Here is a 57,306-nt window from a genome sequence, read left to right as displayed (position 1 = left end):
ACCATAGCCGCCGGCGTCCCGGTCCTCGATAGCTTGCGCGCTGAAACCGGTCAGTTGCTCACACCCTCGACTGACGAATTCCATGCTCCACTCACGATTGATCCGGCCGCGATAAATCATGAACGGCAAGTTGTGCAACAGGTCGCTGGCACTGCGATGGCTGGCCAGCAATTGAATTTCCTGCTGACGCCGAGAGGTGCGGTCTTGAAACGACAACAGGGCACAGCCGGCCTTGAACCGGCAATACACCTCACACCAGAGCACCCCGTTGCCCTGATCGATCAGCCGCAGCTCAAGGGATTGCGCTACGGGTTCTGGCGTTTGCCAACGGGCGATGAAGGCCTGCCACAGCGCTTGGTCTTCATGGTGAACCGCATCGCTGAGCAGGCTGCCGACCGTCGGCGTCATACGCTGTGACCAGTGGGCGTTGTGCCCGATGATCCGTGCCTCGCCATCGAGCACCACCAGTGCGACAGGAAAGTCATCCAGCAGGTTGGCCACGCTCGCGAACTCAGTGAACGGCATTGGTCCTCCCTCCGACAAACGGGGTAGCACAGTTCTGGTGAACCCAGGCCGCCAATTCAAGGCGTGAGCGCATCTGCAATTTGCGCATCAGGTTCTTCACGTACACCTTCACCGTCCCCTCGCTGATCCGCAGGTCACGGGCAATGAGTTTGTTGCTCAACCCATGGGCAAGCAGGTTGAGGGTTTGCTTCTCCCGCTCGGTGAGGCCCGCGAACTGGCCATGGGCCGCGCTTGCGGCATCGCTGACGGCTGTGCCGGAAGCATCCGCGAGCAAGGCCACCAGGCTCTCGTTGAGCACCGCCGAGCCTCGGCCACAACAGCGGACATAGTCGAGCAACACCTCAGGATCGGTGTCTTTAAGCAAGAAGCCCTGAGCCCCGAGGCGCAACGCGGTGACCAGTTCCACCCGGTCAAGCGAGGCCGTCAGCACGATCACCTGACATTCACACTTGAGCCGATTCAACTCCTCAAGCACCTGCAGCCCCGTCATGCCAGGCATGTGCAGGTCGAGCAAGACGCAATCGGGCTTGAGCCCCAGCACCAGGTCGATCCCCAGCAGCCCTTCTGCCGCCTGCCCGACCACTTCATGGTCGCCGCTGTCGGCGAACATTTCCGAAAGGCCACGGCGGAACAAGGGATGGTCATCAATCAAGACGATCGATGTGTGATTCATGGGTGACTCCTCAAGGAAAATGCCTCAGCTGGGAGCACCAGCGCCAGGCGAGTGCCTCCACCCTGGCGTGCCCCGACCTCAAACCCGGCGCCGATCAGCGCCGCCCGTTCCTGCATGATGGACATGCCAAAATGCCCAACCTCATGTGAAGCCGGTTGCAGCCCGATGCCGTCGTCCTCGACATGCATCAACACCCCGGCGGCATTGTCACGGACAAGGCTGATCCAGACATTGCGCGCCCGCGCATGGCGCAGCGCGTTGACCAGTGCCTCGCGAACAATTTGCAGCAGCTGCAGTTCGACGTCGCCCGACAACAGACCATCGGGCAATCGGTTGTCCAGATGAAACACCATGTTGCTGCGCCGTGAGAGCTCCTCGACGGATTCGCCGAGAGACTCACGCAGGGTTTTGCCGTTCATGGTCAGCCGCGCTTCACTGATCAGTTCGCGGACTTGCCGCTGTAACCTCGACAGCCCGCCCTTGAGCACCTCGACGATGGCCAAGGCCTTGTCTGGCTGCTGTATACGACGCTGCAGCCGAGCGGTCTGCAGTGACAGATAGGCCAGCTCCTGGGCGACCCCATCGTGCAATTCCCGGGCAATCATCGACTGCGGTACTGCACGTTGGCCGGGTGATAGCAGGGAGCCTTTGAATGCATGCAGCAACACGCGCTCAATAAAGCGGGCAAGCTCCAGCAGCAGCGTCCGCGCGCCCTCGGGAGCGACCTCCACGACACTCATCGTCAACCGTCCATGCCCCTCTTGGCCGGGCACGTGAACATTGACCGCACGTTCGTCTTCGGGCGCGGCCGGCATGTGCAGGTCCAGGTGCAGGCTCGCACCCACAAGCAGGCTGGAGGCTTGGGCAACAAAGCCCTCGAGCAGCAGATTGACGTCCTCTTCACCCAGCAGGGCAAACAGCAATTCGGTTTGCAGTAACGTCAACGCCTTCTGGTCGATAGCCGCGTACTCGCTCATTGGACAATCCGTCAAAGACCCTCCTCCTGCATGCCGACAGCGGTGTCATTGCAGGATGAATCAATGAGCAAGTTCCGTACCCCTTTGCATTACCCCTTAAGAGGTACTCCCAATGAGCGAATTGCCAGGTAATTCCCTGTAGGAAACTATATCTACCAACAGGAAAGAGCGCCCTGAGCCATCCGTGCAAGGCGCAGGCGCTGCCCGAGGCGAAACAGCGCGCACCAACAGAAGGCCTGAAGGCCTCGATTGCATCAAAGCGTTGCACGCGACCTTACGACTTGACCCTGCCACTGATGAGCCTATCCCGCCTGGCCAGTCCTTCAGGCTTGCCAGGGTGATCCACCCAGCAGAGAGCGCACATGGCCAACTCAACGGCAAGCCCCCATGCCCCATTCAAAAGCGTCCCTTACTACCCGCCCATGGCAATCAATCCCGATGCCCAGTGCCACCTTTTGATCAGCGACGGCAGTGACTTGCCGCGCACACAGGCACTGGTCAGCCGCCTGGCGCAAACCCGACAGGTCGACTGCCTGGTTCTGGGAGCCGCGGACAGCCCTTCGCTGCAGAGCCTGCAGCAGGTCCTGGAGCAGCGCTTTGCACGCCTGCATGTGGGTGTGCAACTGCATGTGCTCGGCAGCGAAGCCTTCATCTGGGCGATCCATGCACAGGCCATCACGCACGGTTTTTCGAACGACGAAATCAGCCTCTGCGCCCCAACCGAAACCGTGCAACGCCCTGTTTACTGTGTGCACTGCTCCAGCGTGCACAGCCACCCGCTGGCCGACGCGGTGAAATGCCCGGCCTGCGCTGTTGCCTTGGAGGTGCGTGGGCATTTCTCACGACGCTTGGGTGCCTACCTGGGCGTTTGCCTGAATGCAGACGCACCCTACTCGGAGTTGCCAGCATGAATGACGTTATCCAGGTACGCGTGCAGGCTGCCATCAACATCACCCCGGTGATTCGCGAGATCACCTTTGAAGCCGTCGACACCGCCCTGCCCCCTTACTCGGCAGGCAGCCATATCCAGGTACATGTTCCGCTGGCACAACGCACCCTGCGCAATGCCTACTCACTGCTGAACGCACCTGCAGGCCGCACGGCCTATCGCATTGCCGTGCGCTTGCAGGAACACTCACGCGGCGGTTCAAGGTACCTGCACGAAACCCTGAAGGTGGGCGAAGTGCTGAACGTCTCTCGCCCCGCCAACCTGTTCCCCATTCATACCCTGGGTCGTCATCACATCCTGATCGCCGGGGGTATCGGCATCACACCGTTTCTGGCCTACAGCGAGCACCTGTTATGCGAAGGCGCCTCATTTGAGCTGCACTACGCCTATCGCAGCGGCCTCACCGATGCCTATGTGCAGCCGCTGGCCACGCGCCTGGGCGACAGGCTGCATGCCTACGACAGCCTTGAGCGGCCACTGAACCTGGCACCGATCCTGAGCAACCAACCACTGGGCAGCCACCTGTACATCTGCGGGCCGCAGCGACTGCTGGCCAGCGTCCGGGAACAGGCCAGTGCCTTGGGCTGGCCGGACGGACGTATTCACTGGGAAGCCTTCAGCAGCGCCGAACCCGGCGTACCGTTCAGCGTTGAATTGGCACAGAGTGGACGGCGTATCGAGGTCGGCGCTGACGAAAGCCTGCTCGAAGCCCTCGAGGCCAATGCGGTCGAAATTCCCAACCTCTGCCGTGGCGGGGTTTGCGGGCAATGCGTGACCCGCTACGTGAAGGGCGATGTAACCCACCGCGACCACTTCCTTGCCGCTACCGAGCGCGCTGACCGCCTGATGCCGTGTGTGTCCCGCGGCTGTGGCAGCTCGCTGGTGCTCGACCTCTGACTTTTGCCTGGAGCCTGGCCATGACACCGACCCTCAAACCCATCGAGACGTACCGCGACGACTTCACCTTTAGCAACAGTGCCCAAGCGATCGCACGTTTTCCGTTCCCATTCCCGGAAGACCAGTACATGTACTCGGTCAACATCGAACCGGCCACGCCCCGCGAGCCGGGCTCGGTGTTCGAGCACTGGTTCGACATTGACGAGCACTACCGCTCCGAGATGGCCGAGCGGGCGCGGGTAGTGCAGCAAGACCCGCGCCGCTATCTGGTCATGCCACATATGCAGACGGCTACCTGGGACGCGCTGCAGATGTTCATGGAACACCTGAGCAACGACTACCCGACGCTATTCAGCCTCACCCGTACCGGTGACCAATGGCATTGGCAGAACCACGTTCTGGGTATCGATCAGCACTTTACCTTTGGTGATCCCGACACACTGCCCTGCGAACCACTGGAGTTCATTACCCGCCAGGTTCAGGGGGATATCGCCCTGCTCGACCAGCGCGACAACGACCTGTTCATGGATGCGGGCATGGTCACAAGCCCGGCGGACTGGTCACTGGCCTTCGACGCCGGCATGAGTTTCAAGCAATGGCACACCCCAGTGCCCATGGCGCATGAACTGGGCGTGTTTGACCGTGCCTTGAAATACCTGCTGAACATTCAAGTGGACAAGCCGGTACGCCGCTTGAACTGGACGCTGACGATCAATCCGCGCATGGACACTTCGCCGGAAACCTTCCACGAATGGGGCCACGACCGCAGCACCGTCACCGCAGAAAACGCCGGGGCCTTGGTGCACCTGCGGGTCGAGCTGCAATTCATGGCGCGCCTGCCGCGCAGCAACGGGCTGATGTTCAGTATTCGTACCTACCTGATCAGCCTCAACGAACTCGTCACCAACCCCGCCTGGGCCAAGCGCCTGCATCGCGTGCTACGCGACTTGCCCGCCCCCATCGCCGACTACAAGGGCATGACCCGCTACCGCCAGCCATTGCTGGAGTGGCTCAGCCAGTTCGACCCACACGCCTGACTCTCTCAACGACCCGTTAGAAGGAAACGATCAATGGCTCATTCATGGCGCATCAGCGCACTGCGCGACCGACACCTGGCCCTGGGCTCCGCGCTCGAAGACTGGAACGGCATGGGCACCGCCTGGACCTACGCCTCGGACCTGGCCGACCATCACGAGGCGATCCGTACCAAGGCTGGCCTGATGGATGTCTCGGGGCTGAAGAAAGTCCACTACGTCGGGCCTCACGCCGAAAGCCTGCTCAGCTACGCCACCACTCGGGATATCAGCAAGGTCTACCCGGGCAAGTCGGTGTATGCCTGCATGCTCAACGAAGACGGGAAGTTCGCCGATGACTGCGTGATCTATCGCACGGGCCCTAACGCCTTCATGGTCGTGCACGGGGCAGGCAACGGCCATGAGATGCTGGTTCGCCAGGCGGCGGGGCGCCAGGTCGCCGTGCTGTTCGATGACGACCTCCACGACCTCTCGCTGCAAGGCCCCTTGGCGGTGGACTTCCTTGCCGAACACGTGCCGGGCATTCGCGACCTGCCCTACTTCCACCATGTCCAGACCACACTCTTCGGTCGCCCGGTGATGATCTCGCGCACCGGCTACACCGGCGAACGCGGCTATGAGATCTTCTGCAAGGCCGCCGATGCCCCCTTGATCTGGGACACCATTCTGGAGAAAGGCCATCCTCTGGGCATCATCCCCTGTGCGTTCCTCGCCCTGGATTGGCTGCGCACCGAAAGCTACCTGCTGTTCTTCCCCTATGACAATTCCGAGATGTACCCGTTTGCGCAGGAAAAAGCCGGGGACACGCTCTGGGAGCTGGGCCTGGACTTCACCGTCTCGCCAGGCAAGCAGGACTTTCGCGGCGCCCACGAGCACTACCGCCTGCAAGGTCAGGAGCGTTTCAAGATCTTCGGCGTACTGATAGACGCCCCACTCGCCGCCGAACCAGGCGATACCTTATGGCAGGACGGCAAGCAGGTCGGCGTTATCACCTGCCCTATGTACTCACGCCTGACACAACGTTCCCTGGCCATCGCCCGAATGGACACCGCCATCGCCGTGCATGGCACGCCACTGGTGGTCAAAGGCAGCCTGGAAGCCAGCGCCATCGCCCATGAAATGCCGTTCGACGACCCCGAGAAGAAAAAACGTACCGCCAAAGGCTAACCCGACACACGGGGCCGCAGCCGCGCGCCCCGTGTGCTGTCACCCATTCCCTCCATTGGATCACCCCGCCATGAACCAGTTCGTCTTGAAAATCAGTTGCCCGGCACGCTCGGGTATCGTCGCCGCCGTCACCACCTTCCTTGCGAACCAACAGTGCTACATCAGCGAACTCTCGCAGTTTGACGACGAAGTCACCTCGCGCTTTTTCATGCGCGCGGTGTTCCGCTTCAACGACGGTTGCGAGCCCGACATCGACCGTGTGCGCAGCGGTTTCGTTGACGTTGCCACGCCACTGGAGATGCAGTGGGAACTGTTTTCCTCCAGCCAGCCGCCCAAAGTGCTGATCATGGTCAGCAAGTTCGACCATTGCCTGGTGGACCTGCTGTACCGCCATCACAAAGGCGAGCTCCACATGGAGATCACCGCTGTTGTCTCCAACCACCTCGATCTGCGGCACATGGCCGAACGCGAGGGTATCCGCTTCATCTACCTGCCGGTGAACAAAGACAACAAGGCCCAGCAGGAAGCCGAACTGATGAAAATCGTCGAGGAAACCGGAACCGACCTGGTGGTGCTTGCGCGCTACATGCAAATTCTGTCCGACGACCTCTGCCGCAAGCTGTCTGGCCGCGCAATCAACATCCACCACTCCTTCCTGCCCGGCTTCAAGGGTGCCAAACCCTACCACCAGGCCTACGCACGTGGCGTTAAACTGATCGGCGCCACCGCCCACTACGTGACCAGCGACCTCGACGAGGGCCCGATCATCGAGCAGGAAGTACAGCGTGTTGACCACGCCCACCAGGCCGAGCAGTTGGTGGCAATCGGCCGGGATACCGAGACCATTGCACTCTCCAAAGCACTGAAGTACCACTTGCAGCACCGGGTGTTCATTAACGGCGACAAGACCGTCATCTTCAGCTGAGCCCCACTCGCCAGCCGTTGCCACAGACGCGGGCCACCGGCAGAGATGTCGGTGGCTCTTGCGCAGCAGGCGCCCTCACCTGCCCCTTCACCGATACCGCCCTCAGCCCAGCGACGGCAAACTCAGCTCAACCGCGGTCAGCGGCGCGTTTACGACAAAGCCGTTCCACAACTCGCTGAACGTCTGCCCATTGCGCGGATGCCGGCAGGTTGGCGCCAGCTGGGCCAGGGGTTTAAGCACAAAGGCCTGCTCCAGGATCTCTGGCCGTGGCAACTCAAGGTCACCGAACTGTCCAACCTGCTCGCCATACATCAGCAGATCAATGTCCAGGCTGACCTGTTCCGGCGTCTGCCGGCAGCGGCCGAAATACGCCTCCAGCGCCTTGAACTCAGCAACCAGGGAGGCCAGGGAACGGGTGGTCTTCGCCTGCACGACCATATTGAAAAAGGCCGGTGCTTCTAGCCCGACCGCGCTGCTTTCAAAGACCAGAGAGCAACGCAATGGCCCCAGCGACGCCCGCAACGCGATGCACGCCTGACTCAAATGCCATTGCCGGCGCAGGTTGCTACCCAGGCCCAGGTAGATGTCATGGACCTGGATGTCCGTGACCCCGACGGTGCGAATCTGTAGAGCGGTCATAACAACACCCTGAAAAACACCGACCATCAACCGTGATGCAAAGGGGCGACCTGCATCCACAGGTCGCCCCTTTCGCCCACCCTCGAGGCTCAGACCGCGTCGGCGCCAACCTCTGCGGTACGAATCCGGACAACCTGTGACGCCTCGGTGACGAACAGCTTGCCATCCCCGATCTTGCCCGTGCGTGCAGCGTTGATGATGGCTTCCAGCGCTGCCTCGCACAGCGCATCGGTGACAATCGCTTCAAGCTTGATCTTGGGAATCAGGTCGACAACGTATTCAGAGCCCCGATAGATTTCGGAGTGCCCCTTCTGCCGACCGAAGCCCTTGACCTCGGTCACCGTCAACCCTGTCACCCCCACTTCGGCCAAGGCCTCACGTACATCGTCGAGTTTGAAAGGCCTGATGATCGCAGTGATCACTTTCATGAGTGCGCTCCTTAATTCGAGTACTTGTAGCCCACTTCACCATGAGACGACAGGTCCAGACCGTCCACTTCATGTTCTTCGTCGACACGAAGGCCACGGCATAGCACGGCGGCCACCTTGAAGGCGATAAAGCTCGACACCGCCGAGAACAGGATGCTGAACGCCAAGACGCCACCATTGACCAACAACTGATCCAGCACGCCGCGCTCCCCGCTGAAACCCAGCCCGCCCAGAGAGGTCATGGCGAACACCGGGGTCAGCAAACCGCCGACGATACCGCCAACGCCATGCACGCCAAACACATCGAATGCGTCGTCCAGCCCCAGGATCGGCTTGAGTTTTTCCACGGCCCACAAGCAGATCGGAGCAACGATCAAACCCAGCAGGATAGAGCCCATTGGGCCTACGAAACCGCAGGCCGGAGTGATCGCGACAAGGCCGGCAATAGCCCCGGACAACGCACCCAGCATGCTCGGCTTGCCACGATGCTTCCACTCGACGAACAACCACGCCAACGCCCCTGCCGCGCTGGCGAGCATGGTGTTGACCATCACCAGCATGGCAAAACCATTGGCCACCAATGCACAACCGCCACAGAAACCCAGCCAGCCCACCCACAGCATCGAGCCACCGGTCATGGTCATGGTCATGTTATGCGGCGCCAGCGCCGAGGTTCCGTAGCCGCGACGGCGCCCCAGCAGGAAGGCGCCGATCAGCGATGCAATGCCGACATTGACGTGCACCACGTTACCGCCCGCGAAGTCCTGAACACCCAGGTCGAACACCCAACCGCCTCCCCATGCCATATGCGCCATGGGGAGGTAATTGATCGTCAACCAGATGGCCATGAACACCATGACCGCCGAAAATTTCATCCGCTCAGCGAAACCGCCGCAGATGATCGCCGGGGTAATGGCCGCGAACAGCAGCATGAACAAGAAGTACAGCAACTCAGGAATGGTGCCTTGAAGTGCGTCGGGGCCTACGCCCTTGAGAAACAGTTTATCGAGCCCACCAATAACCGCTTGCCATTCGCCACCTGACGTGAACGTCAGGGAATAGCCGTAAATCGCAAACAGCACCGACATCAACGATGCAACTGAAAACACCTGCATCAGAATCGAGAGCACATTCTTGCTACGTGCCAGGCCACCATAGAACAACGCCAAGCCAGGCAAGGTCATCAACAACACCACCAACGCGCACGTCGTCACAAAGGCGGTGTCACCGCTGTTAAGCGCAAGCGGCTGATCCGCCGCCCACGTAGGGAGCGTCACTGACGTGAGCGCAGCGACCGCCGCCAATCGGCCACCTCTGAAAGAACCGTTCATGTGTATTCCTCAACAGTGATGCAGCATTGCTCTCATAAGTGGCGTGCGATCAATCGCCCGCCCCTAGCCTCAGGTTCGTCAACAAAATTTCCCAAAAAGAAAATTTCATTCCCGAAGGTAAAAGCAATCTATCTGCCAAACTGCCTGCCATTACCTCCAAGGAGGTAACAAAAAACCGCATGGATCGACAGGGACACCGAAGGAATCGAGGTACAGGGATGAGAGCGCGCGTAGCGGAAGGTACTCGCCGCTACGCGCTGGTGCATCATGGCCGTGAACAGAACAAAATCGGGCGTTTTGCCCAGCCGCGTCAGCGCTTCGCCGCCAGCGCGGCCATTAATGCGGCATCGTGCCCGTAGATATCCGGGGCATAGGACACCTTGCCCTGGCTGTCGGCCTGAGCCGTCCAGTAAGTGAGCACAATCGGTACTGGCGTTGCCAGGCGGAACTCATGGGTAAGCCCGGTGCTCAACAGTTGGTCCGTGCGGGCACGCTCGGCCGGGCTCAACAGCAGATCGCGCAACTGCAACGCGTGCTCGACCCGCACGCAACCAGAGCTGAACGCGCGAGGCCCTTTGTTGAACAGCGCCTGGCTGGGCGTGTCGTGCAGGTACACCGAAAACGGGTTGGGGAAACGGATCGCCATCTGCCCGAGCGGGTTCCTCGGCCCCGCCCCCTGACGCAAGAGGATGTTGCCGGGATTCTCCCAATCGATATCCTCCGGCGCCAATGGCTGCCCATCGCTGTCCAGCACCTGCAGGTTCTGCCGGCTCAGGAAGGTTTGATCCCGACGAATTTCCGGGAGCTTGTCTTCACGCAGAATGGTCGGCGGCACCGTCCAGGTCGGGTTCAGGGTCAGCCGCGTTACCCGGGACTTCAGCAGCGGGGTCTGACGTTCGGCACGGCCCACCTGCGTGCGCGTCTGCCACACCGGTACCCCGTTCTGATAGACGATCAACTGGGCCGCCGCGACATTCACCAGCAGGCTGGTAGGCTCCATGTTCTGAGCCAGCCAGCGAAAGCGTTCAAGGTTGATGCGCAACTGCTCGCGCCGCGCCGCCGGGCTGACGTTCAACTCGTTCAAGGTTCCCGGCCCGATCACCCCGTCCGCTTGCAGCGAATGGCTCAGCTGGAAATTTTTCACCGCATTGACCAGCGTGGCACTGTAGTGCGAATCGACGGTAACCGGGAGGCTGCTCAAATAGCCCTCGTTCAACAACCGCTGTGCAAGCTGCGGCACCCGCTCATCCTGCATGTCCGGGCGCAGCAACGGGCCGCTGGCAAGCGACTGCCAGTGGGGCAACGGCTGCTGGCGCTGCTGGGCATACACATGACGCAGGTATTGATACTGCTCCAGGCTCGGGCGGGCCTGGGCAAAGGCCCCGGCAATGTTCTGCAGCCCCGGACCGGCGAGCGCCAGCACCTCGGCACCTCGATCACGCGGCACCTCATTGGCATGCCACAGGGGCTCGAAACGCGCCTGCTGCAAACGACCATAGTGCAGATCCTGCAAAGCCTGCAGGTACTGTTGGCTGATCTGGATATCAGCACACAGCGCGTCGCCCGCCCCATTGGCAGCCGGCAACGCGTAGTTGGCCGGGTCCAGGCCATCGTCGGCCAAGCGCTGCAACTCAGCGTGCAAGGCCGCCACGCGCCCGTTGACCGACCACAGCGCAAGGCCCTGTTGCTGCTGATAGAAGGCCTGCAGCAGCGCCTGCGTCGGCGTGTCCACGTGCTTGGCCAGGCCCGGGCACGCGACCGCCAATTGGGTGAGCGCTAATTGCAGCGGGCTTTGATTCTCGGCGGGCGCCACTTCGGCAAACGCGACCAATGGCGCAGCGAGCAAGCAAATGCTCAAGTAACATGCGGACTTTTTGAACAACTGCTTTACTCCAATCCATGGCCGTCACGGTTGACGGTCAACCTTTGCAGCAGATACGACAAACAATCGGGCCAGTGTACAAGCTAGGCTGCCGAGGTGGACGACACGATGTCAGGAGTCAAAGTGGTAAGGGAGACTCTTCACACATGCTGACCTTTTTGTGCCGACTTTTTCTGGCAACAGCAACCTTGGGCGTGATCTGCACGCCAACGTTCGCCGCCAACACAAACAATCCTGCTTTGTATGACAGCCTCTCGCAGGCCGCTCCAGAACTCAATCCCCAAGCGCTAAAAGGCGCCCTGAGCGCCATGCAATGTGCCGTCAACAATGGCGCCCGGCAAGCACGGCACCTGGCCGTGATCGACTACTCCCAACCCTCCACGGCACGCCGGCTCTGGATCTTCGACCTGAACAAGAAGACCGTAGTGCTGCGCGACCTGGTCGCCCATGGGCAAAAGTCCGGGGAAAATTTCGCCACCCAGTTTTCCAATCGCCAAGGCAGCTACCAGTCCAGCCTCGGGCTGTTCCGCACCCAGGAAAGCTATGAGGGCAGCCACGGTTACTCGCTACGCATGGACGGCCTGGAGCCGGGCTTCAACGACCAGGCGCGGGACCGTGCCATCGTGATTCATGCCGCCGACTATGTGAACCCCTTGTGGAGCAAGCGCCAGGGCCGTATCGGCCGCAGCCAGGGCTGCCCGGCCGTTCGACCACAGGTAGCGCGGCAGGTTATCGACAAACTCAAGGGCGGCCAGTTCATGTTTTCCTGGTACCCCGACCAACGCTGGCTGAAATCCTCGGCCTACCTCAACTGCCAACCGAGGCAGGTGGCGAGCATCCTGACCGCCAGCGGGGGCTGAAACGCAGCGGCACACTAGCCAGGAATATCGGCGTCCGTCGGCCCATCGACCAGATTGCCGCGCACCTCGATGGCATGGCCGAAGAACAGCTCACCGTCCTCATGCCAGAAGGTGAAATCCCCGGCGTCGTCGATTTCGATGGTGAGCAGCTTCATGCATGACAGGAAGTCCGCAGCAGTACATTGCGCTTCATCTTCACCAAGCCAGTGTTCATTCTTCAGCGGCAACAGTTGGCTCAACGCAAAATCGCTGATACGACGATGCCACTGCTGCTGTGCCTGAAACAGGTCCGCCGCCAGCGAGATCACAGCCTGAGGGCTCTCGGGGTCGGCGCAACGCAACAGCAGGTTGATCTCTGAACCGTTCCAGAGCGCCGTCCCCTCAAACTGATCGGAGCACTTTTCCCGCTCAAGCACACCAAATTCCGGGGTATCCAACCGCACAGGAATTTGCAGATCGTCCGCAACACGCTTCAGCTCGGCATCGGCGGCCTGACAAGGCGTAATACTGCGCACCAGGACTGCACCGCTCGCCGCCTCCCCCTGCACATGGAGGGTATGCTGACTGTAGGCACGAACCTGACGCATCCAATGTTCGACTGCACTCTTCTCTACCGGCATCTCACACCGCTGCCGCTGCTGTGTCAGGGTACCGTCCTGGCTTTTCCAGGCGGCCAGGTAGAACACCAGCGTCCATTGCTCAGCGTTGCCGATACAACCCGCCCCCGAACCAAAGGCATCGACCAACCCGATAACCGGTTCATCCGTGTTCAACATGCGCGCGTTTCCTTTGTCTGTAGTTGGGGCAAGCTTATTGTCCACGTATCAGTTGCTGTGCGCACGCTTCACTGCCGAGCCATTGCAGATACGCCTGAAGGTGCCATAGGATGCCTCCTTATGAATCGATGCTACTGACGCTGGAAAAACGATGACCGAATTACAAGGATGTGTAGAATTTTCCGGTCTGGAGTGCCGGCCTGTTGGGCCCTCTGACGTAGAAATGATCTGCTCACATCGCCAGGAAATGTTTCTTGAGGCGGGTGGGAACCCTGAAGAACTACGGGTCATGACTCAGCACTTTCGCCCATGGCTGGAGGAGCGGCTCGGTGACGGTCGGTATTACGGATTCAAACTCTTGGATGGCGACCAACCGGTCGCAGCCATTGGCCTGATGAGCATTGATTGGCCTCCCCATCCATCGCACCCAACACTGGATAAGCGTGGGTACGTGTTGAACGTGTTCGTCCAGCCGGCCTACCGCCGCCGAGGTCTAGCTTCAGCCTTGATGCAAGCTGCTGACGCCGAGTTTGCTCGCCGAGGAATCACCTTCGCTGTCCTGCACGCCACCAATACGGGCAAACCGGTCTATGAGCAAATCGGTTGGACTGGAACGTCGGAAATGGCCAAATCCATTACTTGATAGTGGCCGCTTTCGACCCATAGCTGCCTTCATGGAGGGCAGTTCACGGCCGAGATTGTGTAAAAACGCCTCTGCGAACCCTTGCTATGATTTCTGAGGATTTCATCGCAGGGATCGCCCATGAAGCGCTTTATCCAAGGTGAACATCGAGGCCAAGGCATCTTACTTCCCGAAAGCCTCGACGATTACGTCAGCGATACCAATCCGGTGCGCGTAGTCGACGTCTTCGTCGACGAACTGGACCTGGTCAATCTGGGTTTTGACGGTGCCATTCCCGCCGATACTGGCCGGCCTGCTTGCCACCCCGCGATCTTGTTGAAGATCTACATCTACGGTTATCTCAACCGCATCCAGTCGAGCCGACGGTTGGAGCGAGAAGCCCAACGCAACGTCGAACTGATGTGGTTGACCGGGCGTTTGATGCCGGACTTCAAGACCATCGCCAACTTCCGAAAAGACAACAGCAAGGCCATTCGAGGCGTTTGTCGCCAGTTTGTTGTGCTCTGTCAGCAGTTGGGACTGTTTGGAGAAAATCTGGTCGCCATCGATGGCAGTAAATTCAAAGCAGTCAACAACCGCGACCGCAATTTCACCAGTGCCAAACTGAAGCGGCGAATGGAAGAAATTGAATCGAGCATCAACCGTTACCTGACGACACTCGATGCTGCCGATCGGCAAGAACCAACAGCCTCCGAGCCCAGCGCCGTGCGGTTGGAAGAGAAAATCGCCAAGCTGAAGACGCAAATGAAAGAGCTTCAAGCGATCGAAATCCAGCTCAATGAATCGCCGGATAAACAGGTCTCACTGACCGATCCAGACGCCCGCTCCATGATGACGCGCGGCACGGGAATCGTCGGCTACAACGTGCAGACAGCGGTCGATACCCAGAACCATTTGATCGTTGCTCATGAGGTTACCAACTACGGTTCCGACCGCGATCAACTCAGCTCGATGGCGAAGCAGGCTCGCGAAGCCATGGCGTCAGAAACGTTGGCGGTGGTAGCTGACCGAGGTTCCTTCAAGAGTGAAGAAATCCTTGCTTGTCACGACGCGGACATCACTGCCTACGTGCCAAAGCCGATGACTTCAAGCGCCAAAGCGGATGGTCGATTCAACAAAGATGCTTTCGTTTATGACGCAACGAAAAACGAATACATCTGTCCGGCGGGAGAGTCGCTACCCTGGCGCTTCTCCAGTATTGAGAAAGGCATGAATATGCACTGCTACTGGAGTTCGAAATGCCAGTGCTGCGCACTGAAAACGCAGTGCACACCGAGCAAAAATCGTCGAGTAAGGCGCTGGGAACATGAAGCGGTGCTGGAGGAAATGCAGCGTCGGTTGAACCATGCACCGGACATGATGCGAATCCGAAAAAGGACAGTTGAACATCCCTTCGGGACGCTCAAACAATGGATGGGCTCAACGCATTTCCTGACGTGCAAACTGGTCGGGGTAAGCGCGGAGATGAGTCTGAATGTGCTCGCCTACAACATGAAGCGGGTTATGAACATCATCGGTACAGCAGGTTTCTGAAGGTGATGGCGGCGTAAAGCCTCGGTTTTCTCTGCTCCAGAAGGCGCTAAACCGCTCCATAACCGCTTTGGAACGTCAGTAATGCTTATCGCGGCAAACGCTTGGGCAACGCATCGTCCGGGAACGCCTGGTTGACGCACTCAAGATACGAAAGCGTTTTTACACACTCTGGGCCACAAGCAGCCGTTCGCAATGGTCGGCTTCCAACCAAAAAGCGGTCGTTCACCAACAACCAAAAACGGCCGCTTAAAGGTGTCTACGGAACTAGGGATGATTCAGATGGTGAGAATTGTCGAGATCGATACTGCCCTCGTGCTACCTCATGAGGCAAATATTGAGGCGAGCGCCGCACCTGAAAGCACCACCGCAACAAGGGCCACGGCCTGCTGCCGCAGCCAGCCGGTTTTGGCCAGCAACTGCGCTTCTAGCTGCTCGATTCGAGCCTGGCTTCGTTGCTGGTTTTCCAGTAATTCGCTCATCTTCGACTCGACGTATTCCACACGCTGGGCTAGCGCCTCGCTTGCGTCGCTCACTTCTTTCAATGACGCCGTCATCGAGGTCGACAGGCGTTCCCTCGCTTGGATTTCACTGCCGAACAGCTTGGTCACTCGCTCGATCTGCTTCTGCTGGGCCTCCTGAGCATCCCCCAGCTGGGCTAACTGGCGCGAGGACACTGCGTTGAGTTGCTCCTGCATCCGGGTGCCGTTCGAGAAGGCCAGGCCCAATGCCTGTAACTCCGTCTCATGGTTGTTCTGCGCGGCGGCCAGTTGGTTCACTGCATGCCTGCAGTACTCATAGCCATCTGCCAACGCCAACAGTTCGTCGATCTGATGCTTGAACTCGTAGAGCACTACCAGTGCCCCGTTCTGATTGCCTTCCAGGGTCTGGGTATCCGCTTGCAGGCGTTCGATCTCGCGTACCAGAGCATCATTGAAACCGCGCAGTACATTGTTGTTCACTGTGTGCACCTGGGTGACCAATTGCACCACGCTCTGCGTCACCTCAAGGCTCGCGCCAAGTTCGGTCAGCAATTTGGCCAGGTCTTTGTCGTTCCTACCCGACAAACCACCCCAGAAAGAGTCCCAACTGCCTTGGTTTTGAAAGTCGTTCAATTGCTCTCTGGTCTTTGAACCACGCTGTATCGCGTCATTGAGCTTTTTCAGGCCTTCATGGAAGTCTTTCAGCTGATTCTCTTCGGAGCGCGGCGCCGGCAGCAACTGTTGCACCGGTTGAAGGACTACTTCATCGGCCGGCGACCCGGTAAGTACAACTCTGCCACTCAGAAAATTGAACACGTCAGGACTCCTGCGAAATACGGTTAGTTGGCAAGAGTGCCGAAAAATCGATTGCACGCACGCTGGTGTGCCGAGCCAGCCGTTCGTGGTGGTCTGTTGCGTCCTTGGCCAGCGCATCTACCGAATGCGCATATTCGATCAGCCCTTCGGCCATCAGCCATTCGTTTTCCTGCACCTTGATGAGCTGCAGCGCCGCCTCTTGTTTGGCTTCCAGCGACTCGCTCCACCCGGTTTTGAAATCCACTAGGTAGGCAACGATAGCAGGCACGAGGTTCTGCAAGTGATAACTGCACAGCCCGAAACCGATGGCCGACAGCACGCAGGATATATAGGGTGCTGCCACCCCGGTTAGAGGAATCAGTTGCGACTCGATCATCGGTTCCAGGCCGTCCCAGAGCACCAGCGTGCCGCTGACGACTACGGTCTCGACGATCTTCTGGATCAACTCTTCCCGGCTCATCGACTGCGCGCCTTTGTACAGTTGCCAGGCGCCGTGAGCGAGGTCGAAGAGGTTGCGGGCGAGGTTGTAGACTTGGCGAATCGCCTTGGACAAGGCATTGACGATGAATTCGACGATGCCGTTGAGCAGCTTCAGGGGCGCCTCGATGATTTTCTCGATCACCGCCCAGATCTTTTTGAGGAAGCGCTCCACGCGCTGTTTCAGGCGAGCAGCGCCACCCATGAATACGTCGACCAGTTCGTCTTTAACGGCCATGATTGCGGCTGAAGTCAATTGTTCCAGCAATTGCCAGCCTGAGTTTTTCAGCGCCTCTTTGCCAGCACCCAGAGCGACGTCAGCGGCATTGCCCAGGGTGTCTTTGAGCTTCTTAGCTTCGATGTTGCTGCGGGTGCCTTGCTCCTGATGCAGTTCCTGGCGCTTGTTGATGGGCGGGTTTTCGGTCTTGATAAGGTGTGCTTCCAAGGCAGCAGCTGTTTCGGCCGAGTCCATGGTCACGAATTTCACCTTGCATCCTGCTTCGAGTTGCTCGGAAAGCTTGTACGGTTCGCCCTGTTTGTTGCCATTGCGATGGTCGTTCAGGTGTCCGTCCTGCCAACGCTGTCGCATGTTGGTGCTATCGCCGATGTAGGCCAGCTGGCCGCTCGCGTCATACACCACATAAACGCCGGGCTTCTCGGGCAGTTGGCTGGTGCTGGAGGTATCGGCAGCGCTGAGATCGATCTCTCCATCGAACTGCAAGGTAGAAAGTGAACCGATTCCCGCTGACAAGCTTTTCAGCAGAATCTCCTTCCACGCTACCCCGCGATTGGCAACATCCATCGCACTCTGCGCCGATGTGGCGGCAAGGGTGTCCTTGCCGGCCTGCAACGGGTCGGCGGTCTTAGCGTTCGGGCGGGAGTTCTTCTTGTTGCGAAAGCCGGCGATCAGTTTTCGATTGGTGTTCTCGATCGCGCGATCAACGATAAGGTTTGCCAATGGAGAGAGCGACTGTTGTTCGTAAAGTGGGCCCATGATTCCTTCTCGAAAAAGCTTTTCTGTTTGGGGGCGAACTGCTGATACGGAAGCTATCAAAGTGACACTATTGGTTCCACCTGATAGTGATGTGCTTGAAAAAAGAAGTGTTCAGGGTGCTGCCAACGAGGTCAGAACCGTCAGGAGTTTTCCTAACATGGATGCTCACACCAACGAAAACCTGCTCGACCTGATCAATAGCCAGTGCGAGACCCCAGTACCATATCGCGAGGGCTGTATCTTCTTCCCGCCACTTGAATTCGTATTCGAATTGCTTGGCATGAGTTGCCCAAGCAGCGCTACGAGCAAAATCATCAGTCCGGCTGGCCAATCTTGAAGCGCTGGCCAATGCCTGCTGATGGTCATGCTGGGCGCTCCAGGCTCCCGCGAGCGGATGCTGCAACTGCTGGCCGAGAATGATCTGGTCGCGTGCAACTGATAGAGTCGCTCCTGAACTCTTAGGCATCTATGGCCGTTAGCTGCCCTCCAGAACGGCAGCTATGGGTCGAAAGCTGTCAGTCGCGACCGGCCGCTAACGACCCATAGCCGCCTTTCATCAACGGTTGTAAGCGGTGACCAATAAGCAAAAATGGCACCGACTCAGGAACTGGCTAGCGCCATTTGCTGAGGCTTTGACTAAATAGCAGATCTATGAGTTGTCCGACCATGATCACAAACCAGCTAAGGGACTAGAATGAGCGATTTCGAGACCATTAATAGTGTTGGCGCGTTCTTGCGAATTGTTAAGCATTTCTATCCGAAAAATGAGCCCGCATTTTTTCGAGGACAAGGCTCCAGCAAGCATGACGTGAATGCCTCATTCTACCGTCTGCTTGAAAAAAATGATTATACATCCTTCGACACTACCTACCCCTACCAGCTAGCCAGGGCGTTGTTCAATGAGTTTAAGAAAAATATGCCGACTTACGAGGAGGTGCATTCTCTAAAGAGTTACAAGTTAAACGATCTTGATCTGATGATGGTTGCTCAGCACTATGGTCTCGAGACCCGTCTGGTTGACTGGAGTAAAAACCCGCTCGTTGCGCTCTATTTTGCAACGGAAAGGGCAAAAGAAGATCGCGACTGTTCGGTCTTCATGTACTACAATACGCCCGACAACATAACCATTTCGATAGCCAATAGTGACACGTTCACTGCCTCGGTTCGAGACGAGCAGGTTAGGCTGCAAGAGATTAGGAAGCTGGTGGACGATCGGTTTAACTCTGCCATTGATTATCAGCTCTTGGATGCCATCCACGGCATCGTTGACAAATCTACTTCGCCTGAATTTCTTATCCCTCCCGTAAAAATAAATCCAGATTTAATTGCACTCAACTTCATGCAGATTGCTGGAACGCTGCAAGGAAAGCCAGCTCATAAAATGAGAAATTTTCTAGATAAAGAGGTCGTAAACTCGGTTGCCCCACTAAGTGCGGTCACCATTCATAGCTCAACTAACTATATTATTGAGCCGTTGCCGCTGAATCCTCGAATCAAGAATCAACAAGGTGTGTTTCTGTTCTCCAAAGATATTACGCAGCCTGTTTTCAGGGCTATGGACTTTACGTGCCAGAACACCATCGTGTCCGCTGACCCAGTCAGTCTCGCCGAGAAGGATGGCAGTATGGGGGTTTTGAGAATCGATATTCCTGGGGCCTTGGGCATCGAGATACAGCGGGAGCTTAATCTGTACGGAGTCACGAAAGATTTCATCTATCCGGAGCTGACTTCCTTTACCGAAGTAATGCGCAATCGAATCGTCGATAAGACCAATAGCGCGATGCGTAGGGTAGTGTATTGAATATTGCCGATTAAACATTCTGGCGATGCCAGATGGCTTTTTCGCATTACTCTTTTTGGCCGCTAGCTGCCCGGGGTAAAGGGCAGCTAATTGGGCGACTTTGGCATCTTCTGGCAGAGAGATTGATAGTGGCAATATTTTCGTCAGCACACTGCGGTGGCGCTGTCATCGAGATTTTTAACTGCTATTGGATGTTCAGGTAGCATCCCGTTTATGATGGGAGACAATGCGCGGTTTAGTTAACGGTAATTTGGAAGGAGAATTTGCAATTACTTAGTTTTCGAATTTTTTAGTGAAAACGCTCGCTTAGATAACGTATCTGTCATACGTTATTGGTAATAATCAAACTCTAGTCAGTTAGCATTTTTATGAAAGATAAAAAGTCGACTTATCAAGCCCTCTTTCCACCACAGCCACAGTGGCTAGGAAATTCACAGGGATGTCCGCCCTTTGACGTATTGAACTCAATGCTTTACGAAGCGGTTGCCGCCCAGCCCAGCAATAGCGACAAAGCGCAGATAATTGGCAAGCTCATGCTCATAGGTCGTACTTATTCTGCCTCGGTAGAGCGTAGGAAAACCCGAGGGCACATCAAGGACGAACGGCAGGCCCTTGAAGTTATTATCGAAGCCTCCGAGTATATTGCGGAGTCGAGATGCGCTGCTATGCTGGCATCAATTGGAATGAGCGACAGGCTTACGAGGGATCGTTTGCCAGAAGTCGTTGCAATTCACCTAGAGTGTTGTCGCGCACTTTCCAAGGCTAACAACCGGGAAAACAGCAGTCTCGCTTCGAAATATCTCCATTTCCATCGTCCGGAGTTTTTTCCCATCGTAGATTCGTATGTTCGTGAAGGCTGGTCGTGGGTTATGGATGAATTGGGGCAAACCTACAGAGGTTGGCGAGTTTTTGGAAAAGTTGATCGCTATGGCGATTGGTGCACTCGCGTTCTCGATCTACGCGAATTGATCGAGAACCTCCATGAGGGCGCTGTGAGCCTTAGGCAAATCGATAATTATTTGTTATCGATAATGTCATTGGATGGCCAAGGAGGGTGGGGGCTGCCTCGTTTGCCTGGATAGAGCGAATGTGCTGAACAGGTTTCGGCCGGTTCGTACTCCTCTGGAGTCTTCGACAGTGATCAGCTGAGCGCGAAACTCATTGGTCAAAGCCTGTTAACCACTAGCCTTTAACGGCAGCTTGGGGTCGATAGTGGCCTGTCGTGAATGGCTGCAATCGACCCATACCTGCGTCTCGCGAAGGGTAGCAATCGGCCAAAAGCGGTTACTAATGCCACGCTCTTCGGCAAATTTGGAGCTCAGCGGAAAATTTGTCCGACAGCAGCGCTTTGTTAAATGCGACTTTTGATACTGGGTAGTTCACCCTTGTAGTACTCCGCGATTAGATCTTCTCTGGAAGCTGGGAGGGTTATAAATGGCTTGTCTTTAAGTGCGCCTGGAGGCGCAAATAACACAGCCGCACCGCAACCTCTCATTTCGAAGAGCTCTAATTGCAATAGGAAAGCCCGGAAAACATATTGAGGCATACCTCTAACGCACCATTGATTAGCGCTAAGTTGCGCTTCTTTAAAAGCCCGTTCGGCATGGTATTTTGAGAAAAAAAGCAGCATTTCCGGCCGATTAGTTGTTGGGTGCGGATAAGCAAAGAAACTACCAGCAACTCGACCATCTCTTTTTTCCATGATGGTCCAGAACGGCTCCCCGACTGTATTTTCATCGGGTAGCGCTACAGCTTTAAGCCTTTCTGCGAGCAACTCGTTAAATCTCGGTAGGTCGTCAACCGTGAGAAGCATAACATCGTTGTCTTCGGCAATTTCGTAAGCAAGCTTCTGATACCCAAGCCTAGAGACCATCACTTTCTGGATGTTTCCAGCGTTAGCAGGTTTTCCAAAAAATTTGGCCACATGCCCATTATCAACTGGTCGCCCGTGATCTTTGCATTCAATTGCGACCTTATGAATAATTCCTGCTTTCTCAAATTGATAGTAAACATCTACTTGGTGAGAGCGACCAAGCTTATCAAAAATTCGAACATCTTGACCAACTACAATGCCTTCATCTTTCATGTTGAGAAGAAAGGAATAAACCTGCCGGACATGCTTTTCTAATTCTATTCCGGAGTTCATGATTTCGTTAAGAATTTAAAGTTTGGTTAAGGGGCAGGCTTTAGCCCGTCCCAGTGAGCGAAGCGAGCGATTTGAACCACTTGTTAGGCCTGCTACGGTATAGGAAATCCGTTTGGATTGCGCTCAATGACCTCAATTGCTTTAGAAATGTCATAACCCATAAGAAATCCAGTGTTATATGCCACGGTCATTTCTATGTGATCTCCACTTTGGTCAATCACCCTCTCAAATTCGATTCTGAACTTTGAGACGACGCCAGCAATTTTGTATTCGGTTTTTCCTGGGGGTTGAAAGACAATTGGGCCACCAGAGAAGCCTGGGTTGTTTAGTGCATCAACATATAACCGAGGAATTCCGTCATCTCCAACAAAAGACGAGGAGAGAATTCCTTTTTTAACGAAAGGACATGGCCGTCCGTTCATGGCTTTACCTGCGTCTGTCCACATTTTGTAGGGATAGCCTACAAAAAATACGTCTTGGCTGATCACAACGCCATCTGAGCTTGGCTCTAGAGGTAAATCCCCCGTGCAAAGAATTTGGTTAGCTCTAAAAACTGCTATGTCCGTCTCACCTCTACACAATCCAATTAGCTCTACTGGCATATCAACCCATCTACGATCAAAAAAGAATTTTATTGTTTCTTGTTTCTCCGCGTTAATCAGGTGTTTGGCGGTTACAAGGTACTGCTTGCCACCGTGGTCAATGGCAAATGCGGTTCCATAATCTGCCGCTTTGATGAAGAAAACTCGATTGTAGATGTTAGCGGTAATCATGGGGCGGCCTAACTATAAATAGACACCAATTGGTGGATAAAATTCTATTGAAGGCGCGCTGACAGCATCTACGATGCGCTTTCTTCGCCGACACTGAAGTTATGCTCCAACCCGGCAAGGCCTTTTGCCAGCGTGTTGGCCGGATTGCACATTAGCTTTCAGACTGGGTACTAGACAAGGGGGTCGGCTCCATGCAGGAATCATTGAGGGGATTGCCACGCAATGGGGGATTTCCTCAGCTTTCTTAGACGCCCTTGAATGGCTGCTTTTGGCCGATTTCTGCCCGTCGCCACCGGCAGCCATGGGTCGGCTTCTGCCGCTCGCGAATAACTGCTTTGGGTTGTATAGCCCCTGCCCCGGCGTCAAACCATTACCTCGAATCAGCGACGCATGCCATTTCAGTTTCCTGTCGCAGTGCAAGCCCGGCGCGCAGGCATTGCTCGAAAAAGAAGTGCCAGGCGATGGCATCATCGGCGTGGAGGGTGACAGTGGTCGCCTACGCGGGTTAATCCACCAGCAGATTACCTCGCTGATCAGCGAATTTCTGGTGCAGTCATCTGGCTACAAAGCGTGTCGGCCCAGGCGCAGCTCCTGCGCGGCAAGCCTGAAAAACCATTGTCAGTGCGCATCATCATGCCGGCACGTGAACCTATCTGGCGTGTTGCGATCTGAAGGATCCGCAGGGCATGCGCGACTGCTTTGCGCCGGGCCCGGTGCTTATCGACTACGGCCGGATCGGTGTGTTCGAAGACCGCGACCAACTCGTGGCGATTTTCCAACAGCTCGGCTGCCATCCGCATGTCGTCGAGATGCACCATGGCGTCAACCCGCAGATCGATGTGCTTGATGACGAGCACGCCCGTGGCACCTGGGGTTTGCATTACCAGATGATCGACACGCAATCGCGGGCTATCACCCAGCTTGGCGCGCACTATGACGACGAGTACCGCAAGATCAACGGTCATTGGAAGATCAGCGCCACGCGCTGCGTGGTGACATCCACGCTGATCGCCAGCTATGAGCAGACCGAGCCCGGTGTGCGCTTCGCCGGTGTTCAGGCGAGTGCCACAGAAATGGGAGCACCTGCAGATGAGTAACGATCACAGCCAATTGGTCGCGGTTGTAACAGGCGCGTCGCGTGGTGCTGGCAAAGGCATTGCTCTGGCACTCGGCGCGGCGGGCGCGACGGTATACGTGACCGGCCGCTCGCAGAACGAGGGCGATGCGCCGTTGCCAGGCTCGATCCACGAGACGGCGCGCCAAATCGATGCGTTAGGCGGCAAGGGCATCGCCGTCGCGTGCGATCACGCCGATGATGAGCAGGTGCGCAGCCTCTTCGAGCAGGTCGAGCGCGAGAGCGGGCGGCTCGACATCCTTGTCAATAACGCGACGTTTCTACACGATCAACTGATAAACCCCGGACCGTTCTGGGAGAAGCCGCTCGATCTGGTCAAGATCCTCGACGTCGGTTTACGCTCCGCCTATGTGGTGAGCTGGTATGCGGCTCCGCTGATGGCCAAGCATCGTGGCGGACTGATCGTGTTCACCTCGTCATTTGGCTCGAACTGCTACATGCACGGCGCAGCCTATGGCGCGCAGAAGGCCGGTGTCGACAAATTCGCCAAAGACATGGCCGTGGACTTTCGCCCCTACGATGTCGCGGTGGTGTCCATCTGGATGGGTCCGCTGCGCACGGAGCGCACGACACGCGCATTGCAAGAGCACCCGGATCGCTACGAGGAATTTTCGTTCGTCATGGAAAGCCCGGAGTTTACTGGCAAGGTCATTCACGCGCTGTATTGCGACCCTGACCGAATGACGCACTCCGGACAGGTCCTCATCGGGGCAGAAGTTGCGGTGAAGTACGGCATTGTCGACCTGGATGGCCAACAGCCTCCGTCCTATCGCGACATGCTGGGCAGTCCAGTGCAGGCTCATCCGGCGATTGTCGAGTAGCGAGGCCGCCGATAGCAGCTTGAGACCGTAAACGTCGGCTCGACGGGATGCGGAAGAGATCGCCGTAGATGTCGATCTTTAGCGAGATCGCGGGACCTTCAAGCGACTCAGGGTTCGCCATGCATATTTGCAAGGCAAGCTCCAGGGTGCTGGGGCCATGCTGAATGGCCTCGCCCGGAGGCTATGGCGTCGAGGCATGCTCAGGGACAGACAGGTGAGGAATAGTCTGTCCGTTGGCAATGGCACTGGCTTCAAGCTTCGCACGCTCCGCGTCCAAAAAAACATACGCGGCTTGCAGGGTGGTGATCTTCGCTTGAATTTCGGCCATCTTGCTGGCGACCAAGGCCGCGCCTTGAGCGCAATCGATCGTATTGCCCCGCTTGGCCGCGAGGATGTCGCCGATCTCAGCGAGTGAAAACCCTCCGCTCTGGGCACTCTGAATGAATGCCAAATCAACAACGGTCTGATCGCTGTAGCTGCGGTAGTTGTTGGCCTGTCGATGGGCCACGATCAGCCCGAGCTGTTCGTAATAGCGCAATGCATGGCGCCCGACGCCACTGCGGCGCTCCAACTCCCCAATGTTCACATTAAAAACTCCTTGACTGTAGAGCAGGCTCTACACCTTAGCCTGCGCCAATCATCCAAACAAGGAGTCAGGCATGAGCGTTGAATGCTTCGTCACAGGCGGCAGTGGGTTTGTGGGTCAACATTTACTGGCGCGTCTTACTGCCACAGGGCACAAGACTTGGGTGCTTATGCGCAGCCCTGAAAACATTGAGCGCCTCAGAGAGCAGGTAGGCCGACTGGGCGGTAACCCTGCGTATATCCATGCCGTTGAGGGCGATATCAGCAGAGAGGGGCTTGGGCTCAGCGAGGCAGACAGGCAGCGCGTGTCTTCGGCCGCTGTGGTTTTCCACCTCGCGGCGCAATTTACCTGGGGGCTTACAATGGAACGCGCCCGCACAGTCAATGTGCAAGGGGCGCTGAACGTCGCCAGGCTTGCGGCGAGCCAGCGTATCCGATTGCTGATGGTGGGCGGCTTTATGCTGCAGAACCTTACCCACCTTGCCAGTATCGGGGTTGATAATGAGCACCCTGAAAACACACATTGGCCCGCAGTCTACAGCCGTGTAGGTGGCTACGAAGGCAGCAAGCTCGAGTCCCATTTCGCAGTCATTCGTTACATGCAGGAAGCGGGCGCGGATTACACGATCGTTCATCCTGCTACGGTGTGTGGCCACAGCGAGAGTGGGCACATCCTGGAAGGGCAACCGCTGGCCGAACTCGTTCGAAATCTGGCACAAGGCCGGTTCAAAGCTGTCCCCGGTTCCGCCGGGCACTGGTTGCCATTGGTCAGCGTCGATTACCTGGTGACGATGATAACCCGCGTGGCGTTCGACCCTTCGATGGCCAACCGGCAGGTTCTGGCGCTCGATGAGCGCACACCGAACTTGCAGGGGATGCTTCAGCAGGTCGCAATAACGCTGAAGGTCAAGGCACCCCGCCGCCATGTAGCGATAGGGGTGCTCAGGTGGCTTTTGACGATTCCCGGACTGGCAGCCCGACTCGCGATCAGCGCCGAGTCACTGAACTTTATTCAGACGCAGCGCTTCGACATGAGCCATAGCAAGCAACTGGAAAGGAAGTATCAGTTAACACATCCCGACCTGGCGCGAACGTTGGAAAAGACAGTGCGCTACGTCGAGGGTTACCTGCCCAATTGAGCCAACCACGTCAGGCAATCTTCGATGAAGTAGCAAATTCCCTATGCTGTACTGCACGCGATCGGAGGCGCAGATGGCGTTCCTGTAAGGCGTTGTGACGGCCGGCCAGGCGCGCCTCCAGCAACAACAGACTGATGCTAAACGGCGTGACCGTGGCGCTGACCAACCCCAAGGCGATCCTGTTCTTCGCAGCGTTCCTGCCGCAATTCATCCGCTCGGGAAGTGACTCGAACGCACAGTTGAGCATTCTCGTGCTGACCTTCGCGGCCTGCTCGATCGCCTCCCATGCCTTCTATGTGGCCCTGGCCCAGGTGCTGCGGCGCAAGCTCGCCTCGCCGAACCGTGCGCGGTTGATGAACCGGCTGTTCGGCGCCTCGTTCGTGGCGCTGGGGGCGAGCCTGTTTACCGTTCAGGCCAAGGTTGCCTGAGTGACGGTCATCACTGCTTGGTCCGCAAGGGAGGTAGCCATTTTTTGGCTTCAGGCTGAACAACGGCTATTGCTTGTGAACTGTCGATGGTGGATGAGCGCTTTCACCATCGAGGGCACTCAATTACCCCAGTAACATGGCACGGGCTGCGCCCGTGTTCGCGGGTAAACCCGCTCCCACAGTGAATGTGCAACGGCTGAGGCCAACACTATCCTGTGGGCGGGCTTCGCCCGTGATGGCATCGGTGTGGTGCCAGTACCTTCGCGGTGTTTGTATCGCAGGCAAGCCTGCTTGTATGAATCACCCACCGGACTGCAGTCCATCTTGTGGGAGCGGGCTTGCCCGCGATGGTATCGGCGTGGTCTCAGTAAATTCGCGGTGCTTGTATCGCATCATACAGCGGCCGATTTCAGCAGCCCAACCCTCGTTCAGCAGGTGCTTTAATTCGTGCCTGTTACTTCGTGTCATGGCGGTTGTGCGCGGGGCGCCTTCGGGTGCGCTGGGGTCCTTGAGTCCCGGTCTACCAATCCGCGTACAACTGCCACCCTTATCGGCTACCAAGGACGTTCGCGTCAGCTCACGCACATCTGCGCTTGAATCCACACATCAACCCCGTTAACCCCCCTGCGTTGCTGCCAATCCAGCGACCGGGTTTAGCAGCCCGCCCAATGATCAAGGTGCATACAGCGCCCATTACTCGTTCAGCAGACGATTTGATTCGTGACTGTTGTCTTGTGTTATGGCGGTTGTGCGCGGGGCGCCTTCGTGCGCGCCGGGTTCCTTGATCCCTGGTCTGCTAACCCGCGTACAGCTGCCACCCTTATCGTTTAGCAGCGATGGGTAGTAGCTCCACTGATCAAGGAGCGTCACCATGACCAAGATAGTCCCCGATCCCCCACCCACCAACATCCTGAAAACCACCGCCTGCGCCACCTTCGGTTCCTGCGAAGACAGCCACGATCCGCTGTTAAGTGTTCGCGCCGGGCTTAACGTCGAAGACGTGCTGATCCACCTCACCATCCTGCTACGTTCCGCCTACGCCACCAATGAACAAGCCTGTCTGGTGGTCGACAGCGAAACCCGGCATCTGCTCTGGTCCACCCGCACGGCCGTTGATATGGCTCAAGGGCTGGCGCAGGCGTTGCTCGGTGGTATGGAGGCCGACCGTTCAAGGCCGGAAACGCGCTAACGGTAAAACGGGCAGTGGCGCTCGCCCTGCCCGCTTTTCAGGCCACGGCAGGTTCTGCGCCCAGGCCTTTACACCTGTCGAGATCAACCTGCATCACACACTCAGTACGCCCCTCTAAAGGTCAGCGTAAAACTGCGCGGCTCACCATAGAAGTTGTAGATATTGGGGGTACCGACTGAGGCGTAGTAGGTGCGGTCCAGCAGGTTGTTGATGTGCAGATCGACGCTGTGCTGCTTGTCCAGTTGGTAGCCGATACGGCCGTTGACCACGGCATAACCACTGTTCACCAGTTCGTCGCGCCAGCCCCGGGAACTCTGTGTGGCACCATTGGCCAGTACTCCAAGGCCGACACTGAACCCCGCCAGGGCGCTCTGCTCGTCAAAGCGGTAGTTGCTCCACAGCTTGAGCTGGTCCTTGGGCGTCTGGATCGAGTAGGTTCGCCCCTGGTTCTCACGGGCTTGCAGGTAGCGCGTCTCCAGGCGGGTGTAACCTGCCGACAGGTCGAGCCCAGCGGCGGGCTTGCCAGTGACTTCCAGCTCCCAGCCCTCGCTCTCTACTTCGCCGGCGTTCAGGTAGTAGTTGTCGTTTGGATAAGCCGGATCGGCGTAGGCACGGTTCTCGTCGCGCAAATTGAACCAGGCCAACGACAGCCCCAGGCGCCCTTCCAGCCATTCGGTTTTGCTGCCGACTTCATACTGGCGCCCTTCACGCGGCTTGAGCACACTGCCATCCGCCTTCAGTTGGGTCTGCGGTACGAAAATGTCGGTATAGCTGGCGTACAGGGTGATGTTCGGGTTCAACTCGTACAGCACGCCACCGTAAGGGCTGACCTGCTGATCGGCTTCAGCTCCGTCTCGCCAGTCCGTGGCATTGGATGGCGCAACGTCGCGGGTACGGCTGCGGAAGGTCGTGGTGCGAGCCCCCAGCACCAGCGTCAACGGATCGGCAAGGCTAATGTTCAGCCGGGAATAGAGACCGTACTGTTCGGTTTCACTCTCTCTGCCCGAGGTGTACGCAATCGTCGGTTCGGGCAGGTCGTCAAGCCCGTCAAAGGTTGTGCTCCCCCCCACACCACGCCCCGAGCGGCCACGGCTGTTGTACACCTCAGCGTTGGCCCCCAGCAGCAGGTTGTGGGTACGCCCCAGCAACGCGAACGGCCCGCTCAAGAACACGTCCATGCCTTCGCGGGTGTAGTTGTAGGCACCTTGCATGCTGCTGTAGCGGAGGGTATCGGTCAGCGGCGCCAGGCCCGATGAGGCATAGGCGTACTTGTAGTTCTGGTACTGTTCCCGCCGGTTGAACGCGCCCTTGAGTACCCATTCGTTGTCGAAACGATGTTCAAGGCTGGCCGACCACTCATGGGTGTCGTAACTCAGCCGTCCCCAGTCAGGGGCATGGAAGGTTGAGCGTGACACATCCAACAACCTGTAGTGCCCCTTGGCGTCCACCAGGTCATATGCCGGTAACCCGGACCAGGGCGCCTGCACCTGCTGCTCTTGGGTGCTGTAGGAAACGTCCAGTGTGGTCTGCGGATTCAGGTCGTAAGCAAGGGCGGCCATCCCCAACCATTTGTCACTGCTGGTTCGATCGTAGAAGTACTGGCGATCCTCGCTCGACAGCACCAGGCGACCGCGCAAGCTGCCGCTGTCATTCAGCGGCCCGCTGATATCGCCCTCACGGCGGTAGGTATCCCAGGAGCCGGCAGAGAGCGCCCAGTTGGCGGCGAAATGATCCAGGGGCCGTTTCTTGACCAGATTGACCACACCGCCAGGCTCACCCGCGCCCTGCAGCAGGCCGGAAGGCCCCCGGAGCACTTCGATGCGCTCGTACAGCGGCAGGTCGAACTGGTTGGAAGGGGTCATACCGTTGTAGGAAGGCACACCGTCGTACATCACGCCCAACGCATAACCACGGGACAAATACTGGTAGCTCAAGGTGTCATTGGCGATGAGGGTGACGCCGGTCACTTGCTGCATGGCGTCGGGGACACTGACCATGCCCTGGTCGTCCATCTGCTGACGCGTCACCACACTGACCGACTGAGGAACCTCTCGTGGGCTGAGCGGGGTTTTATTGAATCCACTGACGGTTTCGGCTTTATAGCCGGGCTCACGTTGGCCGACGACGGTGGTTTCCGGCAAGGCCAGTGGTTGCTCGGCAGCGTTGCTGAACACGCTGATCAATACCAGGGACCAGCCCAGTGGCGCAGGGCCAGGACGTTGTTTTAAAACCATGAAGGTGCTCGCTCGATAATCTGGCGGCAGCCGTCCGACATGCTCCACAAAGCCCTGATAAAGCGCTCTGGATGGCGCCAGCGACTACCCTGTCAACGGACGGCGCGACTCTAGTGCCTCAGGGCTTGCTGCTAAAACTGCGACAGCCCGCCGCACGGCTTGGCCGTGTTGGCCAGCACGCGCGGACGGCTTGCTGCCCTCACGTTTATTGACCGCTCACGGCAGCCGTGCGTAAACGAGCTGCGTCGTACTGTCGCGGGCCGGACGTCCTGCTGAGTGCAACCTGCGCAGGCAATGACGGCTCAGTGCTTGTGCTTCCAGGGGTCGGAAAAGCGCGGGTCTTTGAGCAGCGTTTCATCCGTCAGGGCCTGCAGAAACGCGAGTAGATCCCCCTTTTCCTCATCGCTGAGGTCGAGCCTGGCTATCAGGCCGCTCTTGTGCGGATTGAGCCGTCCATCTCCCTGATTGGGGCCAAAACGAATCACCCTACCGCCCGCAGAATAAAAGTCGATCACCTCCTCCAGGCTAGCGATGCTGCCATCGTGCATGTAAGGCCCGGTGACGGCTACGTTGCGCAAGCCAGGCGCACGAAAGGCGCCCATGTCCTCGGGCTTGCCGGTGCTTTCGTACAGACCGCGGTTGGGAAAAGGGAAACCACCGGCGGTGTCGATGTTGTAGAGCCCGGTGTTGTGAAACGGCGTTTCCACCACACGGCTCCTGGCATGTACCACCTGATCGTTGAAATTGAAGCTGCCATGACAGTGATGGCATTCCGCTCGCTCACCGAAAAACAGCGTCATGCCACGTTGCTCTGCGGCGCTCAGGGCCTGCTTACCCTGCAGATAACGGTCATAGCGGCTGTCCGCCGAGACAATGCTGCGCTGGAACGCTGAAATCGCCTTGATGATCGAGGCCATGCTCAGCGGTGCTGCCTGCTCTGGAAAGGCCTGCCGGAACAGGGGCAGGTACAGCGGATCGTCACGCAGGCGCTGAAGGATCTGTGCACGATTGTTGTCATTGACACCCATCTCGATCGGATCATCGCCAAACAGCGGTATTTCCATCTGTCGCTCCAGCGACACGATCGCAGGCGCAGCCCAGTTGTAGGTGGCATTCCAGGCACTGTTGGCCAGGCTGGGCGCATTTCGGTGGGTCAACTGCCCGGCCATGCCCTCCGAGCGCGCCCGGCCATCGGTAAAGGCTCGATCGGGATGGTGGCAAGAGGCGCATGAACGGCTGCCGTCGGCAGACAACCGGGTGTCGAAGAACAACCACCGCCCCAACTCGACTTTGGCCGTCGACATCGGATTATCTGCAGGTACCCGAGGCTCCGGCACATGGGAAGGCAGGTTCCATGACCAGGTTTGCGCCATCACCGGCAGCGCTGCGCCGATGCCGACAAGTACGCCCAGACACATCGCCAGCCGGCGCGCACTCATGGCTTGGGCTGTGCCCTGAAGGCAGATAGTGCTCCTGACTCCCGCGACACACCCAGGTGTTCAAGTAACGCCACGCATTCAGGATCGTCGGGGCCGCTCATGCAACCCACGGCCCCACCCTCATCACTGGACAGCTGGCTGCCTTGAAACAGGGTGGCCAGGTCCAGTGTGACCACCTGTTTACTCGGCTCAAAGCCCTTCATGCGTAATAAAACACGGTTGCCACGCGGGCAAGACACGCTCTCCCCGGTAACCGGGTTGCCCGTGCAACCGGTCGAGCCCAGGTGTAGATACCAGGTGGCGGCTTTCGAACCATCGGCCCTGGTCACCCCTCCTTCGGGATCGACCTCGATCTTGGCGAACTTGCGCCCGACCTGCCAACTCCAGCCCATGGCCGCCAGGTCCAGCGGCGGGCCTTGCAGTTCAGTGCTGGTGTGATTGAGGGCCTCTGGCACGCCCACTGTAAAGGCCAGCCCGGTGTAGTGCCCGGCAGGTACCGTGCCCACAACCGTGGTGTTGGTGCCGGGCGTACCGCCACTGCAATGGCCGGTACCGTCCTCAAAGTCGAGCAAGGCAACCTGAGCGTTTTGCCACTCATTGAGGCTTAATCGCAGCGGTACTTGCCGCCCGGTTTCATCGATCAATGCAACGTCTTGGACATAGAAGCGTGCATCATGTAACCACACGCGTTTTTGATCGCGCCCCAAAGGCCCGAACATCGCCCCGCAGTGCACTGGCCGCCCAGCAGCCATCAGTGAAAAACCAATGGTCACGGGTTGTACATCTGCAGTTTCCGGCTTATTGCCCGCGCAACCTGCCAGCCACGCCAGCACGACGAAAACAACACTCAACGTTAACGAACGCATCAGGTGTGGCTCCTGGAACATAAAAAATGCCAGGGTCATTACAGCCCCCTGACATTCAGTGCCGCGGCGTACCCTGCCAAGAGCAATCAACGCGTCGTCCAGGACTCTAGCATGAGGCTGCCTTGGCGCTGACCTGCGACATCCCGCCACGGCCAAGCCATGCCAGGGCCTCCCCGGCGGGCCGCTTTATGGGCGGCTGCCAGGGATGCGGCAGCCTGTCGCACAAAGCCGACAGGCTGGCTTGCCACCGACGCGCCCGGCAAGCGCTACTCAGGGTACCGGCAACCACCTGCGAAACCCCGTGCCGCCCTTGCCTGTCAGTGGGCACCAGGCAAAGTCCCACGGCACTGGAGGGAGTTCTTCCTGCTCCACATCGGGCGCGAGCATCGGACGAGGCGCCACCTTCCAATCGAAGAGCATCTGCGGTGAACCTTGCCAGGCCAAGACCAACCCGCGCGCCAGACTGTCATCGGTAGTGATCCAACGCGCCGCCGCAGCACTCATGAACGACTCGATGTGCGCATCGTTGATCCGTGCCCGGTAGCTGGAGCCAAGCAGCCAACGACATACGCTCAGGTAATACGTCCAGTTCAGTGGCGGATGATTGCGGTACGCCCAGGTCATGAAACCACGAAAGATATTCAGACCATCCGGAGGGTCGAGCTTAAGCAGCGCCGGGCACACATCGAACAACGTGTGCCAGTACGGCAGCAAACGGGCATCCAGGTGCACGAAGCTGCGTGCGTTGCTGGGGTAGTCGGGAAACGGCAGCAGAAAATCCCCTTTTTTCCCCAGTCGGGAAGCCTTGCTGACCAATCGCGAGGCGCCTGACGGAACCGCTAGCGCTCGCATATGAGCCTCCCCAATGGGCGATTCAAACCTTCAATACCACGCGCCATGTTGCGCTCCTTACCCTGTCACCATTAACCATGGGCACACCCGATTCGGGTGTGCAGAAAATGCCGGTCATGCGTGACGAGCAGGAGACGCTCGGGGGTTGATCGACGGCCAGCGGGCACGGGGCGATAACCAGAACAATGACTGCGTGAACGGCCGCGGTGACGTCGCGATAACACCGATCAGCGCCATCGACGCTGGCGGAATGAATAACGCTTCAAGCGTCTGAGAACAGCAACAATGGACGTGGTCAGCCTTGCCCGCAGAGGATGGCTGCTGTTTGTCGAGCACAAGCGTGGCCTGCTGCACGCTGCCCGCCGAGCAAAAGCTGCCCGTCAGCAACTGCTCAATGCTCAACGCGCCAAAAGCACCGGCCATCGGCAGCGCCATGGCCTTCAGCACAATCGCCAGAAACGCCGCGACCCAGACGTTCTGCTGACTGGCGTTACTCATTCCACCCTGCATGCAACACCCTAAGGATGATGACAATCAAACACCCGCCCCCACGCTGTGGCGCATGGGCGACAGCAAGGCGAACAGCGGACGAAGGCCTGCAGCGGTCACCGGCCAATAAGGCCGTCCGCCTGCGAGCGTTAAATCAGAGGGGATGCGCGAGGATTGGCCGAGGGCCAGGAATAACGCGGGGGCGCCTTGCAGCGTTGCTCACGGCCGGGACGTTGTGTTTGCCCCAGCCGTAGCAACCAGCCGAGGCAGAACAGCATGGCGATGCCAAGGCTTAGCGCAGAGCAAATCGGACACGAAAAACTGGCGCCCCAGCCGCTGGCCGAAGGGTTACTGAGGTCGGTGCTCGGGCTGGGGGCCTTGCCGCCGAGGGAGGCACAGAACTGTCCATCCAAGCCATTGAGTTCCAGCCCCATCACCTGCCCGTGCCCCAAACCGCAGGCAAACACATTGAACAGAACGCTGAAGTACAGCATCCAGGCAATGAGTGGGCGGTCTGAGCGGGCGAGTTTCATGGCGGCGACTTTACCATCGAACCGCAAGAAGGCTGAAGCGCGACTTGGGTCGAACAGACTGGCCAGAAAACCATTGCCGACTATTTTCTATCACGAGCGACATCCCTGTAGGTCTTCGGCAGCTCCCCTGTCCATTGCCGGAACGCCCGAGTGAATGCGGAAGGCTCAGAAAAACCCAGCGCTTGGGAAACAAGACTGATCGACATCGACGTCTGGCTCAAGTAATGGATCGCCATGTCCCGACGCACACCATCCTTGAGCCGTTGAAACTGGCTTCCCTCAGCCGCGAGCTTTCGCCTCAGTGTTCTGTCGGTGAGGTGTAACGCGAGTGCCGCATGCTGAATGGTGGCTTCAGCCAGATTTTCCGAGCGCTCCAGGTAATCCAGCACCCGCCGTGTATAGACGGGGTAATAGGCCGGCCGAGTGAACCAGTCGAATGGCGCTCGCTTCAAATGAACCCTGAGGGCCTCGGGTGTTTGCACCAGCGGCGCCTTGAGTGCCGCCGCATCGAACACCAGGCAGGTCACCGGCTGGTCGAACTTCGCCGGACAGGGAAACATCAAGCGGTACTCTGTCAGGTGTTTGGGGGCCGGATGGTCAAACGCAACATGCTTCAGCGAAATCCGCTGGCCAATCAACCAGCTTGGAAAACGATGCCACAACAGCAGTAGAAAACCTCTGAGCAGGTAGTCCGGGTCTTGAGCCGGATCCTTGAGCCTCATCGAAAAAACCGCTTCATCACCGACGACATCAAGCGCGAGGTGCAAGGAGTCATTCACCACATTGTAGAAGTGGCTCAGCTTGTAATACACCGAGTGCAGGTTACGTGAATGAACGACCTGCTTGGCCATGATGGCGAACACGCCCTGCCGACACCGCTGCGCGCCCATGCCCAGAAACTCGTCATCGGCCAAACGCCAGACCGCTCGCATCAAGCGACTGAATTGATCAGGCGTGATCCGCAGATGGGCATTTTCCAACATGCGTCGATTAAGGCCCGCCTCATTGAGCAGCACCGCCTCGTCAAGCTGAAGGCGGCGCCCGGCGTTCATGAGCATTCGGGCGAAATGAATGGAAATGGAATAGCGCTCTATACCCATCGAAGACATATCCCTGCATCACATCGGCGAAGTCTACCGCTATACCGCTGTCCGTTAATGTCTATTTTTCGACTGGTTTCGTTATTGTCGCCAGGGGCCCTTCCAATGGAAGGTAGCGACCGCCAGCAGAGGCCTGACTGATGCGGGTAAAACGCTGCCATTTCCGACAATTCCCAAGGAACCCGTCCGTGCACGTGCAAGCAGTAAACGCGGTTACAACGCCAGGGACAGCTACTCGTCCGCGCAAGAACTGCAGGCTAAACGCATTGATGTACCCGCGCCAGGCGACATCCGTTGCGCCCAGCGTGCACGCCAACGGCCTGAAGCGCGGCCGATATGCGCCCTCTGCCCTACATAATTACCGGCTCACACTGCCCCCATTAGTGCGGCTTCATGCACCGGGCGCCGGCTGTGGCCAATGCCAGCAAGCCCATGACAGTTGGGGCGAGCGCCCCATCGAATCTGGCCAATTTGGTCGATTATCGGGCGCAGCTCAACGCAAGGCCTGACGCTTCCAATACCCAATACCCAATACCCATGACACGAGCCTGACGTTTGGCCCCTGCAGCGTGAACAGCACGGTCGGCCTGACGCATCGTTTTAAAGAGGATGTCTTAATGAGTGATTACACCCACCCCTATCGCGACAGCGAGTTCGTCCTGCAGCAACTGGTCGAATTTGAAGCCTTGTGTGCATCGGCACATCGGGATGACATCAACGATGAACTGGTGTCCGCGATTCTGGCCGAAGCCGGTCGTCTGGGCTCTGGCGTATTGGCACCGCTCAACAGGATTGGCGACACCCAGGGCGCACGTCTGGGCGAGCACGGCGTTCAGGAAACTCCCGGTTTCGCCGATGCTTATCAGCAGTTCCAGGCCGGCGGCTGGCCTTCGTTGACTGCAGCGGAAATCTGGGGCGGCCAAAACCTGCCAAATGTGATCGGCACTGCCGTCAATGAAATCTGGCATTCGGCCAACATGGCCTTCGCCCTCTGCCCGATGCTGACGCAAGGTGCAATCGAGGCCATCGCCCACCACGGCTCGCCCGCCTTGCGTGATGCCTACCTTGCCCCGTTGGTCAGTGGCGAATGGACCGGCACCATGAACCTCACCGAGCCGGATGCCGGTTCAGACCTGGCCGCGATCAAGAGCCGTGCTATCCCTCAGGGCGACCATTACCTGATCAGCGGGCAGAAAATCTTCATCACTTGGGGCGACCACCAGATGACGGAGAACATCGTCCATCTGGTACTGGCCCGGCTGCCAGATGCACCGGCCGGCGTAAAAGGCATTTCGCTGTTCGTCGTGCCTAAATTCCTGCTTGATGCCCAAGGCAAGCCAGGCGTACTCAACGATGCCCGCTGCATCGCGCTGGAGCACAAGCTGGGCATCCACGGCAGCCCGACCTGTGTCATGAGCTTTGGCGATAACGGTGGCGCCATCGGTTACCTGGTGGGCGAACCACACCAAGGGCTGGCGTGCATGTTCACCATGATGAACCACGCTCGACAAAGCGTTGGCCTGCAAGGCCTGGCCATCTCCGAACGCGCCTACCAACACGCCTTGCAGTACGCCAAGGACCGCCTGCAAGGCACGCGCAAGGACGGTAGCCGCTTCTCGATCATCCACTTCCCGGATGTACGGCGCATGCTGCTTCAGATGAAGGCGTCCATCGAGGCAATGCGAGCCCTGGCACTGGTGGCTGCCGCCGAAGTGGACCGGACCACCTACGCACCTGACGCAGACGCGGCAAAGCTGCATCAAGGTCGCGTCGACCTGCTCACTCCCATCGTCAAGGGGTGGCTGACCGAGATGGCGCAAGAAGTGACCTCCCTCGGCGTGCAGATTCACGGTGGCATGGGCTTCATCGAAGAAACCGGCGCCGCCCAGCATTATCGTGACGCCCGTATCCTGACCATCTATGAAGGCACCACCGGCATCCAGGCACTTGACCTGGTCGGGCGCAAGACACTGCTCAACGAAGGCCAGTTGATCAGCCGTTTGCTGGACGATATCGGCGAAACCGTCGCTGTGCTGCAACGCTCGACGCACCTCGCCAATCAGGCTGCAGCACTGGAAGGTGCCTTGGGCGCTGGCCGGCTGGCCCTGCGCATTCTCCTCGACAATGCGAAAAACGACGCGCACCTGGCAGGTAGCATCAGCGTGAACTTCATGATGCTGTTCGGCTACCTCTGCGGCGGTTGGCTGATGGCTCGCTCGGCCTTGAGCGCACAAGCCCTGCTCGACGCCGGCAGCGGCGATCCTCAGTTCCTGAAAGCCAAGCAGGTCACTGCCGACTTCTATGCCGAACAGCTGCTGCCGCGCGTGCATGCCCTGCTGACCGCCATTGGCAGCGGCAGCAGAAGCATCATGGCCCTGGACGACGAACAATTTTGACTGCGCGTTCATTGACTAGCCCCCAGTAACGACTGGCACTGCGAACCACTGCGGTGGCCTTTAACGGTCACCGCACGTTTGCAACACACGTTTGCCCCAAAACATAGCGATACCCGCCTTGATCGTGTCGGCCTCCCCTTCTGCCCACCCCCAAGAACAATCAGGCGAGCAGCGCTTCGCAACGGCCCAGCTGAGTAATGACGCGCGTACCCACTGGGCGTTTGATGCCCGGTAGCCCGTCCATTTCTCCCCTATTTGAGGTTTTCCCCATGCACGCTTCGCGTATTCGACTGGCTTCCCTGCACGACAAAATCATGAGTGCGACGCAGGCAGCACGGCTCATCAAAGACGGCATGACTATCGGCATGAGTGGCTTTGGCGGTGCGGGAGACGCCAAAGCGGTCCCCTTGGCATTGATCGAGCAGGCCAAGAGCATGCCACTGAAAATCAACCTGATTACCGGCGCCAGCCTTGGCGGAGGGCTGGATGGAAAAATGGCCGAAGCCGGCCTGCTGGCACGGCGGATGCCCTTTCAAGGCGATGCCGTACTGCGCAAAGCCATCAACGAAGGGCGCGTCATGTTCATCGACCAACACCTCTCGGAAGTGGTCGAGCAGGTGCGCGATGGTTTCCTGCCCACCCCGGATATTGCGGTCGTCGAAGCGGTGTCCATCACCGAGCAAGGGCATATCGTACCTACGTCCTCGGTGGGCAACTCGGCAAGCCTGGCCCTGGCGGCCAAGCAGGTAATCGTCGAACTCAACCTGGCGAGCAATCCGCATTTCGAAGGGTTGCATGACATCTACCTGCCTCAAGATCGCCCTCACCGTGGCCCGATCCCCATTCGCCACTCAAACGAGCGCATCGGTAGCCAGGCAATCGACATCGATCCGTCACGCATCGCCGCCATCGTCATCTGCAACTCGCCCGAGGCGACCGTGACCATGTTGCCGCCTGACAATGACACGCAGGCCATCGCCGACCACTTGGTGCGGTTCTTCGAGCAGGAGGTGGAAATGGGCCGTCTGCCAAGAAACCTGGCGCCGCTGCAAGTGGGCGTGGGTTCCATTGCCAATGCGGTGATGTGTGGCCTGATCAACGCGCCCTTCAACGACTTGGTGCAATACTCCGAAGTCCTGCAGGACTCCACGTTTGACCTGCTTGACGCCGGCAAGCTGAAATTTGCCTCGGGATGCTCCATCACCCTTTCCGGTCCTTGTGGCGAGCGAGTCTTCGGCAACCTGGAAAAGTACGCTGACCGCCTGGTACTGCGCCCTCAGGAAATCTCCAATCACCCGGAAGTCATTCGACGCCTGGGGCTCATTGCAATCAACACCGCGCTGGAGTTTGATCTCTACGGCAACGTGAACTCCACTCACGTCTGCGGCACCCAAATGATGAACGGCATCGGCGGCTCCGGGGACTTTGCCCGCAACGCTCGCCTGTCGATATTCGTGACCAAGTCGATTGCCAAGGACGGGAACATTTCGCGCGTAGTGCCCATGGTCAGCCACGTCGACCACACAGAGCACGACGTGGATATTCTGGTCACTGAGCACGGCTTGGCTGACTTGAGGGGCCTCGCGCCTAGAGAGCGGGCCCGGGTGATTATTGATCAATGCGTACACCCAGACTACCGCGCGGCCCTCGATGACTACTTCAGCGCCGCCTGCCTGCTGGGCGGACATACCCCCCACGACCTCAGCCAGGCGTTGAGCTGGCATGTACGCTTGAACAAGACAGGCAGCATGCAGCAACCCGACTGACGCCCTCGCACACCGCAGCAGCGCAAACGCGCGGCACTGCAACTGAACGGCCACCCCCAGGCCGTTCGGTTCTGCGCTAAACCCCGTCACCCGCGCATCACCGCCTACGTGCTGTTCGGTCCCGAACAGCCATTCAGCACTTTGTTCGGTGCAGTGCTTCCAACCTTACCGCTCAATACAGCCAAGCCATTGTTTTAAAAGAACTTTTAAACATGGCATGGTTCTCGCCTTGTTCCTCTCACCCTAGAAATGTGTCGCCCGCTACTGACCGTTAAGTAGCCGGTCGAGCCGTACATGCCTTGAAGAGGAATACGATGAAACTTCTGCACATGCTGTTCTGCACCGCGTTGTTGTTTGGCGCCAACACCTACGCCAGTGACGACGTGCCGTCATTGGCAGGCAAGCGCATCGCCATCAGCATGACCGGCACCAGCCATTACTTCGACGTGAAGGCGTTCCAGGCTCAGGTCGACGAGGTAAAACGCCTGGGCGGTACTCCCATTACGCTGGATGCCGGCCGAAACGACAAAAACCTGGTCACGCAACTGCAAACCGTGGTCACCCAAAAACCTGATGCCGTTATCCAGACGCTGGGTACGCTCAGCGTGATCGACCCCTGGCTCAAGCGCATCAAGGCGGCCGGCATTCCACTGTTCACCATCGACGCGCCCTCGCAGTACAGCATCAACAACACCACCTCGGACAACTACGCAGCGGGCCGTTTGTTGGCGGAGCAACTGGTCAAGGATACCGGTGGCAAGGGCAACATCCTGGTGTTCAACGGTTTCTATGGCGTACCCGTGTGCCGCATTCGCTATGACGAACTGATCAAGGCGCTGGCCGACCATCCTGATCTGAAGGTCATTCTGCCCGAGCTGCGTGACGTCATCCCCAACACCGTGCAAGACGCCCGCTCGCAGGTCGCGGCGTTGCTCAACAAGTACCCAAAAGGTGAGATCGCGGCCATCTGGTCGGCCTGGGACATCCCGCAACTGGGCGCCAGCCAGGCGCTGATTGACGCCGGGCGCACCGAGATCAAGACCTACGGTGTCGATGGCACACCGGAAGTGCTCGACCTGATACAGCGAGACGATTCGCCGATCGGCGCCGTCGTGGCCCAGCAACCCGTCTTGATCGGAAAAACCGCAGTACAGAATGTCGCGCGTTACCTGGCCGGGCAAAAAGACCTGCCCAAGGAAACCCACGTTTCCACCCTGCTGACCACGGCAAACAACCTGGATGAAATGCAACAACTGCGAGGTGACCAATGAGCCAGAAAAGTGACTTCGATATCGGCCGACGCGCCCTGAACGCCGGGCGCACCGCGATCAAGGCCTACAGCGTCAACGGTACACGGTTGACCAGAGCGGGCAACGTCGATGACGTTCGCCGCCTCAGGGGTGATGCTTGAACAACATCCCTGCCCTGGAGCTTCGCAACCTGACCAAGCAGTTCGGCGTCACGCGCGCGCTGGACGATGCCAGCCTGCGCGTCCAGCGTGGCAGCGTGCATGGCCTGGTCGGTGAGAACGGTGCTGGAAAGTCGACCCTGATCAAGGTGCTTGCAGGCATTCATCGCCCAGATGCCGGCAGCCTGTGGGTGGACGGTCAGCAATACACACACTTCACGCCGCGCCAGGTGGCACGTCTCGGCATTCAGTTCATTCACCAGGAGCGACTGCTGCCCGCCAGTTTCACGGTGAGCGAGGCGCTGTTCTTCGGCCAGGAAATACACCGCGGCCCTTTCGTCGATCGCCGTGCGCAACAGCGGGAAGCCGAACGCCTGCTTGACGCGTATTTCGACCTGAAATTGCCGCCGGATGCATTGATTGGTGAGCTGAGCAGTGCCGAGCAACAGGTGGTGCAGATTACCCGCGCGCTGATCGCCAAACCCAAGGTGCTGGTATTCGATGAGCCCAGCGTAGCGCTGGTGCAACGCGAGGTTGAGCAATTGCTGCGCATCGTCAAGCGATTGCGAGATCAGGGCTTGGCGATCATCTACATCTCTCACTACCTGCAAGAGATCGAACACCTGTGTGACCGGGTGACCGTGTTGCGCAATGGGCGTGATGTCGCCGAGGTCGATCCGCGCAGCACATCGCTGGCAGAAATTACGCGCCTGATGGTCAACCGCGAAGTTGCCGAAATGTACCCCAAGCAGCCGGTCGCATTGGGCGAGCCGCTACTGCAGGTGAGCGGCCTGCAGAAGCGGCATGCCTATCGCGATATCGACCTGCTGGTGCGCCGTGGCGAGATCGTCGGCCTCACCGGGCTGGTGGGCTCCGGCGCCAAGGAGCTGCTGAAAAGCCTGTTCGGCCTGGACCCGGCGCAACAGGGCGAGATTCGCCTGAACGGGCAACTTGTCGAGTTGAACAGTACGCATCAGGCCGTGCGCGAAGGCATTGCCCTGTTGCCGGAGGAACGCCGCCGGCAAGGGGTGGCGCTGGACCTGTCCGTTCAGGAGAACAGCACCCTCGCCAGCCTTTCACGCTTCACCCGGTTTGGGCTGCTCTCGGAACGCCGCGAGCAGCAGGAAACCCAAGCCCTGATCGAGCATCTGCTGATCAAGACCTCCGGGGCGCAGGCCAGGGTGCGCCAGCTCAGCGGTGGCAATCAGCAGAAGGTGGCGCTGGCCAAATGGCTGAGCCGGCAGTCGACCCTCTACCTGCTGGACGAGCCCAGCGTCGGTATCGACATCGGCGCCAAAGTGGAGATCTACCGTCTGATCGGAAAGCTGGTGGAGCAAGGCGCCGGTGTCTTGCTGCTTTCGTCCGATCTGCCCGAGCTGCTGGGCCTGTGCGACCGCGTCTATGTCATGCACCGAGGGGCCATCGTTGCGCAACGCAAGGCCGCCGAGCTCGACAGCGACACGCTACTGGCGCTTGCGTCCGGCACTCATCATCAACAGGAACCCGACTATGTCCACTGATCTCTCCCTGGCCAGCGTGTCGGTCCCACGACTCTCGAACCGCTGGCAATTGAAACTGCTGCGCCATGGCGCCTCGCTGGCGTTCCTGGCGATCTTGCTGGTGTTTGCCAGTACAGCGCAAAACTTCCTTTCACCCACCAACCTCTCGAATGTCTTCGCGCAGTCTGCAATCCTTGGCCTACTCGCTTTCGGGCTGACCATCGTGATCATCGGTGGCGGCTCCAACGTGGTATCTGGCGGCCTTGACCTGTCGCTGGCGGCCAATCTCGGGCTGTCGGCCGCCGTCTATGCCACGCTGAACAACGCGGGCGTCAGTGCGGCCAGCAGCATCGCCCTGACCTTGGCATGCGGCCTGGCCATCGGTGCGCTTAACGGCCTGGTGGTGGTCGGCCTGCGCCTGCCGCCACTGCTGGCGACGCTGGCCAGCATGAACCTGATTGCCGGCCTGGAGCTGGTGTTGACTGAAAATACCGTGCTGCCAACCGAGTCAGCGCTACTGGAGCTGCTCAGTTTTGGTCATTGGCTGGGGCAGCCGGCATTGGCCTGGGTGTTCCTTATGGCCGCGCTGCTGTTGACGCTGCTGATCCAGTTCAGTCGTTACGGCCTGCGCCTGTATGCCGTTGGCGAGTACCCGGAAGCAGCGACCGCAGCAGGCCTGCCTGTGGCGGCCTATCAGTTCTCCAGCTACCTGCTCAGTGGTCTGTGCGGGAGCCTGGCGTCGTTTTGTTCGGCCGCCTGGTTCAGTGGAAGCACTACCGGCTCTGGGGAGATGCTGCTGTCGGTTGTAGCCATCGCCTTTCTAGGCAGCGTGTTCTCCCGCCGCCTGCGCCCGAGCATCAGCGGTACATTGCTGGCCACGTTGCTGGTGGGTTTTCTGGTCAATGGTTTCCAACTGCTGAACATCTCCAGCTTCTGGGTCAACGGTGTACAGGGTGTATTGATTCTACTGGTCGTCGCCAGTTCAAGCCTGCTGCGTGGGAGGTCGTGACATGAGCCAATCAACCACAGTGCTACCCCGCACCGTCTCGGTATCAATCAGTCGTCAATGGCTGCGCCTGGTCTTGCCCGTCTTGTTCCTGGTGCTGCTGGTATTTTTCGCGGTCAAGGCACCCGGTTTTCTCAGTGTGGGCAACCTCAGCAGTGTATTGCTCAACAACTTCGCCCTCCTGGCCATTGTCGCCATCGGCATGACGCTGGCAATCAGCGCTGGCGGTATCGACCTTTCGGTGAGCGTAGCGTTGGATCTGGCTGCATTGACGTTCGTCGTATCGCTCAATGCCGGCTTTGGGCTGCTGCCGGCAATCGTGTCCGCGATACTGGTGGGCGGCCTGACCGGCGTGTTCAACGCAGTGTTGATCAGCGGGCTGCGTATTTCGCCATTCCTGGCGACACTCGGTACGCTCTTTATCGGCACCAGCGTGCAGCAGTTGCTCTCCGACGGTGGCCAGCCGATCTACCTGGCTGCACAGGCACGCCCTGCCCTGGCCAGCATCGTCGTGCTCGGCATTCCGTTGCCGCTACTGATCGTTGCGGTTCTGGCGGCGGGTTACGGTGTAGCGCTCGCCAAAGGCCGCTTCGGCCGTCAGGTGCTGGCCATCGGCGAACAACCGGAGGTCGCGCGCTACAGCGGTGTGCCGGTGCAGCGCATCACCGCCCGGGTGTTCATCGCGTGCGCCCTGGCCTGCTCAGTCGCGGGCATACTGCTGAGCAGCACAGTGAATGCCTATGTACCGATGTCGGGTAACGCCTTTCTGATCAATGCAATCGGCGCCGTGTTTATCGGCACCACCCTCAACCGCCATGGGCGGGCCAACGTACCAGGTACGCTACTGGGCGTACTCTTCCTGAACATCACCGCCAATGGCCTGCTGCTGATCGGCTGGAACTTCTACTGGCAGCAGGTGGCCACCGGCGCACTGATTCTGCTGGTGCTGTCGTTCAGCTACCTGGGTCGCCGCGTATTCAAGGACCCGTCCTGACCAACGATACAGGCGCCGTGGATTCGCTGACACCGCGCCGATACCATCGCAGGCAAGCCTGCTCCCACCTGTAGGAGCCGGGCTTGCCCGCGATGCAGGCGCCGCGAAGGCACTGACACCCCGTCGATACCATCGCAGGCAAGCCTGCTCAGGCGAAACCAGCCAGTGGTGCCGCTGCAAGGAATGGATAGGTTCGCAGGTGTGTTTTGCTCAGGTCAGTGCCACACCATTGAGGTAGTGGTCGCCCAAGCGACGGCGCAGTTGCGACAACGGTACGGCATCGCCCTCAATCGACGGGCGCGGCGTTTGCCTTCCGGTCAGTTCGACCTGCAGTTCACTCGCCCGTTGTGCCGCTTCTGCGGCAGCCAAGCGTGCGGAGGCGGCCTCGACCGACGAGCGCCCGGCCTGCGCCAGCAACGCATCAGCGGCAGCAATACGCACCGCCAGGTCACCAATACTTGCGATGGTCAGGGTATCGTCCGTCAACGGGCTGCCTTGCAAGTGTTCGACCAACGCACGTTGAACATTTTGCGCGAACCCCAGGTCGGCCAGTGTATGAGCGTGAGACATAAGCAGGTCCTCAGTTCCAGGAATGACGTTGTGGATTGACGCCGTTCAGGCGCTGGTTGCCGATCAGGTGGTATTTCCAGCGCACCGGATCGTGCAGCGTATGCGTGCGCGCGTTACGCCAGAAACGGTCCAGCCCCTGGCTGGCAGACACACTGCGCGTGCCTCCCAGCTCCAGCAACCGGGTCGACGCCAACAGGGCGATCTCGGTAGACAGGACTTTGGCCTGGCCGACAACCACCGAGGCGTGGGCGACGCTTGCTTCGGTAGGCTCCGCAAGCGCAAGGTCCACGGCTTGGGCGGACGCCTGGAGGATCGCTTCGGCAGCGTGCAGGCGCCAGGCCAGGTCGCCAATCGCAGCCTGGCTCAGCGGGTCTTGCCATCCGTGCTGCAAACCACTGTCGACCCACGGGCGCGCCTCTCGCGCCACGCGCAGGGTTTCGGCAAACGCGCCTCGGGCAATGCCGGTGTCCACCGCAGCCTGAATGATCTGCGAAACCGGCCCATCGGCGGTGGGTCGGTCATAGGCTTTCCAGGCCGGAATCACGGCGCCGAGCGGCACGCGTACGCGGTCGATCAATGCCTTGCCACTGGCGGTGGTGCGCTGCCCAAAGCCATCCCAGTTATCGACAATGCTCAGCCCTTGCGCGTCCCGTGGCACAAACGCAATGAACGGCCGGTTCTGCTCATCCACAGCCGCCGTCGGGACAATGTGAGCGAACAGCGCGCCGGTGCAGTAGAACTTCTCGCCCTCCAGCACCGCGGTGTCGCCCTCAAAATGAATGCGTGTTTCGAACGCAGTGACGGTTTTGCTCTTGGCTTCGGAGAAGGCATTGCCGAACCGATAGCCGGCAAGCACCTTGGCAAAATAGTGATGTTGCTGTGCCTCGCTCCCGGTCAACAGCAGGTTGTTGATGACACCGTAGTGATTCTGCGGCAACTGCCCCAACGAGGAGTCCGCCGCTGAAACAGTTGCCACGACCTCGGTCAGCGTGGCGTAAGACACGCCAGCACCACCATGGACCTTGGGAACGGTAATGGCCCACAGGCCACTCTCGGAAAAGCGGTCCAGTTCCGCCCAGGGCAGACGTCGCTCGCGATCACGCGCAACGGCTTCTTGGGCAAAATCCTGGGCCAGGCGCTGGGCCACCTCAATGGCTTCGGCATCACTACGAATAATATGTGCCGGACGCCGAGGCGCTGAAACGGCCTGCTCGGGCAGGCGGGTATGCAGTCTATCGGTCATGCGTGACTACTCCATGCGGTACAGGTAAGAGAGGGCTACAGCACAGGCTTACAAGCGGAAATCCAGCGGGTACTCGACGATGAAACGCACTTCGTCAACGTTGGACTCGGCCACGTGATCGCCGCCGACACGGTGCGTGGCCTGCATCAGGTTGAATGAGAGGTCCTTGGCTGGCCCGCTCTGCACCACATACTTGATCCAGACGTTGCGCTCCCAGTGGCTGCCATCCTTGATGCCGCTGTAGTAGCTGTAGGCCCCCCCGGCGCGGCTGCCATCGATGTCGGTACCGCGCACGTAACGCGTGGTCAGGGTGAGGCCGGGCACACCGAGGCCAACGAAGTTGTAGTCATAACGCGCCTCCCAGGCACGCTCGTTGGGGTTGTTGAAGTCCGATATCTGGGATGCGGCATCCAGTTCAAGATCGTAGGTGTTCCAGACATAGTCGAACGGCGTGTCACCGTCGATCCGCGTGTAGCTCAACTTGAAGGCATGAGCGCCATAACCCAGCCCGGCATGCGCGCTCCAGGAGTCGTTGTCGATCTTGCCGGCCAACGCCTTGCCGCTGTCGCGGGTGCGGTAGTAGTTCAGGCCGGTGTTGACGCTCAGGGCCTCGTTGATCGGCTGCACAAAATCGAAGCGGGCAAAGGACTGGTTCCAGATGTCGTCAAGTCGGCTGGTGTGCAACTTGAAGCTCAGTTGGTCGTTGAACACATAGTCACCGCCCAGATAGATCACATCGTTGGCGCCCTTGAAGCGCCCCGCGTATACCGTGCCGAGGTCGCCACGGTGGTTGCTGGCGTTGCGATCGCTGCTCGACTCAAGCTTGCCGCCCTGCAAGGTCAGGCCCTCCACGGAGGTGTTACGAAACACCAGGCCGCGCAAGGTCTGGGGCAACAGGCGGATATCGCTGGCATAGAGTACCGGGCTAGTTGGGCGCACATCGCCGTAGCGCACTTCGGTGTCGAAGGCCCGCACCTTCAGCGCCGCACCGACCTTGCTGTAATCATCCTTGGGTTCGCCATCGAAGTTGGCACCGGAGCGCGAAACGATACCAGGCACCCCCACACCGTTGCCAACCACACCATTACCACCATCGAGCTTGAGGCCCAATACGCCCTGCACATCCAGGCCAAAGCCGACCGTCCCCTGAGTGAAACCGGATTGCACATCGGCAATCACGCCATGCCCCCATTCGCGGTGCTGGCTCTGCCGTTCACCGGTATTGGGGTTGCGGGCGAAATCGCCGTTGCGGTAGTCCTGGCTGAAGAAGTAGTTGCGGTTGAGCACATGTACCTGCGTGCCCTCAAGGAAGCCTTCGCTTTCTTCGCTGGCGGCAAAGGCCGGGCTGGCCAGGGCAAGGGTCAATGAAAGGGCTGTTCGATGGTTGTTTCCAAAACGCATGGCAAGGTCCTAGTAGTTGCGTATGTAACGCCCGTGCAGGCGCTGTTCACTCAACTATTTCAACAACCATGCCAATTAATTAATCGTTATATATCAACAACTTAAAATACAAACCTGAGAAACAGGAATTTTACCAACGGGCAAACTGACCGATCAGTGTTGCGTGCCACACAGCACATTCGAAGGTTGACACCCGAATGCCGTCAGGCACAGCCGAACGCCATCCACCGCAGGCGAATTCGCAGGCGGACAGTCATGTTGTATGTAGGCTGGAAAAGTAGAGATCAGGTGCGGGGGTACGGTAGGAAACCGCACCGATGGGCGCACAGGCACCCATCGGGAGAGGAGGAAAACGAGTGCCTGACGTGCCTCAGTCGGCCTTGCCACCGAGGTAGAAATGCTGGATGTCTTCGCGGTCGGCCAACTCACTGGCGGCGCCCTCACCCACCACCCGGCCGTTCTCCAGAATGTAGGCATAACTGGCGTGACGCAGCGCAACATTGATGTTCTGCTCGGCCACCAGAAAGCTCACGCCTTCCTGAGCATTGAGCTGGGCAACGATGTCGAAAATTTCCTCGACGATGATCGGTGCCAGGCCCATGGACGGTTCATCAAGCAACACCAGGGAGGGCCGGGTCATCAGCGCACGCCCAATGGCCAGCATCTGCTGTTCGCCGCCCGAGGTCAGCCCCGCCTGGGTCTTGCGCTTGGTCTTCAACCGCGGAAACCAGGTGTAGATCCGCTCCAGGTCCTGCTCCAGCTCACGCCTGGAGGGGTTGCGCAAAAAGCCGCCACTGCGCAGGTTTTCCTCGATGGTGAGATGGGCAAACACATGACGCCCCTCCAGCACATGGACAATGCCCTGGCGTGCCAGCACATTGGCCGCGACGCCTGCGGTGTCCTGCCCGCGAAAGCGGATCTGGCCGCGGGTAACCCGCGCGCGATCGGCCTGGACCAGGCCGGAAATAGCCTTGAGCGTGGTGCTTTTACCTGCACCGTTGGCCCCCAGCAGGGCGACAATACCGCCCTCCTCGATCCGCAGGGAAACGCCGACAACCGCGAGGATGGCGCCGTCATAGACCACTTCGATGTCCTCGACCGCGAGCAGCTCGGCACGCTCGACAGCAGGACGGGTTACTGTATTCATCTATACGCACCTTCTACTAAGCTCAGGGCGCACCGTTCAGGATCGCGGTACGCAGGGCAGGCATCACTTACTGCTCAGCCGCGCAATCGCGTGCTTGAACACCTTTTTCTTTGGCGTACTCGGCAGACTTGGCATCGATCAGCGGGCGCAAGGTCGTACGGTCGGCCTGAACCCAGTCGGTGATCAGGTTCCACTGCTTGCCGTCCCACTGCTGTACCTTGGCTGCACCGCCGCCCTCATGGTCATCACACGACAGTTTGAGCGGCTGCATGAGGCCCAGAAACCCGATCTCCTTGAGGCGTGCATCGTCGAGGTTCAGGTGCTCCAGGCCCCAGCGCCCCTCTTCACCATTGAGTGGGCGGTTGCCGAATTTTTTCTGCCCGGCGCGTATCGCCTCTACCGCGATGGCCGCGTTGATCAAGCCGACGTTGTAGTACACCTTGCCGAAGTAGGCGGGGTCCTTGAGATCGCTCTTGCCGGTGTCGAGGATGTACTGCTTGAGGCGTTTGTGAATCTCGAACTCCGCGCCACCGGGGAACGGTGCCAGCGCCTGGTAGCCCTTGGCCGCGGTGCCGGCCGGAATCACGTCAGCCTCGGAACCGGCCCAGACGTCACCGATGATGCGATCGACCGCAATGCCAAAGCGTGCTGCGGTCTTGATACCGACCGGCGTGGATACGCCCCAGGTACGCAGAAACACCCAGTCCGGCTTGATCTGGCGCACCTGGCGCCACTGCGCGGACTGTTCGTTACCCGGATCGGCCACCGGGATCTGGATGTTTTCAAAGCCGTACTTCTGCGCCAGCAACGCCATCGGCGCCTGGGTTTCGCGGCCATAGGCAGAGTCGTGGTACACGGTCACGATCTTCTTGCCCTTGAGTTTGTCGAACCCGCCTTCGCGCTGGGCGATGTAGTTGATACCCACCGACGCCTGGCCGTAGTAATTGAGCAACAGCGGGAACGCGTAGGGGAACACGCTGCCGTCGGTGGACTCGGTACGCCCGCCCGCACCATCGATCAGCGGGATCCGGTCAGCCGCCCCCTTCTCCATCAACGCATACGAGCCCGGCGTACTGTGGGTGAAGAAAAACGCGGTCGGTGCGCCGTTCAAGCCACCCTTGTAGCGCTCGTAGCACTCGACGATGCGATCAACGCTCCACTCGGTCTCGCACTCCTGCCAGACCAGCTTGACGCCATTGATGCCGCCCTCGACTTCGTTGATGTAGCGAAAATAGTCAATCTCGCCAGCCCACCACGGGATGCCACTGGAGGCATAGGCGCCGACCCGGTAGGTGGCCATGGGCACAAACTGTTCATTGCTGGCGGCCTGCGCCACCGCGGGCAGCAGGGACTGGAAGCCAAGCGCAAACAAGGCGCTGATGAGGGTACGCTGGAGGGGGTTACGCATGTCGTTCACTTCTTTGAGATGGAGTGTGGTTCGTCCCCTCCCGTGGTCGGGTCAAGGTGCATGGAAATCTTGATCGCGCTAGAAACGCAGTGGCCAGGTCCGGAGCCGGTCGCGCAGGTTGCCGAACAGGCGTACCAGCCCTTCCGGTTCCTTGATCAGGAACACGATGATCAGCGTGCCAAAGATGATTTTCTGCAGGTTCTGCAACTGACCGGCATCGACATTGCCGCTGAACAACCACTGCCCGGCGTGGTTGAGAAAGATCGGCATCAGGCTGATGAACGCGGCACCGACGAAGTTGCCAGCAATGCTGCCCATGCCGCCGATAATGATGATGAACAGGATCTGGAACGAGCGGTTGATATCAAAGCTGCCGGCGCTGGCCGTCCCCAGGTAGGCGAACGCCCAGAGCGCACCGGCAATGCCCAGGTAGAACGAACTGACCGCAAACGCCAGACGCTTGTAGCGGTCCACCGGGATGCCGATCACTGCCGCGGCCGTGTCCATGTCCCGGATCGCCATCCAGTTGCGGCCGATCTGGCTGCGCACCAGGTTTACCGCAACCCAGGTCAGTAGCACCACACAGCTCAAGGTCAGCAGGTAGCGGCCGACCGGTGAGGCCAGGCTGTAGCCGAACAGTTCCAGGCGCGGCGCACTGATGGTGCCGGACGACGCATAGTTGTAGAACCAGGGAAACTTGGCAAACACCCACTCAATGAAAAACTGTGCGGCAAGTGTGGTGACCATCAGGTAGAAGCCCTTGATTCTTGCGCTGGGGATACCGAACAGCATGCCGAGGAACGCGGCAATCAACCCGCCGCCCACCAACGCCAACGGCAGCGGGATACCCGGCACTCGCAGCAACAGGCCATAGGTGGCAAAGGCGCCGACCGCCATGAAACCCGCAGCGCCGACCGACGTCTGGCCGGTGTAGCCGGTCAGCAGGTTCAAGCCCAGGCCGGCCAGCGACAGCACCAGGAACGGGATCAGGATTGCATTGAGCCAGTAGTCATCGCCCAGCAGCGGCAAGGCCACGAAGGCCACCAGCAGCAGGAGCGCCAGGCCCAGGGGCCAGCGCCGACGTACCAGGGTCAGGGGCGCATCATCAAAGCTGGCGGTGAGGCGCGCAGTAGTCGTGGTCATATGATCACACTCGTTCGATGGCACGGTCGCCAAACAGGCCGGCCGGGCGGATATAGAGGAATACCAGGGCGAGGAAGTAGGCGAACCAAGGGGTGATGCCACCGCCAATCAGCGGGCCGATATAGGCCTCGGCGAGGTTCTCGGCAGCACCGACAATCAGCCCGCCGACGATGGCTCCGCCAATCGAGGTGAAACCGCCGATGATCAGTACCGGCAAGGCCTTGAGCACCACCAGAGACAGCGAGAACTGCACACCCTGACGCGCCCCCCACAACAAGCCGGCCACCAGCCCGACCATCCCGGCCACGGCCCAGACAATCTGCCAGATGCGGTTGAGGTTGAGGTTGATGCCAATGGACAAGGCCGCGCGGGTATCGTCCGCCACCGCACGCAGGGCTATACCGATTCGCGTGCGGTTGAACAGCAACGCCAGCAGCGCGACCAGTACTGCGGCAACCGCGGCAGCAACCAGGTCGAACTGGCTGATCATGACCTCGCCCACGAACAACGGGATATCCTCGATGCCCAGGTCCAGCGCCCGTACCTGGGCGCCCATCAGCCCTTGCGCCAGCCCTTCGACGATGAAGGACAGGCCGAGGGTGGCCATGAACAGGGTGATCTGCGAGCGGTTGACCAATGGCCGCAGCACCAGGCGTTCGATCAGCAGCGCGCCGATGATCATCACTACCAGGGTCAGGGCCAGCGCCAGCACGAAGGGCACGCCCTGCTCGTGCAGGCTGACAAAGGTCAACGCAGCAAACAGCAGCATTGCGCCCTGGGCGAAGTTGAACACGCCACTGGCCTTGTAGATCAGCACAAAACCGATCGCTACCAGCGAGTACATGGTGCCGGCGAGCAAGCCACCGATCAGGGTTTCCAAGAAGAAATTCATCAGTGCACGGTCCCCAGGTAGGCAGCGATTACGTCAGGATTGGCCTGCACTTCAGCGGGCGTGCCATCACCGACTTTGCGCCCGTAGTCGAGCACCACGACGTGGGCGCAGAGGTCCATGACCACCTTGATGTCATGCTCAATCAGAATCACTGTGGTGCCCAGGTCGCGGTTGATGTCGGCAATGAAGCGGCTCATTTCCTGTTTTTCCTCGGCATTCATGCCGGCCATGGGTTCGTCGAGCAGTAATAGCGTTGGCTGGGCGATCAGGGCGCGGCCCAGCTCGACGCGCTTTTGCAGGCCATATGCCAGGCTGCCCACCGCAACGTCGCGCCAGGGCTGCAACTCCAGGAACTCCAACACCTGCTCGGCACGTTCGGCGAACACCCGCGCCTCGCGCCGGGCCCGTGGCAAGCCCAGCGCCTGCTCGAGAAAAAAGCTGCGCTGGAAACGCGACAGGCCGGTGAGCAGGTTGTCCAGCACGCTCATGTTCTTGAACAGCGCGTTGTTCTGGAATGTGCGGCCGATGCCCAGGCGCGCTGCCGTCAGGGGATGCGGGCGCTGCAGGCGCTCGGCATCGAACACCAGCTCGCCGGCATCGGCACGGTAGACACCGTTGAGGATGTTCAACAGCGAGCTCTTGCCCGCGCCGTTGGGGCCGATCAACGCGCAGATTTCGCCACGGTGCACGGCGAACGACAGGTCGTTGATGGCCTTCACGCCTTTGAATGACAGGGAGATGTTGCGGACTTCAAGAAGCGTACTCATGCGACACGCTCCAGGTCCTCGTGCAGCCACAACAGCCGGCCAGGCGCACGCTCGGCATTGGCCGGGTGTTCAATGTGGGCCACTCGCTGGAAACCGAGCAAATGGCGCACCCGCGACTTGATCCAGCGACGCAAGCCACGCCGCGGATCCGCCAGGGTCCAGTCGCACAGGCGGCGGCGCCAACTGCCTTGAGGTGCCAGCCGTGCCTCGATTTCCTCAGCCAGTGTCTGTGCACGCTGAGCAGACAACAGCAGTGCAGTCGGGGCGATTTCACGGCGGTCGCGGCTCGCCGTTTCACGGGTTTCCGGAAAGGCAAAACCTTCGCCACGTTCCAGCCAGCGGCTTAGCACATGAGCCAGGCCCTGGGCCCACTCCGTGCCTTCATCAACCCAGACCACCTCATCATGCGCGGCCCGAGCCCACCCTTGTCGAGCGTGATACAACGGCTCACCGCTAAACAGCGTCGCCAAGGGCAATACCTGAAACGCGCCCTGCGGTGCAGTGCTGACCTGGGCGCAGAACAGTCGCAGTGGCGCCAGCGGGTCAAGCCCGGCCAGACGCCAGTGAGCAACGGTCTCGCGGCGCTGCACGAAGGCAAAATCCGGTCGTAGCAGACGCAACTGCCGCTGCAACACCTCGCCACGGCTCTGCGGGCTGATGACTGCGCTGTATCCACCCAGGCTGTGGGCCGCGATTGCCAGGATCAGCAGGGACGGCTCAATCGCACCGCACAACACCAGCCGTGCTTCAGGCACAAAGCCCTGCTGACGCAGGCCGGCAGCGCACCGTTCGACTTCACGCAACACATCGATCCAGCGCCACGCCTTCCAAGTGCCTTGGCGACGGTGACGCAGGGCGATCTGCAACGGCTTTTCCCTGGCCCAGCGACGCAGCGCCGACAGGGCAAAGTCCGGCACCACATCAAGCGGCCGGGTGTTCAGCTCATGGACCTTCATAGGCCACTCCTGGAAGGCCCAGACCGCTCATCTCAACGATGCTCAACTGCATTTCACGTGGCACTGGGCTGCTCCTGTCTACTCAGCTTCGCACCACTCTCAGGTGCGCTTTCAAGCTACTTAACAGGATCCGTGCCAACAGATTAATTCTGTTTATTTTCAGATACTTAGATTTAAAACAATGCCACCGACTCGTGCCTGCGTGGCGACAGCCTGTTGATCAACTGTTCGTGCATGGACAGTTGATCAACGCTCTACCGTGCCAGAAGAACGCACTCGACCACCTGAACGGGCAGTCAGCGCCGCGCGACCGCCATCCCTGTGCGTTATCCCGTTTCCCCTTCCCCAAGTAGTCCGAAACTCCCAGCGCGCCTAGGAGTATCGGCCAATGCGCAATCACTGGCGCTTTTACATAGTGGTGGCATGTAGCAGAAAGGGGCTGCGGTCAGGTCTTGAAGACTGAAAACTGTCTGGAGAAAGTCATGACTATTTACAAAAAAAGCTCATCCCTGAAGAACGACATAGCCGGTTACACCGGTGCAGATCTTTCGCCCTTCACTCAAGGTTTCAAAGCGAGCGACAGCACGACGTTTACATTCCTGAGCAATCCTGCCGCCCTGACTGCTCCGACGGTCACCACCGACCTGAAAGACTACGCTCCTGGCAGCACAGCCATCATCACGGCCAGCGGATTCGCCGCCGGCAGTACCGTGAAGCTCGAGGTGGATCATGTCACCGACGCTGGCGCAGACAGCGTGTGGGGCACGCCTGACGATGTACTCAACACCGATACTGGCGAGGGGCACGACCCCTGGTATGTGACCGACGGTGGTACCGGCGATCTCGACGGCCAGGTCAATGGCAGCGTCACCACCTCGTGGTACGTAAACCCCGACGACTCGGCAGATGCCAGGTTTCTGCTCACCGCCAGCGCTGCGGGCCGCGATGGTGTGTTCGGTACCGGCGACGACGCCGTAGCGACAACCTCGTTTACGGACAGCGGCCCGAGCATCGTGGCGACCGGTGCGAATGTGACGCTGGACGAAACAGCCGGGTTGCAGAACAGCACAGCCACTCCAAGCCCTGCAGAAGATGCTAACGACAATGACATTCTGGTGGCCTCCCTGCCGTCGATCTTCTCGGCACGCTTGACAACACTTGGGGCAGGTACCGCGACGGGGGCTGCCTTGAGTGGCTATACCGGGGCTGCTGGCAACACCGGCAGTGATGCGTTCACCATCACCCCGACGCCCGGAGCAAACATTACCGATGTGAGCTTCACCGACAGTCTTGGCGCGGCGCTCAATGGCTTGGACAGCGGACTGGATACCCTCAATGGCACCAACATCCTTCTCTATACGGATGAGACCAACAACAACATCGTTCTGGGCCGCGCCGGTGGCCCAGCCGGTGAGATCGTGTTCGCTGCCTATATTCAAGAAACCGGATCGCCGGTCACCGGCGGCAAAATCTGGACCGTGCAGTACGAACCGTTCAAGAATCCAGACGCCAGCAACCCTGACGACCCGATCGATCTCACGAATATTGTTTTCGTCGGCGCCAGTCAGGATCTGACATTCAGCCTGGCCAATGCGCCCTCCGGCCAGAACCTCTTCCTCATGTTCACCACGGCGAACCCGACAGTGGTCAACGATGGCGGTGTCTTGCGGATCACAGACCCCACCATCATCGCGACCGGAAAGGACCCCGCGGACCAGTCAAGCGGCGTCAACATAACCACCGGTGACACGATCAATACCAGTCAGGCGGGTGGTCCAACCACCTTTGGCACCAACAATCAGATGATTGTGGAACAAGAGGGCATCCGTTTTACGTTCGTCACGGGTGCCAGGCAGAATGTGACCATTCCCAACCTTGACCAGAACGAAGCAGATGTCGAATCCAACATCGACTTCACCAACATGTTCAATGCAAAGGCTGCCAGCTTCGACGTCGTTCAGCTACAGAGCGGCAAGAGTGCCGTCGTAAAAATCAGCGCGTTCAACACGGCGGCTGAACCTGGTGTGAACTTCGTCAACGGGTACGCAGGTGATGCATCGGTTGCAATCACTAATGTTCGCATCATCAACAAGAGTACCGGGGCGGTAATCGAGAACTCAAACGGATCAGTGGATGATCCGAGCATTACCATCAGTTTTACAGGTGGCGTTGCCACCATCACTGGCATCAAGGCCGGCTACAAGATTGAATACACCACAACGCTGAATCACAACCGTGTACTCATCGAGAACGGTGCAGCCGTCGATGCCAAGGGCAATAACCACGCCGATTTCGATATCGGTGGTTTCACACTGAGCCAAGCGGTGACTTCAACCGCTGAAATCGGCTCCAAGATCATCTTCGAGGACGATGGGCCAACGGCAACCGGCACCGCAGCGACTGGCACCGTCGATGAAGACGGCCTGACCAACGGCATCCCCGGTGGGACCGGCGACGTTGCTGGCGAGGCGACCACCGCCAGTGGCAGCGTGACCGGCATCTTCCAGTCCGGCGCCGATACGCCGCTGAGCTATGGCTTGTCGAGTGACACCAGCGGCTTGCCTGCGCTGACTTCCGGCGGCGTCGCCCTGGTGTACAGCGTCGTGGGTAATACCCTCACGGCCAAGGCCGGTGTGGTGGACGTGTTCACCTTCAGCCTCACCAGCGCCGGTGCGTACACCTTCACCCTGCTCAAACCGCTGGACCATGCAGCCGGCAATGACGAAAACGATATCACCATCAACCTGGGTAGCTTGCTGCAAGCCACCGACAAGGATGGCGACACCGTCACCGCCGCCGCTGAAAAACTGGTTATCACCGTTGACGACGACACGCCAACGGCAACCGGCACCCCTGTCACGGGCACCGTTGACGAAGACGGCCTGACCAACGGCATCCCCGGCGGAACCGGCGACGTTGCTGGCGAGGCGACCACCGCCAGTGGCAGCGTGACCGGCATCTTCCAGTCTGGTGCCGATACGCCGCTGAGCTATGGCTTGTCGAGTGACACCAGCGGCTTGCCGGCACTGAGCTCGGGCGGCGTGGCACTGGTGTACAGCGTCGTGGGCAACACCCTCACGGCTAAAGCCGGTGTGGTCGACGTGTTCACCTTCAGCCTCACCAGCGCCGGTGCGTATACCTTCACCCTGCTCAAGCCGCTGGACCATGCAGCCGG

The 57,306-nt window shown here is 59.1% G+C and carries 52 protein-coding genes and 2 pseudogenes (1 of these 54 only partly in view); 24 read left to right on the top strand and 30 right to left on the bottom strand.

Annotation, left to right across the window (positions count from 1 at the left end; translation table 11 throughout):
• The 3 genes in view from EKA13_RS01375 to EKA13_RS01365 are tightly spaced (each overlapping or abutting the next) and all read right to left on the bottom strand, a layout consistent with a single transcriptional unit that may run on beyond the window.
• On the bottom strand, window positions 1-525 hold the 5' portion of the coding sequence (locus EKA13_RS01375; RefSeq protein ID WP_065757743.1) for a PAS domain-containing protein. It extends 216 nt beyond the left edge of the window; the window shows 525 of its 741 coding nt (coding positions 1-525); it begins with the start codon at window positions 523-525; its stop codon lies off the left edge, out of view.
• Entirely contained in the window at window positions 512-1,198 is a 687-nt protein-coding gene (locus tag EKA13_RS01370; RefSeq protein ID WP_065757742.1) for a response regulator, read from the bottom strand. Before EKA13_RS01370 ends, EKA13_RS01375 begins: the two co-directional genes overlap by 14 nt.
• Complete coding sequence (locus EKA13_RS01365) at window positions 1,195-2,175, bottom strand: ATP-binding protein (protein WP_065757741.1); 981 nt, start codon at window positions 2,173-2,175, stop codon at window positions 1,195-1,197. The genes EKA13_RS01370 and EKA13_RS01365 overlap by 4 nt, the downstream gene beginning before the upstream one ends.
• Window positions 2,176-2,537: 362 nt before the next feature.
• Between EKA13_RS01365 and EKA13_RS01360 the strand changes: the two genes are divergently transcribed.
• The 5 genes from EKA13_RS01360 (at window position 2,538) to purU (ending at window position 7,147) form a co-directional block, all read left to right on the top strand.
• The gene (locus tag EKA13_RS01360; RefSeq protein ID WP_083199720.1) at window positions 2,538-3,086 is read left to right on the top strand and encodes a dimethylamine monooxygenase subunit DmmA family protein; all 549 of its coding nucleotides are present in this window, start codon (window positions 2,538-2,540) and stop codon (window positions 3,084-3,086) included.
• Entirely contained in the window at window positions 3,083-4,021 is a 939-nt protein-coding gene (locus tag EKA13_RS01355) for a PDR/VanB family oxidoreductase (RefSeq protein WP_065757740.1), read from the top strand. Before EKA13_RS01360 ends, EKA13_RS01355 begins: the two co-directional genes overlap by 4 nt.
• A 20-nt stretch (window positions 4,022-4,041) precedes the next feature.
• A complete protein-coding gene (locus EKA13_RS01350) occupies window positions 4,042-5,058 on the top strand; it encodes a heme-dependent oxidative N-demethylase family protein (protein WP_065757739.1) in 1,017 nt (338 codons plus the stop codon).
• A gap of 33 nt (window positions 5,059-5,091) precedes the next feature.
• Complete coding sequence (locus EKA13_RS01345; protein ID WP_065757738.1) at window positions 5,092-6,222, top strand: aminomethyl transferase family protein; 1,131 nt, start codon at window positions 5,092-5,094, stop codon at window positions 6,220-6,222.
• A 70-nt stretch (window positions 6,223-6,292) separates the two neighbouring features.
• Entirely contained in the window at window positions 6,293-7,147 is an 855-nt protein-coding gene (gene purU / locus EKA13_RS01340; RefSeq protein WP_065757737.1) for a formyltetrahydrofolate deformylase, read from the top strand.
• Between the two features lie 102 nt (window positions 7,148-7,249).
• Here the strand turns inward: purU and folK are convergent, their stop codons facing one another.
• From folK to EKA13_RS01320, 4 genes are all read right to left on the bottom strand, one after another.
• Entirely contained in the window at window positions 7,250-7,786 is a 537-nt protein-coding gene (gene folK / locus EKA13_RS01335; RefSeq protein ID WP_065757736.1) for a 2-amino-4-hydroxy-6-hydroxymethyldihydropteridine diphosphokinase, read from the bottom strand.
• Window positions 7,787-7,875: 89 nt separating this feature from the next.
• Complete coding sequence (locus tag EKA13_RS01330; protein ID WP_065757735.1) at window positions 7,876-8,214, bottom strand: P-II family nitrogen regulator; 339 nt, start codon at window positions 8,212-8,214, stop codon at window positions 7,876-7,878.
• Window positions 8,215-8,225: 11 nt separating this feature from the next.
• Complete coding sequence (locus EKA13_RS01325; protein WP_083199718.1) at window positions 8,226-9,545, bottom strand: ammonium transporter; 1,320 nt, start codon at window positions 9,543-9,545, stop codon at window positions 8,226-8,228.
• Window positions 9,546-9,855: 310 nt separating this feature from the next.
• On the bottom strand, window positions 9,856-11,427 hold the full coding sequence (locus EKA13_RS01320) for a L,D-transpeptidase family protein (protein WP_065757734.1): 1,572 nt from the start codon (window positions 11,425-11,427) through the stop codon (window positions 9,856-9,858).
• A 146-nt stretch (window positions 11,428-11,573) separates the two neighbouring features.
• Between EKA13_RS01320 and EKA13_RS01315 the strand changes: the two genes are divergently transcribed.
• Window positions 11,574-12,287, top strand: a complete 714-nt coding sequence (locus tag EKA13_RS01315; RefSeq protein ID WP_065757733.1) for a murein L,D-transpeptidase catalytic domain family protein — start codon at window positions 11,574-11,576, stop codon at window positions 12,285-12,287.
• Window positions 12,288-12,301: 14 nt separating this feature from the next.
• Here EKA13_RS01315 and EKA13_RS01310 read toward each other — a convergent pair whose 3' ends face one another.
• Window positions 12,302-13,063 carry a DUF2262 domain-containing protein gene (locus tag EKA13_RS01310; protein ID WP_065757732.1) on the bottom strand — a complete coding sequence of 254 codons (762 nt, stop codon included), beginning with the start codon at window positions 13,061-13,063 and terminating at the stop codon, window positions 12,302-12,304.
• Between the two features lie 151 nt (window positions 13,064-13,214).
• On the opposite strand from EKA13_RS01310, the gene EKA13_RS01305 reads away from it, so the two are divergent.
• Window positions 13,215-13,706 (top strand): GNAT family N-acetyltransferase, encoded by a 492-nt coding sequence (locus tag EKA13_RS01305; RefSeq protein ID WP_065757731.1) that lies wholly within the window; start codon window positions 13,215-13,217, stop codon window positions 13,704-13,706.
• A gap of 120 nt (window positions 13,707-13,826) precedes the next feature.
• Window positions 13,827-15,256 (top strand): annotated as a pseudogene (locus tag EKA13_RS01300) (IS1182 family transposase).
• A gap of 303 nt (window positions 15,257-15,559) precedes the next feature.
• Here the strand turns inward: EKA13_RS01300 and EKA13_RS01295 are convergent.
• The 3 genes from EKA13_RS01295 to EKA13_RS01285 all read right to left on the bottom strand — a co-directional run bounded on the left by EKA13_RS01295 (window position 15,560) and on the right by EKA13_RS01285 (window position 18,471).
• Complete coding sequence (locus EKA13_RS01295) at window positions 15,560-16,534, bottom strand: hypothetical protein (protein ID WP_065757729.1); 975 nt, start codon at window positions 16,532-16,534, stop codon at window positions 15,560-15,562.
• Window position 16,535: 1 nt separating this feature from the next.
• The gene (locus EKA13_RS01290; protein WP_065757728.1) at window positions 16,536-18,005 is read right to left on the bottom strand and encodes a GIY-YIG nuclease family protein; all 1,470 of its coding nucleotides are present in this window, start codon (window positions 18,003-18,005) and stop codon (window positions 16,536-16,538) included.
• A gap of 67 nt (window positions 18,006-18,072) precedes the next feature.
• Entirely contained in the window at window positions 18,073-18,471 is a 399-nt protein-coding gene (locus EKA13_RS01285) for a hypothetical protein (protein ID WP_065757727.1), read from the bottom strand.
• Window positions 18,472-18,699: 228 nt separating this feature from the next.
• Here EKA13_RS01285 and EKA13_RS01280 point away from each other — a divergent pair, with 228 nt between their 5' ends.
• Window positions 18,700-19,806: an FRG domain-containing protein gene (locus EKA13_RS01280; RefSeq protein WP_065757726.1), complete on the top strand. Its 1,107-nt coding sequence runs from the start codon at window positions 18,700-18,702 to the stop codon at window positions 19,804-19,806.
• A 368-nt stretch (window positions 19,807-20,174) separates the two neighbouring features.
• Entirely contained in the window at window positions 20,175-20,888 is a 714-nt protein-coding gene (locus EKA13_RS01275) for a hypothetical protein (RefSeq protein ID WP_125862909.1), read from the top strand.
• Between the two features lie 269 nt (window positions 20,889-21,157).
• On the opposite strand, the gene EKA13_RS01270 is transcribed toward EKA13_RS01275, so the two are convergent.
• On the bottom strand, window positions 21,158-21,952 hold the full coding sequence (locus EKA13_RS01270; RefSeq protein WP_218060833.1) for a restriction endonuclease: 795 nt from the start codon (window positions 21,950-21,952) through the stop codon (window positions 21,158-21,160).
• Between the two features lie 92 nt (window positions 21,953-22,044).
• The gene (locus EKA13_RS01265) at window positions 22,045-22,725 is read right to left on the bottom strand and encodes a S1 family peptidase (protein WP_065757723.1); all 681 of its coding nucleotides are present in this window, start codon (window positions 22,723-22,725) and stop codon (window positions 22,045-22,047) included.
• A 379-nt stretch (window positions 22,726-23,104) separates the two neighbouring features.
• Here EKA13_RS01265 and EKA13_RS28210 point away from each other — a divergent pair.
• From EKA13_RS28210 to EKA13_RS01250, 3 genes and pseudogenes are all read left to right on the top strand, one after another.
• Window positions 23,105-23,293, top strand: a pseudogene (locus EKA13_RS28210) (dienelactone hydrolase); the annotation flags it as partial.
• Window positions 23,294-23,378: 85 nt separating this feature from the next.
• Window positions 23,379-23,822 (top strand): nuclear transport factor 2 family protein, encoded by a 444-nt coding sequence (locus tag EKA13_RS01255; RefSeq protein ID WP_281182052.1) that lies wholly within the window; start codon window positions 23,379-23,381, stop codon window positions 23,820-23,822.
• Window positions 23,815-24,681, top strand: a complete 867-nt coding sequence (locus EKA13_RS01250) for an SDR family NAD(P)-dependent oxidoreductase (protein ID WP_065757722.1) — start codon at window positions 23,815-23,817, stop codon at window positions 24,679-24,681. The genes EKA13_RS01255 and EKA13_RS01250 overlap by 8 nt, the downstream gene beginning before the upstream one ends.
• 181 nt (window positions 24,682-24,862) lie before the next feature.
• Here EKA13_RS01250 and EKA13_RS01245 read toward each other — a convergent pair whose 3' ends face one another.
• On the bottom strand, window positions 24,863-25,267 hold the full coding sequence (locus tag EKA13_RS01245; RefSeq protein WP_065757721.1) for a MerR family transcriptional regulator: 405 nt from the start codon (window positions 25,265-25,267) through the stop codon (window positions 24,863-24,865).
• Window positions 25,268-25,340: 73 nt separating this feature from the next.
• Between EKA13_RS01245 and EKA13_RS01240 the strand changes: the two genes are divergently transcribed.
• The 3 genes from EKA13_RS01240 to EKA13_RS01230 all read left to right on the top strand — a co-directional run bounded on the left by EKA13_RS01240 (window position 25,341) and on the right by EKA13_RS01230 (window position 28,022).
• Window positions 25,341-26,405 (top strand): SDR family oxidoreductase, encoded by a 1,065-nt coding sequence (locus EKA13_RS01240; protein ID WP_065757720.1) that lies wholly within the window; start codon window positions 25,341-25,343, stop codon window positions 26,403-26,405.
• Window positions 26,406-26,536: 131 nt separating this feature from the next.
• The gene (locus EKA13_RS01235; RefSeq protein ID WP_281182051.1) at window positions 26,537-26,833 is read left to right on the top strand and encodes a LysE family translocator; all 297 of its coding nucleotides are present in this window, start codon (window positions 26,537-26,539) and stop codon (window positions 26,831-26,833) included.
• An 871-nt stretch (window positions 26,834-27,704) separates the two neighbouring features.
• The gene (locus tag EKA13_RS01230) at window positions 27,705-28,022 is read left to right on the top strand and encodes a hypothetical protein (RefSeq protein WP_065757718.1); all 318 of its coding nucleotides are present in this window, start codon (window positions 27,705-27,707) and stop codon (window positions 28,020-28,022) included.
• 101 nt (window positions 28,023-28,123) lie between these two features.
• Here the strand turns inward: EKA13_RS01230 and EKA13_RS01225 are convergent, their stop codons facing one another.
• The 7 genes from EKA13_RS01225 to EKA13_RS01195 all read right to left on the bottom strand — a co-directional run bounded on the left by EKA13_RS01225 (window position 28,124) and on the right by EKA13_RS01195 (window position 35,418).
• Window positions 28,124-30,256 carry a TonB-dependent siderophore receptor gene (locus EKA13_RS01225; RefSeq protein ID WP_065757717.1) on the bottom strand — a complete coding sequence of 711 codons (2,133 nt, stop codon included), beginning with the start codon at window positions 30,254-30,256 and terminating at the stop codon, window positions 28,124-28,126.
• Window positions 30,257-30,558: 302 nt separating this feature from the next.
• Window positions 30,559-31,695, bottom strand: coding sequence for a methanobactin export MATE transporter MbnM (locus EKA13_RS01220; RefSeq protein ID WP_245704288.1), 1,137 nt, complete (start codon window positions 31,693-31,695; stop codon window positions 30,559-30,561).
• The gene (locus EKA13_RS01215) at window positions 31,692-32,561 is read right to left on the bottom strand and encodes an MbnP family copper-binding protein (RefSeq protein WP_065757791.1); all 870 of its coding nucleotides are present in this window, start codon (window positions 32,559-32,561) and stop codon (window positions 31,692-31,694) included. Before EKA13_RS01215 ends, EKA13_RS01220 begins: the two co-directional genes overlap by 4 nt.
• Window positions 32,562-32,831: 270 nt before the next feature.
• A complete protein-coding gene (locus EKA13_RS01210) occupies window positions 32,832-33,413 on the bottom strand; it encodes a putative natural product biosynthesis protein (protein WP_065757716.1) in 582 nt (193 codons plus the stop codon).
• 114 nt (window positions 33,414-33,527) lie between these two features.
• The gene (locus EKA13_RS01205; RefSeq protein WP_245704287.1) at window positions 33,528-33,911 is read right to left on the bottom strand and encodes a DUF2946 family protein; all 384 of its coding nucleotides are present in this window, start codon (window positions 33,909-33,911) and stop codon (window positions 33,528-33,530) included.
• Window positions 33,912-34,051: 140 nt separating this feature from the next.
• The gene (locus tag EKA13_RS01200) at window positions 34,052-34,435 is read right to left on the bottom strand and encodes a DUF2946 domain-containing protein (protein ID WP_065757714.1); all 384 of its coding nucleotides are present in this window, start codon (window positions 34,433-34,435) and stop codon (window positions 34,052-34,054) included.
• Between the two features lie 80 nt (window positions 34,436-34,515).
• The gene (locus EKA13_RS01195) at window positions 34,516-35,418 is read right to left on the bottom strand and encodes an AraC family transcriptional regulator (RefSeq protein WP_245704293.1); all 903 of its coding nucleotides are present in this window, start codon (window positions 35,416-35,418) and stop codon (window positions 34,516-34,518) included.
• 734 nt (window positions 35,419-36,152) lie between these two features.
• On the opposite strand from EKA13_RS01195, the gene EKA13_RS01190 reads away from it, so the two are divergent.
• The 7 genes from EKA13_RS01190 to EKA13_RS01165 all read left to right on the top strand — a co-directional run bounded on the left by EKA13_RS01190 (window position 36,153) and on the right by EKA13_RS01165 (window position 44,604).
• Window positions 36,153-37,931: an acyl-CoA dehydrogenase family protein gene (locus EKA13_RS01190; protein WP_065757712.1), complete on the top strand. Its 1,779-nt coding sequence runs from the start codon at window positions 36,153-36,155 to the stop codon at window positions 37,929-37,931.
• Between the two features lie 269 nt (window positions 37,932-38,200).
• On the top strand, window positions 38,201-39,697 hold the full coding sequence (scpC, locus tag EKA13_RS01185; protein ID WP_065757711.1) for a succinyl-CoA:acetate CoA-transferase ScpC: 1,497 nt from the start codon (window positions 38,201-38,203) through the stop codon (window positions 39,695-39,697).
• 314 nt (window positions 39,698-40,011) lie between these two features.
• Complete coding sequence (locus EKA13_RS01180; RefSeq protein ID WP_065757710.1) at window positions 40,012-40,968, top strand: sugar ABC transporter substrate-binding protein; 957 nt, start codon at window positions 40,012-40,014, stop codon at window positions 40,966-40,968.
• The gene (locus EKA13_RS27745) at window positions 40,965-41,108 is read left to right on the top strand and encodes a hypothetical protein (RefSeq protein ID WP_176717384.1); all 144 of its coding nucleotides are present in this window, start codon (window positions 40,965-40,967) and stop codon (window positions 41,106-41,108) included. The genes EKA13_RS01180 and EKA13_RS27745 overlap by 4 nt, the downstream gene beginning before the upstream one ends.
• Window positions 41,109-41,113: 5 nt before the next feature.
• The gene (locus tag EKA13_RS01175; protein ID WP_065757789.1) at window positions 41,114-42,625 is read left to right on the top strand and encodes a sugar ABC transporter ATP-binding protein; all 1,512 of its coding nucleotides are present in this window, start codon (window positions 41,114-41,116) and stop codon (window positions 42,623-42,625) included.
• Window positions 42,615-43,613: an ABC transporter permease gene (locus EKA13_RS01170; RefSeq protein ID WP_083199715.1), complete on the top strand. Its 999-nt coding sequence runs from the start codon at window positions 42,615-42,617 to the stop codon at window positions 43,611-43,613. Before EKA13_RS01175 ends, EKA13_RS01170 begins: the two co-directional genes overlap by 11 nt.
• A 1-nt stretch (window position 43,614) precedes the next feature.
• Window positions 43,615-44,604, top strand: a complete 990-nt coding sequence (locus EKA13_RS01165) for an ABC transporter permease (protein ID WP_065757709.1) — start codon at window positions 43,615-43,617, stop codon at window positions 44,602-44,604.
• Between the two features lie 210 nt (window positions 44,605-44,814).
• Here the strand turns inward: EKA13_RS01165 and EKA13_RS01160 are convergent, their stop codons facing one another.
• The 9 genes from EKA13_RS01160 to EKA13_RS01120 form a co-directional block, all read right to left on the bottom strand.
• Window positions 44,815-45,174, bottom strand: coding sequence for a hypothetical protein (locus EKA13_RS01160; RefSeq protein WP_065757708.1), 360 nt, complete (start codon window positions 45,172-45,174; stop codon window positions 44,815-44,817).
• Window positions 45,175-45,184: 10 nt separating this feature from the next.
• Entirely contained in the window at window positions 45,185-46,417 is a 1,233-nt protein-coding gene (locus EKA13_RS01155) for an SfnB family sulfur acquisition oxidoreductase (protein ID WP_065757707.1), read from the bottom strand.
• A gap of 48 nt (window positions 46,418-46,465) precedes the next feature.
• A complete protein-coding gene (locus EKA13_RS01150; protein ID WP_065757706.1) occupies window positions 46,466-47,818 on the bottom strand; it encodes an OprD family porin in 1,353 nt (450 codons plus the stop codon).
• A gap of 370 nt (window positions 47,819-48,188) precedes the next feature.
• Window positions 48,189-48,965 (bottom strand): ABC transporter ATP-binding protein, encoded by a 777-nt coding sequence (locus tag EKA13_RS01145; RefSeq protein WP_065757705.1) that lies wholly within the window; start codon window positions 48,963-48,965, stop codon window positions 48,189-48,191.
• 67 nt (window positions 48,966-49,032) lie between these two features.
• Window positions 49,033-50,373, bottom strand: a complete 1,341-nt coding sequence (locus tag EKA13_RS01140) for an ABC transporter substrate-binding protein (RefSeq protein WP_065757704.1) — start codon at window positions 50,371-50,373, stop codon at window positions 49,033-49,035.
• A gap of 78 nt (window positions 50,374-50,451) precedes the next feature.
• Window positions 50,452-51,516, bottom strand: a complete 1,065-nt coding sequence (locus EKA13_RS01135; RefSeq protein ID WP_065757703.1) for a branched-chain amino acid ABC transporter permease — start codon at window positions 51,514-51,516, stop codon at window positions 50,452-50,454.
• 4 nt (window positions 51,517-51,520) lie between these two features.
• Window positions 51,521-52,408 (bottom strand): branched-chain amino acid ABC transporter permease, encoded by an 888-nt coding sequence (locus tag EKA13_RS01130; protein ID WP_065757702.1) that lies wholly within the window; start codon window positions 52,406-52,408, stop codon window positions 51,521-51,523.
• Window positions 52,408-53,175 (bottom strand): ABC transporter ATP-binding protein, encoded by a 768-nt coding sequence (locus EKA13_RS01125; protein WP_065757701.1) that lies wholly within the window; start codon window positions 53,173-53,175, stop codon window positions 52,408-52,410. The genes EKA13_RS01130 and EKA13_RS01125 overlap by 1 nt, the downstream gene beginning before the upstream one ends.
• Window positions 53,172-54,131, bottom strand: coding sequence for an AMP-binding protein (locus EKA13_RS01120; RefSeq protein WP_065757700.1), 960 nt, complete (start codon window positions 54,129-54,131; stop codon window positions 53,172-53,174). The genes EKA13_RS01125 and EKA13_RS01120 overlap by 4 nt, the downstream gene beginning before the upstream one ends.
• A gap of 482 nt (window positions 54,132-54,613) precedes the next feature.
• On the opposite strand from EKA13_RS01120, the gene EKA13_RS01115 reads away from it, so the two are divergent.
• Window positions 54,614-57,306, top strand: a 2,693-nt coding sequence (locus tag EKA13_RS01115) for a T1SS-143 repeat domain-containing protein (RefSeq protein WP_483826439.1), incomplete at its 3' end; no start/stop codon positions are given.

Source organism: Pseudomonas defluvii, from assembly GCF_001695625.1.
Classification (GTDB): domain Bacteria; phylum Pseudomonadota; class Gammaproteobacteria; order Pseudomonadales; family Pseudomonadaceae; genus Aquipseudomonas; species Aquipseudomonas defluvii.
Note: the sequence above shows the minus strand (reverse complement) of the source record. Positions and strands in the feature narration are given on the sequence as shown.

Excerpts from the sequence above, each read along its gene's own strand:
- EKA13_RS01150 (WP_065757706.1), bottom strand. The coding sequence starts at position 47,818 with ATGCGTTTTGGAAACAACCATCGAACAGCCCTTTCATTGACCCTTGCC.
- EKA13_RS01190 (WP_065757712.1), top strand. The coding sequence starts at position 36,153 with ATGAGTGATTACACCCACCCCTATCGCGACAGCGAGTTCGTCCTGCAG.
- EKA13_RS01180 (WP_065757710.1), top strand. The coding sequence starts at position 40,012 with ATGAAACTTCTGCACATGCTGTTCTGCACCGCGTTGTTGTTTGGCGCC.
- EKA13_RS01215 (WP_065757791.1), bottom strand. The coding sequence starts at position 32,561 with ATGCGTTCGTTAACGTTGAGTGTTGTTTTCGTCGTGCTGGCGTGGCTG.
- EKA13_RS01355 (WP_065757740.1), top strand. The coding sequence starts at position 3,083 with ATGAATGACGTTATCCAGGTACGCGTGCAGGCTGCCATCAACATCACC.
- EKA13_RS01330 (WP_065757735.1), bottom strand. The coding sequence starts at position 8,214 with ATGAAAGTGATCACTGCGATCATCAGGCCTTTCAAACTCGACGATGTA.
- EKA13_RS01290 (WP_065757728.1), bottom strand. The coding sequence starts at position 18,005 with ATGGGCCCACTTTACGAACAACAGTCGCTCTCTCCATTGGCAAACCTT.
- EKA13_RS01195 (WP_245704293.1), bottom strand. The coding sequence starts at position 35,418 with ATGTTGGAAAATGCCCATCTGCGGATCACGCCTGATCAATTCAGTCGC.
- EKA13_RS27745 (WP_176717384.1), top strand. The coding sequence starts at position 40,965 with ATGAGCCAGAAAAGTGACTTCGATATCGGCCGACGCGCCCTGAACGCC.
- EKA13_RS01250 (WP_065757722.1), top strand. The coding sequence starts at position 23,815 with ATGAGTAACGATCACAGCCAATTGGTCGCGGTTGTAACAGGCGCGTCG.
- EKA13_RS01370 (WP_065757742.1), bottom strand. The coding sequence starts at position 1,198 with ATGAATCACACATCGATCGTCTTGATTGATGACCATCCCTTGTTCCGC.
- folK (WP_065757736.1), bottom strand. The coding sequence starts at position 7,786 with ATGACCGCTCTACAGATTCGCACCGTCGGGGTCACGGACATCCAGGTC.
- EKA13_RS01350 (WP_065757739.1), top strand. The coding sequence starts at position 4,042 with ATGACACCGACCCTCAAACCCATCGAGACGTACCGCGACGACTTCACC.
- EKA13_RS01165 (WP_065757709.1), top strand. The coding sequence starts at position 43,615 with ATGAGCCAATCAACCACAGTGCTACCCCGCACCGTCTCGGTATCAATC.
- EKA13_RS01205 (WP_245704287.1), bottom strand. The coding sequence starts at position 33,911 with ATGAGTAACGCCAGTCAGCAGAACGTCTGGGTCGCGGCGTTTCTGGCG.
- EKA13_RS01270 (WP_218060833.1), bottom strand. The coding sequence starts at position 21,952 with ATGAACTCCGGAATAGAATTAGAAAAGCATGTCCGGCAGGTTTATTCC.
- EKA13_RS01220 (WP_245704288.1), bottom strand. The coding sequence starts at position 31,695 with ATGAGTGCGCGCCGGCTGGCGATGTGTCTGGGCGTACTTGTCGGCATC.
- scpC (WP_065757711.1), top strand. The coding sequence starts at position 38,201 with ATGCACGCTTCGCGTATTCGACTGGCTTCCCTGCACGACAAAATCATG.
- purU (WP_065757737.1), top strand. The coding sequence starts at position 6,293 with ATGAACCAGTTCGTCTTGAAAATCAGTTGCCCGGCACGCTCGGGTATC.
- EKA13_RS01230 (WP_065757718.1), top strand. The coding sequence starts at position 27,705 with ATGACCAAGATAGTCCCCGATCCCCCACCCACCAACATCCTGAAAACC.
- EKA13_RS01265 (WP_065757723.1), bottom strand. The coding sequence starts at position 22,725 with ATGATTACCGCTAACATCTACAATCGAGTTTTCTTCATCAAAGCGGCA.
- EKA13_RS01125 (WP_065757701.1), bottom strand. The coding sequence starts at position 53,175 with ATGAGTACGCTTCTTGAAGTCCGCAACATCTCCCTGTCATTCAAAGGC.
- EKA13_RS01280 (WP_065757726.1), top strand. The coding sequence starts at position 18,700 with ATGAGCGATTTCGAGACCATTAATAGTGTTGGCGCGTTCTTGCGAATT.
- EKA13_RS01240 (WP_065757720.1), top strand. The coding sequence starts at position 25,341 with ATGAGCGTTGAATGCTTCGTCACAGGCGGCAGTGGGTTTGTGGGTCAA.
- EKA13_RS01305 (WP_065757731.1), top strand. The coding sequence starts at position 13,215 with ATGACCGAATTACAAGGATGTGTAGAATTTTCCGGTCTGGAGTGCCGG.
- EKA13_RS01155 (WP_065757707.1), bottom strand. The coding sequence starts at position 46,417 with ATGACCGATAGACTGCATACCCGCCTGCCCGAGCAGGCCGTTTCAGCG.
- EKA13_RS01210 (WP_065757716.1), bottom strand. The coding sequence starts at position 33,413 with ATGCGAGCGCTAGCGGTTCCGTCAGGCGCCTCGCGATTGGTCAGCAAG.
- EKA13_RS01135 (WP_065757703.1), bottom strand. The coding sequence starts at position 51,516 with ATGACCACGACTACTGCGCGCCTCACCGCCAGCTTTGATGATGCGCCC.
- EKA13_RS01285 (WP_065757727.1), bottom strand. The coding sequence starts at position 18,471 with ATGCCTAAGAGTTCAGGAGCGACTCTATCAGTTGCACGCGACCAGATC.
- EKA13_RS01365 (WP_065757741.1), bottom strand. The coding sequence starts at position 2,175 with ATGAGCGAGTACGCGGCTATCGACCAGAAGGCGTTGACGTTACTGCAA.
- EKA13_RS01310 (WP_065757732.1), bottom strand. The coding sequence starts at position 13,063 with ATGTTGAACACGGATGAACCGGTTATCGGGTTGGTCGATGCCTTTGGT.
- EKA13_RS01200 (WP_065757714.1), bottom strand. The coding sequence starts at position 34,435 with ATGAAACTCGCCCGCTCAGACCGCCCACTCATTGCCTGGATGCTGTAC.
- EKA13_RS01315 (WP_065757733.1), top strand. The coding sequence starts at position 11,574 with ATGCTGACCTTTTTGTGCCGACTTTTTCTGGCAACAGCAACCTTGGGC.
- EKA13_RS01360 (WP_083199720.1), top strand. The coding sequence starts at position 2,538 with ATGGCCAACTCAACGGCAAGCCCCCATGCCCCATTCAAAAGCGTCCCT.
- EKA13_RS01325 (WP_083199718.1), bottom strand. The coding sequence starts at position 9,545 with ATGAACGGTTCTTTCAGAGGTGGCCGATTGGCGGCGGTCGCTGCGCTC.
- EKA13_RS01140 (WP_065757704.1), bottom strand. The coding sequence starts at position 50,373 with ATGCGTAACCCCCTCCAGCGTACCCTCATCAGCGCCTTGTTTGCGCTT.
- EKA13_RS01130 (WP_065757702.1), bottom strand. The coding sequence starts at position 52,408 with ATGAATTTCTTCTTGGAAACCCTGATCGGTGGCTTGCTCGCCGGCACC.
- EKA13_RS01120 (WP_065757700.1), bottom strand. The coding sequence starts at position 54,131 with ATGAAGGTCCATGAGCTGAACACCCGGCCGCTTGATGTGGTGCCGGAC.
- EKA13_RS01145 (WP_065757705.1), bottom strand. The coding sequence starts at position 48,965 with ATGAATACAGTAACCCGTCCTGCTGTCGAGCGTGCCGAGCTGCTCGCG.
- EKA13_RS01345 (WP_065757738.1), top strand. The coding sequence starts at position 5,092 with ATGGCTCATTCATGGCGCATCAGCGCACTGCGCGACCGACACCTGGCC.
- EKA13_RS01170 (WP_083199715.1), top strand. The coding sequence starts at position 42,615 with ATGTCCACTGATCTCTCCCTGGCCAGCGTGTCGGTCCCACGACTCTCG.
- EKA13_RS01225 (WP_065757717.1), bottom strand. The coding sequence starts at position 30,256 with ATGGTTTTAAAACAACGTCCTGGCCCTGCGCCACTGGGCTGGTCCCTG.
- EKA13_RS01160 (WP_065757708.1), bottom strand. The coding sequence starts at position 45,174 with ATGTCTCACGCTCATACACTGGCCGACCTGGGGTTCGCGCAAAATGTT.
- EKA13_RS01275 (WP_125862909.1), top strand. The coding sequence starts at position 20,175 with ATGAAAGATAAAAAGTCGACTTATCAAGCCCTCTTTCCACCACAGCCA.